Here is a 57,671-nt window from a genome sequence, read left to right as displayed (position 1 = left end):
TCAACGGTAAGCTGAGCAACCTGTATCAAGGTCAGTTCCACCAACAGACGTTTATTTTTGCTGGCGCGATAGTTCATATCACAATCGTTGCAAAGTTTCATGGCCCGGTACAGGAACGGCAATGTGCACTTCTGTGCCTGCTCCTGATAACGTTGGCGGATACTGGCACCTACCTCAAGCAACTGGAGTGTAGCAGCATCTTTGCTCACCAACAAATCACGGAAGTGTGATGAAAGTCCGGTGATGAAATGGCTACCGTCGAATCCTTTGTTCAGTACATCGTTGAACAATAGTAAAGCATCACTTACCTTATTTTCAAGGAAGCAGTCTGTCAGGCGGAAATAGTATTCATAATCCAGCACATTAAGATTCTCAATCACACTCTTGTAGGTGATATTACCTCCGGTGAAACTTACTACCTGGTCGAAAATGGAAAGTGCATCACGCATACCTCCATCCGCTTTGAGCGCAATCACGTTCAAGGCTTCAGGTTCGGCTGTGATTCCTTCTTTCGATGCCACATAAGACAGATGATTCACGGTATCATCCACACTGATACGGTTAAAATCGTAAATCTGACAACGCGACAAAATGGTGGGAAGGATTTTATGCTTCTCCGTTGTAGCCAAAATGAAAATGGCATGGCGGGGAGGTTCTTCCAATGTCTTCAGAAAGGCGTTGAAAGCCGAGGCCGACAGCATGTGTACCTCGTCAATGATATACACTTTATACTTACCTATCTGTGGCGGAATACGCACCTGTTCCACCAGTTGGCGGATATCGTCTACCGAGTTGTTGGACGCCGCATCCAGTTCATGAATGTTGTACGAGCGTTGCTCGTTGAAAGCGACACACGACTCACATTCGTTGCAGGCTTCGCCATCTGCCGTAAGATTCATACAGTTGATGGTCTTGGCAAAAATACGTGCACAAGTAGTTTTACCCACTCCGCGCGGTCCGCAGAACAGATAAGCATGCGCCAGTTTCTGGGTGGCGATAGCATTTTTCAGTGTAGTGGTCAGTGCCCGTTGCCCCACGACCGACTCAAAGGTGGAAGGACGATACTTACGGGCGGATACGATATAGTTTTCCATATTCCGGATGATCTCTGTTTTTTGAGTTTGTGCAAATGTACGCAAAAAAGTGCAAGGAGAAAAAAGGAAGCGGAATAAGTTTTAGAGCGGAAATGCTACGTTTTAAGTTATTAGTTTTATCTTTGCATCTGGAATTAATGAGAAAATCATGGGCAAATTAATCACAATCTGGGAGTTTATAGGCAGACATAAATACTGGATCACCGTCTTGGCATTCGGAGTCATCATCGGCTTTCTGGACGAAAACAGTATGATCCGCCGCATCGGCTATGCACGCGAAATCAGCCGCTTGCAGGGAGAGATTGATAAATACCGCGCAGAGTATGAAGAAAACACGGAGCGCCTCAACGAGTTGAGCACCAATCCTGAAGCCATCGAACAGATAGCGCGCGAAAAATATCTGATGAAAAAGCCCAACGAAGACATTTACGTATTTGACGAGAACGAATGAAACAACTGATACCCGCACTTTTCGCCGTAGGCGCCGTGATGGCTCTCGTAGGAGCTGCCGTCTTTATCACCGGATGGGTGTATGCACCTTATATATATACCATCGGGGCAGGCTTTGTGGCATTGGCCCAGGTCAACACTCCGCTCCGGGCAAAAAGCAAAACGCTCCGCCGACTGCGCATTCAACAGATATTCGGTGCACTGGCATTGATACTGACAGGTGCATTCATGTTCACCACACGCGGCAACGAATGGATTGCCTGCCTCACCATAGCAGCTATATTGGAACTTTATACAGCTTTTCGCATTCCGCAGGAAGAGGAGAAAGAGCTCTCTAAATAAAAAAGAGCTCCCCTTTTTCAAAGTTTCCTCTCTACCTTCCACTTGCATCAGCAATTGAAACCGAATGATACACTACTTTAAATGAATAACCATCGTAGTGTCCCGTTCGAGTTCAAAACAGCATTTTTCAAACGAAGGAGCTCCCAAGACTCCTTCGGCATCATTGCTGAACCCGAACTTTTCCAAAGGACGCCCGAATGCACCGGTATCCAACTTCCCGTTTTCATTTTCATCCTGAAAGAGGGAAATGGCATAAGTACCGGCAGGAATTCCCTTACAGGGTATCTCTATCGTCCGGTCCTTCACTCCTACCCGAAAACCGAAAACAGGCTTCTTCATAAAGGTCTGTTTGGAAAAATAGATAGCCACGTAAACAGATCCGTCCACATGCTCCACGTCTTTGACAATCAATGTCAGATTCTGACCCGCTACGGACACACTCGTTAGTACTGCAAACAGCAAAATAATCATTGTCTTCATAATGGTAAATATTTAAAAATTAGAAACATCATAAGCTACTTTCTTACCTAAAGTGATATAAACTCCCAGATAGAAGAAACGGTCACTGGAAGCACGGACGGCCTGTCCGTTAATCCGTCCATATTCGTTCTTACGCCCCGTCAGATTAGTGGCAGAGGCATGTACGATAACCTTCTTACTCGCCAGCACAGTGATACCCAAATCGAGAGAATGGCAGGGTTTTACTTCATCATTCATCAACCCCGGCAGTTCCGGATTATGATAAGGACGCCCACTTGCCAACCGGTCGGTCACGCTGAAGATGGTTCGCAGACGGGGAACACTGTATTTCAGTACCAATGACACATTATGACGGGTAGCGTATTGCGGAACGGTCAGTTCAGTATATTCCCGGTATTTCCGTTTTGAAAGATTATAAGAATAGGACAAACGGTATTCAAAATTCTTCCATAGGGCATTGTCACAAAAATATAGGTCAACGCCTTTACTATGTCCGTATCCATCGGGAACCATACCTTGGGGAACAGACAATTCCAGCCTTTTATAATTTTTGTAATAAAACTCCGCTTTGTAAAATCGCCCGCTCTGTTCGTATTGGAGACTGAAGAGAGTCTGCCTACAGATATTAGAGGGCAAAGCAGTGTTTTTTATCAGGTATTTATTTCCCGGTAATTGAGTGTATTGTCCTGCCACAACCGAGATTGACAAACGATTCCACGCATAACTGACAGCAGCTCTGGGAGACCAGTTCATCCGCCGGTTCAATGAAACATACTCCGGACGGAAAGACAGTTCTGTTTTGAAGTGTTCCGACAGATAAAAAATGGACGAAAGAAATCCTGCACAGATCGTGGGGTACATACGGTTTTCATCATAGAGCAACTCAAACCGATAATAATCCCGATATGACCGGATAAAAGTTTCAACTCCCGCATCCAGACGTAGCCAAGGAGTAAATTGCCGGAAGGACCTGACTTTCAAATGAAGTTCCTGCTGCCGCTCACTCCATGCATCCCCGCCTGTCACTGCACCTCCCACTCGCCGGTCATAAAAAGAATACGCAGCCCCGAAAAACCAATTCCAACCGGAAGCGGCACGTTTGCGGAAGGTAGTGTTCAGATAAACATTATTTTCACTCAAAGCGAAAAGATGACGGTCTGCATCTGCATAATTCGAAAAGGAAGTACGGTCATACCCTGCATATAATTTGAATACAGTCCTTTCATCCGGCGTGTACCGATATTGGGCAGCACCGGAAAACATACCGTATGGCTGCTTGAAATCAGTCCGGGAAGGATAAACCCGATAATAAGGTGACAGATTCTGATAATCGAGATTCAGCGAAAGTGAAGAGTGCCCGAAAGCCCGCGTACCACCTCCTCCCAATCCGACGGTAGAAACATTCATTCCCAGTTTATTGACCGTACTATGGTCCTTGGTTTCCAGAGGAAGTACAGCAGACAAGGCCTCTCCATACTCCTGTGACTGTCCGCCGGAAGCCAGATTGACACCACTGAACATAAAAGTGGAATAGCGTCCTCGTGCAGGAGTATCCGCTCCGGTTGTAGTATAAGGATTCAACACATGCATGCCGTCTATATAGGTTTGTGTTTCGTTACTGCTCCCGCCACGCACCAACAGACGACCGCTTTCACCCTGAATTTGAGCCCCCGGAAGGGTTTGCAAAGCCCGATATAAATCTCCGTTAGCTCCTCCTACCGTTACCAGATCGACCGGTCGCAAATCGCTCCAGCGGCTGTTAGCCCTGGGAGTTTTATGTGCTTTGACGACTACCTCGTCCAACAATATACTATCACCTAAAGTCGTGAAAAAAATGGTATCCGTAGTTACGTTTTGGGCTACGAGTGAAACCGGGAGAAGCATCAAGCTTCCAATCACTGTTACATAGAATCTCTTCATTGTGGTCTGTTTGCTAACATTTTCACCGGCAAACATAAAGGATCGGTTCCAAGCAAAAAAATATCCGGGACAGACAGCCCGGATATGTGACAAGCAGCTCGTCCTATGTGACGAACTGCATCTTTTTGTGACCAACGGTTATTTGCCGACTATAGTTTCCATCAACTCTTTAACCTGTTTGGAATAGGCCCGTGATACAGGTATCTCTTCCGGATAACCTTCCAAAAGCAAACGGTAGCCCTGTGAGTTTCCACTAACCTTTACCACCTTACGGAGATTGACCAGAAAAGCACGGTGGCACTTCACCACCAACGGAGACCCACCGGTTACTTCCTCCGCCTGCTTCATGGTCGTCCGCAACAGACACTGCATATTTCTGCCTCCTTTCTGATAGTTCACCCGGATATAGTTTCCATCGGACTCTATATACAACAAGTCCTTAGAGTCCAATTCCATAGATTCCCTGGTACCGCCCTGGAACGAAAGCAAAGAAACTATTTCAGTTGTTTCTACAGATTCCATCGCAGATACCGACCGCTGTAAATGGAGGTTCATCTCCGTCGCTTCCTCTAAATGGATAGCCAACAACCTGTTTTGATTCAATAAAATGAAAAGTACTGTAGGGAAAAGTCCGATAACCAAAGTGAACAATGCAAAAACACAAAAGACATCCCAACGCAGCCCCCAGCCAAAAACAAATGTTGAATAAAGCCAGTTACCGACAGCAATAAATAAGATTACCATCAACAGATTGACTATCTGTTTCCATACAGTCCACCCCTCTTCTTTGTAAAACTCCGGAAACAGACAGGCAAAAAGATACACGGGGATGCTCAGAAATACTGCTGTCACACCCATAAAGCCCAAAAGTATCCAAAACTTATGCCCCTCAATGCCCGATATTCCGAAAGGCTGTAAAACCAGTAATATAAGGAATACGACCAACGAAGAAATCAATACCACCTTCCATCTTTGATACACAACCGGATAAGGACTTTGCAGGTGTCTTCGTATTTTTTCACTCCAATGATTTCTCATTTGTATTCTGTTTTTCACTCTTGTTGCAAAATAATATAAAATATCGAACGGACAGCTATAAATCGAGAGATAATCTTAAAGACAAAAAGAGGCAATCCTCTTCAGAATTGCCTCTCCTATTTCATAATATGATAAACCGGATTTTACTTCTTACCCACAGGAGCATATCTTGCGTTAAGTCCGTCTACAATTTCTTTTGTGATGTTCAGTGTGCTGTCGGCATACAACAGATTATCAAAACTGGTATTGCTGATAATCAGGTTATAACCTTTAGTCTTATTGTATTCTTTCAGGAAAGCATTGATAGAGTCACGCAGAATCTGGCTGTTTTTAGCATTTTCAGATGCCATTTCGGTAGCCAGTTTGTTTTGCAATGCCTGCAAATCCTGCTCCAATTTACCTAAGCGTGCATATTCCTGTTGTGCTCTTTCCGGAGAAATAAAAGCATTGCTTTCATATTTCTTCTGGAATTCCTGCTGTGATTTACGCAGTTCGTTAGCTTTTTGATTTAATACCATACGGCTGTTCTCTTCCTTACTGATCATATCAGCATTCAGATCTTTGCAGAAATTATATTGAGACAACAATGTATCTACTTCTACATAAGCGATTTTCAGACCAGAAGTGGCATTTGCATTTCCGGAAGCAGCAGGAGCAGCAGCATTGTCGGCTTTACCAGCGCATTGTGAAAAAAGAAAGAGGAATGCAAGAGCAGCAAATCCGTTAATGAGGTAATTCATTCTCTTCATACTTGTAAAATATAGTTTTTTAATTAATTAGTTCATACTATCGTTTAAGGTTTTCTCAATTTCATCAATAGAAAAGCGCCGTTTCTTTTGTGCTTCCCGATCTTGAGACTGTGCACAACTTATGCCTCTCTCCCTTAACGCTTTATTGCCGCTGACGTGCCCGTTGGGAAATTTTCCGCCTTTTGTAAAGAAGACTTTTATGCCTAATAAACCAAGGCAAATAGCAACTATTAACAGAGTTATCAGTATTGTATAGAGCATTTCTATTAATTTTGTGGGTGCAAATATAGACTTTTGTACTGACTAAGCCTCCTTTTTTACCATAAAAAAAGAGAAACGGGTTCAAAATTCGCAAGCAAATTAACCATATTTAGCAATAAGGGGTTAAAATTGAATTTTTAATTCCATAAAAAGAAAAGAGAATGGAAAAATCAGAACTGAAACCGGCCGGCGTATTTCACTTCTTCAACGAAATCTGCCAGGTGCCCCGTCCTTCAAAGAAGGAAGAAAAGATAATCGCTTATTTAAAAGCGTTCGGAGAAAAATATAATTTAGAGACAAAAGTGGACGAAGCCGGTAATGTACTTATCAAGAAGCCGGCTACTCCGGGTAAAGAAAACCTGAAGACAGTGATCTTGCAATCACACGTAGACATGGTGTGCGAAAAGAATAACGATACGGAGCATGACTTCCTGACCGACCCTATCGAAACGGAGATTGACGGGGAATGGATGAAGGCAAAAGGAACAACTCTGGGGGCTGACAACGGTATCGGTGTAGCTACTGAGTTGGCCATTCTGGCCGACGACAGCATTGAGCACGGTCCTCTCGAATGTCTGTTCACTGTAGATGAAGAGACAGGTCTGACCGGTGCTTTTGCCCTGAAAGAGGGGTTCATGAACGGGGAAATCCTATTAAACCTCGACTCGGAAGATGAAGGTGAACTTTTCATCGGTTGTGCAGGTGGTATCGACTCGGTTGCCCAATTCAAATACGAAACGGTGATGACACCCATCAGCCACCTTTGCTTCCATATCACCGTGAAAGGTCTGAAAGGCGGGCATTCCGGTGGAGATATCCATCTGGGACGCGGCAATGCCAACAAGATTCTGAATCGCTTCCTGTACCTGATGCAGAATACTTATCAGGAAGACTTCTTCCTCTTCGAATTCAATGGAGGTAACCTGCGAAATGCCATTCCGCGTGAAGCTTCAGCTGTATTCTCCGTACCGGAACATTATAAGCACGATGTGCGCACAGCCTTGAATGTCTTTATTGCAGAAATAGAAGACGAACTTCATAAGCTAGAACCGGATCTGAGTATTCTTCTTGAAACGGAACCTCGTCGTGACTGGGCTATCGACCCAAGTACAGCCTATCGCCTGATCACTTCGTTGTATGCCTGCCCACACGGAGTTTATGCCATGAGCCATGACATCCCGGGTCTGGTGGAAACATCGACCAATCTGGCATCTGTCAAGATGAAACCGGAAAATACTATCCGTATCGAAACCAGCCAGCGCAGTTCCATTCTTTCTTCACGCGACGATGTAGCCAACACTGTACGTGCAGTATTTACTTTGGCAGGCGCGCAAGTGACTTGGGGTGACGGATATCCCGGATGGAAACCCAACCCGAACTCGGAAATCCTGAAAGTAGCTGAAGAGTCATATAAACGTCTGTTCGGTGTAGATGCCAAAGTAAAAGCAATTCACGCCGGACTGGAATGTGGTTTATTCCTTGATAAATATCCTGCATTGGACATGATTTCCTTCGGTCCTACATTGACAGGAGTCCACTCTCCGGACGAACGGATGCATATTCCTTCAGTAGATAAATTCTGGAAGCATCTGTTGGATGTATTGGCACATATTCCGGCAAAGAACTAAATCAATTTCACCACAGAGGACACAAAGAAGAATTCACTTGATAATTCTAAAATTAAAAATCTGTGTGCTCTGTGGTGAATCAAAACGAGAACTAAAATCTATGCTCCGTCTTTTCTTTTTATTGCTGATTTCCTCCACTTCACTTTTTCTTTCTGCACAAAATCAGCCTCCTTTTCGTGTCGTCTTTTGGAATACCGAAAACTTCTTCGATACCCGGCACGATTCACTCAAAAATGACAGGGAGTTTCTGCCCCATTCACTCCGGCATTGGGGCTATAGCCGATATAAAAAGAAGATAGATAATGTGGCCCGCACTCTTGCAGCAGTCGGAGAATGGAACTTTCCGGTATTGATAGGATTGTGTGAAGTGGAAAATGATACGGTTATGCGCGATCTCACGCTTTATTCTCCGCTTAAGGAGGCAGATTATCGTTATGTGATGACACACTCTCCTGACCAGCGCGGTATCGACGTAGCACTGCTTTACCAACGCGACCGGTTCAAACTCCTTACCTGTTCTTCCATCCCTGTCGGCAATTTTGAGAATCATCGTCCGACAAGGGATATCCTGCACGTCAGCGGATTATTGCTGACAGGTGATACACTGGATGTATTAGTGGCACATCTACCCTCCCGCTCGGGCGGAGCACGTCAATCAGAACCTTATCGCCTTTTTGCGGCACAAAAACTGAAAAATGCGGCAGACAGCCTAATGTGTGTCCGCCGTTCTGCCAAATTGATTATTATGGGAGATTTTAATGATTATCCCACTGACAAATCTGTAAAACAAGTCCTGAAAGCCCTTTCTCCCGAAGAGAATCCTGACCATAAACAACTGTACCACTTACTGGCGCGAAAAGCCAAGAACCGTAACTTCGGTTCCTATAAATATCAGGGTGAATGGGGATTGCTGGATCACCTGATTGTATCCGGTACACTGCTTGATACTTCCGGTACGCTTTTTACCGAGGAAAAAAAGGCAAGCGTACTGCGCTTGCCTTTCCTTCTGATAAAAGATGAAAAATACGGAGGCATGCAGCCTTTCCGCACCTACATCGGAATGAAATACCAGGGAGGATACAGTGATCACTTACCTGTATATACCGATTTCGAAACCAATCAATCCGAATATTGATATACCTTCAGTTCAAACTTGGGTACCATAGCAAAAAAATGATCGAAAATATCGGATTGGATACGTTCATATTCTTTCCAAACCTTGTTACGGGAAAAGAAATAAATCTGAATAGGTACCCCGTATTCAGTAGCTTCCTTCTGGCTGATAATCAGGTCGAGATCCTGATTTACCACAGGCAAACTGCAAAGATAACGTTCTACGTATACCCTGAATACTTGCGAATTTGTAGGCACCACTCCTTCCTCCGGCTGATAATCTGCCAACAGAGGTATCTCTTTGCGAAAGGTATCAAGCATTTCGGGGGTGCAGAACTTCAAAGTTGTCAGATCAAGAAAAATGCTCTTCATCACCCGCCGTCCTCCGGATTCCGTCATTCCCCGCCAGTTCTGGAACGAGCCGTTCACCAAAGAATAGGGAGGAACGGTAGAAATAGTATTATCGAAATTCTGAATCTTAACGGTATTCAATGTAATCTCTTCCACAATGCCGTTTGCATTGGTTGAAGGGATGGTCACCCAGTCACCGGGACGTATCATATCGTTGGCAGACAACTGAATGCCTGCCACAAACCCCAGAATGCTATCTTTAAAGACCAACATCAGAATAGCGGCAGAAGCCCCCAACCCGGCGAACAGCGTAGCAGGAGATTTATCGACAATTATGGAGACAATCACAATGCCGCCAATAAAGAAGACAAGAACCTGTAATACCTGAATAAAGCCTTTCATCGGACGATTCTTCAACTTTTCTTTTCCATTGAGTATATCCAGCAACATCAGCAGACTGCTGTTGAGAGCCAGTAACAAGGCAAAGATCATATAGATAACACAAATTTTCTGCGAAACCAGCAACAAAGTCTTTCCGTGTACAAATGCCATAGGCAAAAGCATATACATCAGAATACCCGGCAGAATATGGATCAGGTGGTGAATCACTTTATGTTTGACCATCAATGTATCCCATTTATAAGGAGTCCGCCGTGCCAGACGCTTTATTCCACCCACAAAAATGGCCTGGCAAAGATAATCCAGTCCGACCGCAATAAAAATCATCAGGATGGCAATAATCGTTTCATCAAAGGTATTCGCTATTTTCGGGTCCACTCCCCAACCTATAAGGATTTTATTCATCCAACTTCCTAAATCTATCATAACTATCGTCTTTATTTTAACATGTTCACTTTATCAAAATAACATCTGAATGGGCTTTAGGTTTAGCCCAAATAAAAAAGGCTGTATTGAAAAACGGTATTTTCAATACAGCCAGCTTCATCTGTTACCAGAAATCCTTATCCATTTACCTTTTTATAATCTTCCAGAAATTTCTTCAGCCCGGCATCTGTCAACGGATGATTCAGCAGCCCCTTAATGGCACTCAACGGGCAAGTCGCCACATCGGCACCGGCTTCCACACATTCCATAATATGCTTGGTGCTACGGATGGAGGCCGCCAACACCTGAGTAGGATAATTGTAGAAACGGTACATCCGCACAATATCGGCAACCAGTCCGACACCATCTTCACAAATGTCATCCAGGCGTCCTACGAAAGGAGAAACATACGTAGCTCCCGCTTTGGCAGCCAGCAAAGCCTGACCGGCAGAAAAGACCAGCGTACAGTTGGTGCGAATGCCCTGTTCGGAAAAGTGCTTGATGGCTTTGATGCCGTCGGCAATGCAGGGCACCTTCACCACAATGTGGGGATTGAGGGCTGCCAGCTCTTTTCCTTCCCGAATCATTCCTTCGTAATCAGTAGCGATCACTTCGGCACTGACATCGCCTTGCACGATGTTACATATCTCCACGTAATGCTTCCGCTGGTTCCCGACTCCTTTTATCCCCTCTTTAGCCATCAGAGAAGGATTAGTCGTTACTCCGTCCAAGACTCCCAAATCGTGTGCTTCCCGGATTTGCTCCAAGTTAGCCGTATCAATAAAGAATTTCATACCTAATAGTGTTTAATATCTTATATTCAAACAGATAACCTGGAGCAGTTGTTCAATGGAACGACTTACTTCTGCAAACGGATACCGATTTCGTTCAAAGCGACCTTTGCCGGAGTAGCGTCCGGTGTAGTGGCATCGAGTTTGATGTAGCGGGCACTGACCTTGTTGCCGAACGAAACGGTCTGCGGAACAGGGTTGTGCATAATGTTGCTGAACTCCCCGGTAGTCGGCACTTCTTTCCAGTCTTCACCATTGATACTTACATAGAATTTATAACGGAAAGCCATTGTCGGCTTCGCTTCCGCATTGGCAGGAGCATATACGAAACCTGCCATCTCTACGGCTTTTCCAAGATCAATCACCAACGGAGAGGCAGTCACTTGTTTCCATGTAGCACGAGGCAGATCGTTCCAATTTTCTTTCGCAGACGCCTCTTCCAACGGACGGGCATAGTAGGCAGCCACTTCGCTGATATTAGCCGTCAGACGGCAAGCATCAATCTTCACTCTCAGTTGAGTGGCCTCGATAGCCGGAATACGTATCAGACGTTTATAACCCACGGTAGTACCTTTGGCTATCTCCTTCCATCCTCCGGCAGTCAGTGCCTCGACAGTAAAAGCTTCTGTACGCTGTCCTTTCGAGATATCCTCACGCAGCATCACCACGTTGATTTCCGATTTCGGTTTCAGCTGATAGGTATGGGTATCACCCGGTTTGGCAGCCCATGGTTTCAATCCGCCTTTCACACGGTTATCGGCAAAAATTTCTTTGCGATAGTCGGCAAACTCTTTCAGACGGTTAACGTCGGCATCGCTGATGCGTCCGCGCCGATCGGGAGGGATATTGAGCAGCAACACCGAGTTGTAACCCACAGATTTGAAATAAATATCGGTCAGATGCTTGAGGCTCTTCACCTTACCGTCCTCCTGCTGATGATAAAACCATCCCGGACGGATCGATACATCCACCTCGGAAGGATACCAGAAGAGTTCTCTGGCATTAACCAACATGTCGCGTCCGCCCAAATCTTTGGAAGTCGCTTTTACACCTAACGCTTTGTTCTGCTCTTCACAACGGGCATAAGTGCCCGGAGTCAATACGGTGGCACTCCACTCCGTTTCACGTCCCAGTCCGCGTTCGTTGCCTACCCATCGTACATCGTCACCCATAATGGCAGTCACTGCATGGGGTTGAAGACGACGGATGGTAGAGAGGATGGCGGTCCAATCATATTCCTGTTTCTTTCCGTTGGGACCTTCACCATTGGCTCCGTCGAACCAGACTTCGTGTACTTCACCATAATTGGTAAGCAGTTCAGTCAGCTGTTCGATAAAGAATTCGTTGTATTTCGGAGAATCCCCATAACAAGATGCATTCCGATCCCAGGGAGAGAGGTAAACACCGAACTTGATACCGTATTTATCACAGGCATCACGGAGTTCACGCACCACATCACCCTTTCCGCCTTTCCAAGGAGAAGAGGCCACGGAGTGGTTAGTAGTCCTGGTAGGCCACAGGCAAAATCCATCATGATGCTTGGCGGTCAGGATAGCCATCTTGAAACCCGCCTCTTTGAGTGAACGCACCCATTGTTCCGCATCAAGTTCGGAGGGATTGAAGAGTGCGGGATCCTCTTTTCCGTCTCCCCACTCACGCCCGGTAAAAGTATTGATACCAAAATGAAGGAAAGCAGTCAGTTCCATCTGTTGCCACGCCAGCTGTTGCGGAGTAGGTACAAGACGCGCTGCCATATCGACTTTCTGCTCAAGGGTAGCACCTTGCGGAAATTCCACGTGCTTCACATAGTAGTCGTCTTTTTTTTGGGCCTGTCCGGCTGTACAGATAGCTGCAAGCAGAACCGTCGATAAAATAAGTTTCTTCATAAATCTATTGTTTTAAGTTTGATTCACCACAGAGTAACACAGAGTCTCTCACAAAGGATTTTCCTCTCTTCAATATCCTATTAACAAGAACTTAAAAACTCTCTGAAACTCTGTGGTAAACCGTATCCTTTTCTATTCCACGTTAAATATTCTGTCTATTTCACTCCTCTCAGCGTGAACTCAAAACTCTGCTCCGTCAGCGGCACACGGTATTGCGGTTGTACACCGGGACCACAGGTTGCTGTCCCTACACCTGCCTGTTCGGTATCCAGATGAACAGTGATACGGCCGTTACGTTCCAGATCGTTAATGTGGCGGGCTTTCTCCAGCACATCGTCAGTAAACGGAACGACACTGAACTGGAACGGACGGTTCGAATCGACAAAGATTCCTTGTCCGGCTTCATCCTCCAATTTCATCCAGCGGACATCCGTACGATTTCCGGTAGACTGCGGAGTCACGTAATAGTGGAACATCCTTTCGGCAGTAGTCCGATACAGCCCTATCTTGCCCGACTGCATACGGTCAGCGTAAGTCTCGTTATCACCGCGTCCCAGATAAGCCACATTGCCAAACGTATCGTTCATCTCGAAGGCCAGCCCCAGGCGTGCCATTGATTTCACCACAGCCGTATCGGGACGGAAAGTCACTTTCACCTTCAAAGCCCCGGCAGCATTCAGTGAGTAAATGAAATCGGCATCCCCCACTTTAGTTCCCTTCGCATTCAGGACTTCTACTCGTGCAGTAGCGGTACTCTTGCTCTCCTTCAGTGACACCACTTTCTGGCTCAGCTGATCGAGTCCGGATTTACGCCAAAGATAAGCACCGTTGCGATCGCGGTTATCATTGTCCGTAGCGGGACGGAAAAGACTCAGTGTAACAGGAGTTGCCAGCAATTCCTGCCCGTCCAGTGTAAAAGAGTTCAAAGCACCAGTCGCCTTATCCAGCGTAAAAGCAGTCTGTCCGGCCTTGGCAGGCAGATAAGCTGTACTGTTCTTTGTTCCGGGCAATACAAACTGGTCGTAAGCCACCTCCCAATCAGTACCCACCATCGGTGAAACTTCTTTACGAGTCCAGCTCAGGTTGAGATATCCTTCACGCACATTGGCAGGCAAGACAACTTTTCCTAATGTCATATCAACCGTAGCATGTGGCGCACAATTCACTTCTTTTGTTCCTTCTGTGACCGTTTGTCCGTTATCGCCCACCACCTGCCAATGCAGGATATATTCGTTCAGATTGGAGAAGTCGAACCAGTTTTTCACTCTTATGGTCAGATTACTCTTATTGAGCAAGGTACACTTGATGTTCTGATAAATCTTTTTCACTTCAAGCAAGTGCGGATGCGGGACACGGTCAGCGCTTACCAACCCGTTGCAGCAGAAATTACCGAAACTCGGAACTCCTTTGGGACCGTAGTCCCCACCATACGACCAATACCAACGCCCATTCGCGTCTATCTCACGGAACGACTGGTCTACCCAGTCCCACACGCAACCGCCTTGTGCCATCGGATTATTTTCGAACACATCCCAATACTCCTTCAGGCCACCTACGCTGTTGCCCATGGCGTGCACGTATTCGCAAAGAATGAACGGACGGTAAATATCTTTCTGTGCCAGATAGGTTTTGATTTCATCGACACTGCGGTACATCCGGCAATAAATATCGGTGTTATAATTCTGCTCGGCACGTTCGTATTGAACGGGACGATTCTTTTCTACCGATTTCAACCAGTCATAGGTACGTTCGAAGTTAATTCCGTTTCCGGCTTCGTTACCCAACGACCAAATGACGATGGCAGGATGGTTCTTCGAACGCTCGTACATACGGTGTGTACGATCCATGTGTGCTGTCAGCCAAGTGCTGTCCTTGGCAAGCGAAGCAGGACCGTAGCCCATACCGTGCGACTCGATGTTGGCCTCGTCGATCATATAAAGTCCGTAGCGATCGCAAAGCTGATACCAGTACGGATGAGTGGGATAATGTGAATTACGCACGGTATTGATATTGTGCAGCTTCATCAATCGGATATCCTGCTCCATCAGCTCTTTGCTGACAGTACGTCCCAATTGCGAATGTTCATGCCGGTTGGTTCCCTTCACCAGCACAGGTACACCATTGATGCAGAAACGTCCGTCCTTGATCTCCGAAGTACGGAAACCCACTTCGCAACCGGTAACTTCCGTCACCCGTCCTCCCGCATTTTTCAGTTCCAACACGAGCGTATAGAGATTGGGGTGCTCGGCACTCCAAGGCTTCACGTCTTTCAGGCGCTGTTCACCGAAAGTGATGAAGTTACTCAACCCACGTGATTTGACAGGCATTTCGCCCGAAAGTACGGGACGTCCGGCTGCATCATTCAGGCTATAAGTTATAGATACCGCTCCATTGGCAGGTCCCTCAACGGTAACATCGAGTCCGAAGATACCATCTTTGTAACGCTCCTTCTCGAGGGTGGCATTTACTTTATAGTCGGCAATGTACTGCTTCGGAGTACTATATAAATATACATCACGTTCAATGCCGCTCAAACGCCACATATCCTGACATTCCAGGTAAGAGCCCGAACTCCAGCGGTAGACTTCAAGTGCGACGGTATTCTCGCCTTCTTCCAGCTTGTCAGTAATGTCCCACTCGGCTGCCGTCTTTGAGCCTTGGTTGTAACCGAGGAAATGGCCGTTCACCCATACATAATAGAAAGAGGTGACACCTTCACAACAGAGAACCACCCGGCGGTCTTTCCATCCGGCAGGCACAGTGAAAGTTCGGCGGTAAGAGCCAACTTCGTTTTCTTCAGACGGTACGAGAGGAGGATTTTTCTTGAAGTTGAACATCTTATCATCGAATTCATAAGTCTCGTTCACATAAATAGCAGTTCCATATCCCTGACGCTCCCAGTTTCCGGGTACATTAATGTCTGCCCACCCTCCGGTATAGAACGAAGGTTTATAAAAGTCTTTCGGACGGAGGTCGGGATTCTTCACCCAATGGAATTTCCATTTGCCGTTCAGGCTCAAATAATAGGGAGACTGTTCATAGTCCCCTTTTTTCACATCGGCAGCATCTGCGTAAGGCCACACATAGGTGTGAGGGGCCAACTTGTTCAGGCCTACCGCATATTGGCTCTGCCATTCGGGAGTCTTCTGCGCCTTTGCGGGCACCATAACCAGACAGGCCAGTAGCAGTAGAAAGGTTAGTTTGATAGGTTTGTTCATTGTTTATCAGGTATTTAATATTCAATTATCTTTCTCGGGGGATGTGTCAAAACTCGCGACAGAAGACTTTTGACACATCTCCCTTTGATTTTTAAAGGTAAATACGGATCCTATTCGATCATAACTTCGTCAAAAAAGACGCGCGCTTCCTGTCCGGGACGCACATGATCAGGAGGACATTTTCCGGCTCCACGAACTGTAACGCGCACATATCTGGCCTTTGCCGCTCCCAGATCGAATTTCAAATCATCCACATAAGTTCCTTCACGGAAAATATCTTCGGGAGTAAATCGCTTCTCTCCCACTTCCGTAAAATTAATGTTATCCGAAGACAACGCAACACTGACGGACTCCGGTTTGTGCACAGCCATTCCGTACACTGTAATAGAACCCAGCGTAAAAGTATGGATATTTTCTTCTTTTTGCAAATCTATCGTAAAAGAAATACTATCATTGTCTGTCCACGAGCACCATTCGGAATCGGTTTGTTTCAAGCTGCCACGCACTCCGTTGGTTAAAACCGGAACACCGGAAGCCCCCCGGGTGAATACCGGTTTCGCAGTAGCCTTATTGTATGACAAAGGTAACACGAGGGTCTTTCCCATCTGCCGCCCATCGGCAAAAGTGGCACACTTCAAGGTCTGTGCGGTACGGAACATGAGTGACTGAGTATAGAGAGCAGAAGCTGCTCCCGGCTCGGCGCCATCGGTTGTATAACGGATTTCCACATCGGGACGCATGCACTCCAGTTTCACTTGCAATGTACCATCAACCGGAGTAGACGTATGTTGTATGTTGTACATAGAACGGGCGTATCCCACCCCTTTGACGGCAAGGTGTTCGTTATAACGATCCAGCGCTTTCAGAAACGAAGCCCAGTTTTTCTGCTCCGGGCGACTCCATCCCACTTCGGCAAGTGCTGCCAGACGGGGGAAGACGAGATAGTCCACATCCTCGGGACGGTTACAGAACTCCGTCCATAACGATGCCTGTACGCCCATCAGTAACGAAGCATATTCGGGCTTCCAATTCTTCTGCACAGGTTCGTATTGATAAACGTCTTTCAGCGTATTGTTACCAAAATAAGTGAGTGGTTCAAACCATTGCGGTCCTTGATAACGGATCAGGTACATCACACGGGCCGGAGTCATCACAAAGCGATGTCCCTGCGCAGCAGCTTTCAGGGCAGCGTTGCCCATCCCTTGCCAACCGAAGACAACGGCTCCCTCGGGGATGAAGCTGTTTGTCAACTCGTCCCATCCCATCACCTCTTTACCTTTACTGCGCACATAGTCGCCTATCCGCTTCATGAAATAGCCTTGAAGGTCCTCTTCATGGGCAATGTGTTCTTTCTTCATACGATCCTGGCAAAGAGGACACTTTTTCCAATAAGTTTTCTGCGCTTCGTCGCCACCCAGATGGATGTAATGTGAAGGAAAAAGCGCAGCCACTTCATCAATGACATCTTGCAGAAAAGTGAATACACTATCGTTTCCGGCACAGTAGATGATTCCTGCATGGTCTCCACCCAGACCGGGCAATACACCGATAAACCGGTCTACCACGGGACAAGCCAGATGCGGATAAGCAGCCAGTGACGAATTGGTATGTGCCGGCATCTCTATCTCGGGAATGATCTCTACCTGACGGTCGGCAGCATAAGCTATCATCTCCCTCATATCCTCCTGGGTATAAAAGCCACCGATGGGAGTCGGTTCTCCGGGCAACGGATTCCGGCGCGAATGGAATGGCACATCGGTATGATCCACCCGCCAGGCACCGACCTCGGTCAGCCGGGGATATTTCTTAATTTCAAGCCGCCAGCCATTATCGTCCACCAGATGGAAATGGAGTTTATTCACCTTCAGCATAGCCATGCAATCGATGATTCTCAACACATATTCTTTGGGAAGAAAAAAGCGGGAAACATCAAGCATTAGCCCCCGGTAACCGAAACGGGGCTCGTCCTGAATGCTCAAACAAGGAACCGTCCACAGTGCATTGACTGTATGATGATTTTCAATATCGGGAGGAAGCAACTGGCGGATGGTCTGCAAGGCATAGAAAAACCCTTTCACATCCGATGCTCTGACCGTAATCTGTTCTGGAATGATATCCAACCGATAGGCTTCGCTTTTCAATGACTTGTCGGTGACGAAACGTACATCGCCTTTCATCTTTCCCGTTTTCAGTACGGGAGTAAACCCGGCAGCTTTGGTGAAGAGGTTTATAAAATTCTGTACCACTTTCGCCTGCTCGGCATTTTCCACAACCAGCGTAGTACCTCCCGAAAAACGGAAATGCCCGGTGCCCGATACCATTTGTACCGGGCAGGGGACTATAGAAACTGTTTGTGTTAAGTCATCGGCCTGCAACGCCGCAAGGGGGCAGAGCGTCAGCAGGAGTATGCATATTATAATGTGTTTCATATATCCGGGATTTCCACTTATTCTTTATCTCTCTCCGGCGAGAAACGTACCGGATCATTATACTGTTCCTGAAGTTGCAGCATCTGCTCTTTGAGTTCTTTCACTACAGGTTCGTATTCTTTCTGCCCGTACAGATTATGCATCTCCGTCGGATCAGCCTGCATATCATAAAGTTCCCACCAGTTGATGTCATTGTAGAAATGAATCAGTTTATAGCGTTCGGTACGTACCCCGTAATGGCGTTTCACCATATGTTCGGCGGGATACTCATAGAAATGATAGTACAGTGCCTTCCGCCAGTCTTTGGGTTGTTCACCCTTCAGCAACGGTAACAGAGATACACCCTGAATATCGGCAGGAACGGGAGCACCGGCCAATTCAAGGAACGTAGGTGCATAGTCGATGTTCTGAACCATTTCGGTAATGTCGCCACGACGGTCAAAGCCCTTCGGCATACGCATGATCAGCGGTGTGCGCATCGATTCTTCGTACATGAAGCGTTTGTCGAACCAGCCGTGTTCGCCCATATAGAAGCCCTGGTCAGAAGTGTAGACTACCAGGGTGTTATCCAGTAATCCTTTCTTTTCAAGATAGTCAAGCACACGTCCCACATTGTCGTCCAGCGACTTCACTGTCTTCATATAGTCACGCATGTAACGCTGGAACTTCCAGTTGGCAAGTTCCTTCCCACTTAGATTCTGCTTGTAGAAGTCATCGATCAACGGACCGTAGAATTTATCCCATGCCGCACGTTGTCCTTCGTCCATACGTCCCAGAAATCTCTGGTAGAGCGATTTTAAACGTGAATCTTTATCGGGGCGAAGCATCTTCAGGTCATAAATCATATCCATATCCTTCACAATACTCATCTCTTGCGCTGCGGCAGCCGGACGGCCTTCGTAATCGTCAAAGAAATTGTCGGGCAGCGGGAAGGTTTTGTCTTCGTACAAAGCCAGGTTACAGGTATCCGCCATCCAGTTGCGGTGGATAGCTTTATGGTGAATCAGCAGGCAGAACGGTTTGCTCTCGTCACGTTTGTTCTCCATCCAATCGATAGCGTCATCGGTAATCAGGTTGGTAATGTACCCATGTCTGTGAACGGTGTCGTTGTCCTGAGTGATAAAGTCGGGGTTATAATAGTCACCTTGTCCGGGCACGATCTCCCAATAATTGAATCCTGAGGGCAGACTCTCAAGGTGCCACTTGCCTACGAGTGCAGTTTGATAGCCGGCCTTCTGAAGCAGTTTCGGGAAAGTTTGCTGGGCACTGTCGAACACGCAGGTAGTATTGTCATAAAACTTGTTGGCACAACTATGCTTGCCTGTGATCATACAAGCACGGCTGGGACCGCTCAGAGAGTTTGCAACGAAGGAATTTGTAAAACGTACGCCGTCACGGGCAATACGGTCGAGGTTCGGAGTTTCCATATAACGGGTATCGTAGCAGCTCATCATTTGTGCCGTATGGTCGTCCGTCATAATATAAACAATGTTCAGGGGTTTTTGCTCTTCTTTCTGTTTGCCTGTGGCACATGAAGCCAAAGAAGCTACTGCCGCCGCACCTGTCAGCGAGCAGAGAATTCCGGAAGATAGGTTGTTCATCATAAAGTAGTTTTTCTATTAGGGATTAATTAGTGGTACAAATATAAAGAGTTTTAACACCCCATAGAGTTCAAAAACAACTATGATTCTTCTGAAAACGTCTAATAATGGAATAAAAAGGGCATTTATAGACGTTTTTGAACATCGGATAGACAAAATCGGAAGCCTGTTGTGAACGAGTCTTAACTGAAATTTGTATATTTGCAGACATAGAAGCCTGACAAAACTGTTTAGAAATGAATACGATTCACCACAGAGTACACGGAGGACACAGAGTTTTGATCTCTTGTTGATTAAGATGTTTGAGAGAAAGATATTCTCTGTGTTCTCTGTGGCCTCCGTGGTGAATTAAACTCAAAAACAAATACTGAATGAACTAAATACAAACCTAATCAACAAACTCTTTTTATGAATCAAAAATTATTGCTCAGCAGTGCGCTGCTTGTCGGCATGGCCGGAACACAACAAGCGTTTGCACAAAAGAAAAAAGTTCAGGACCCCAAAAAGCCGAACGTAGTTTTCATTTTGGCCGACGACCTCGGATTCGGTGACCTGAGTTGCTACGGACAAGAGAAGTTCGAAACTCCCAACATCGACAAACTGGCCCAGGAAGGAATGCGCTTCACCCAATGTTATTCGGGAACAACGGTAAGTGCCCCCTCACGCTCTTGCCTGCTGACAGGCACTCATAGCGGACATACGGCTATCCGTGGTAACGTCGAACTCGATCCGGAAGGACAATTCCCTCTGCCGGCAGATGCACAGACCATCTTCCACGATTTTCAGAACGCAGGATACAAAACCGGCGCTTTCGGTAAATGGGGACTGGGATTCATCGGCTCTACAGGCGATCCGAAAAAACAGGGAATTGACGAATTCTACGGTTACAACTGCCAATTGCTGGCACACAGCTACTATCCCGATCACTTGTGGGACAATGACAAACGAGTAGAGTTGAAAGACAACACACTGGATGTGCAGTATGGCAAAGGTACTTACTCACAAGACCTGATCCACTCAAAGGCACTCGACTTCCTTGACCGGATGGGAAAAAGCGGAGAATCGTTCTGCATGTGGTATCCTACCATCATCCCTCATGCCGAACTGATTGTGCCCGAAGACAGCATTATCAAAAAGTTCCGCGGCAAGTATCCCGAGAAGCCTTTCCATGGCACCGAACCGGGTAGCCCGGCATTCCGTAAAGGCGGATACTGCTCTCAGTTCTACCCTCACGCAACCTTTGCAGCCATGGTTTACCGCCTCGACGTATATGTAGGCCAGATTGTACAGAAGCTGAAAGATATGGGTATCTATGACAACACCATCATCATCTTTGCCAGCGATAACGGACCGCACATGGAAGGCGGAGCCGATCCGGACTTCTTCAATAGCAACGGCATCTGGCGCGGATATAAACGCGACCTCTACGAAGGAGGAATCCGTGTACCGATGATCATCTCTTGGCCGGAACGTGTACAACCCAGTACCCAAACCGACTTCATGTGTTCGTTCTGGGATGTAATGCCCACTTTCCGTGAAATATTGAACCCGAAAGCCAAGAACCAACAGATGGACGGTGTGAGCCTGTTACCACTACTTGAAAACCGCAAAGGACAGAAAGAACACGAATATCTGTATTTTGAGTTCCAGGAGATGAACGGACGCCAGGCCGTACGTAAAGGCCCGTGGAAGTTAGTTCACATGAACGTTCGCGGCAAAAACCCGTATTTCGAACTCTACAACCTGAATTCCGATCCGTCGGAACGCCACAATGTACTGAACCAGTTCCCGGAAAAAGTGGCCGAACTGAAAGGCATCATGCAGGCTGCACATGTGCCAAATCCTAATTTCCCACTGTTACCGGGAGAAAAATAAGAAGAAACATTTTACTTCATTACAGAATACACAGAGGGCACAGAGATAATTTCTTTCAATGGAAAATCTCTGTGCCCTCTATAATTATTAATAACTTGCAGTTATTGCTTCACTGCCACCGTATCTGCCGCAAAGACATCTTTCCGGTAGCTATACCCCAGGTCGGAATAAATCTTCAACATCTCAGGCAGACGTTCCATGAAACGGTCAAAATTTTTATGTTCCGGCAATGTCCATTGTATTTCGGACAAAGCAGCCATTCGAGGTAAAATCTGCCACTCCATCTTGGTTGAATCGGCAGTCCACTCCGTCCAGATACAACCTTGAGTACCGATTACAAACTTCTTTTCGGCATCGGTCAGTTCGGCAGGAACAGGTTCGAAGTTATATACACGATTCATCCATTCGAATCCGGTCATCTTATTAATGCGCGGATTGCTGAAATAGAGCCGTTGGATAGGAGTCATGATGACATCGTGATGCTGGCGCGCAGCTTCGATGCCTCCTTGAATACCCCTCCATGACATGATGGTAGAATTCGGGGTCAGACCGCCTTCCAATACTTCGTCCCATCCCAACATACGGCGTCCGTGGGCGTTGATCTCTTTCTCCAACTCAGACATGAAATAGGTCTGCAACTGATTCTCTTTCGAATGTTTAGGCAGCGCTTTGATACCCAGTTCCTTAATTTTAGCCTGACATTTAGGGCATTTCTCCCAACGGCTCTTCGGACACTCGTCTCCACCGATATGAATGTATTCGGAAGGGAAAATATCCATAATCTCGTCCAACACGTCTTTAGTAAACTGAAGTGTCTGTTCGTTACCGGCACAAAGCACATCGGGAAATACACCAAATGAACAAAGCACCTTATAGGGACCACCCGTGCAACCCAGTTCCGGATAAGAAGCCAGGGCGGCTGTAGTATGTCCCGGAAGGTCTATTTCGGGAACTACCGTAATGAAGCGATCGGCCGCATAACGGACAATCTCACGGGCTTCATCCTGTGTATAGAAACCACTGTGAGGCTTTCCATCGAACTTCTTGGTTTCCCAGTCAATAATGGTAGAATCTCGTCTGGAACCTATTTCCGTTAGTTTGGGATACTTTTTGATTTCAATTCGCCACCCCTGGTCTTCGGTCAGGTGCCAATGGAAATAGTTGATGTTATGCAATGCCATCAGGTCAATCATCTGTTTGAGGTAGCTGACGGGGAAGAAATGGCGACCTACGTCGATCATGAATCCACGATAACGGAAACGGGGAAAGTCGGTAACCGTCCCGGCAGGAAGAGCTGCCGCCACTTTTCCGTCCTTCAGAATCGGAAGGGCTTTGTGGATGGTTTGGGTACCGTAGAATACTCCGGCCTCACTGCCTCCGGTGAGAAGAACCTTCTCAGGGGTGATCTCAAGTTTATAACCTTCCGGGTGAGTCATTGTCGTATCTACAGCAAGGATAATGGCGTTACTGCCCTTCTCTTTATCGGACACACGGACTTCGGTTCCGGTCATCTCTTTTATAAAGGTAGCCAGAAAATCGGCAGTACGATGCATTTTTTCATTAGCTGCCGGATAGATGATCGTAGTACTGTGGTTGATAACAAAAGGTGTAGTGTCTTGGGCAAGGACAATCTCTTGCGGCTGAGGAATTACGTCCAGATTCCCCTTTTCGATAACTGCGGGGCGACAGGCACAGAATAGCACAACGGCCAACAAACCGGGAGCTAAACGGAATAATAATCTCTTGTTCATAGTGTTTTGATTTGCTCACCACAGAGTCACACCGAGTTCCATAGAGGAAGGAAGCATAGAAGATACGCTCTATGGGACTCTGTGTACTCTGTGGTTAATGTTATTCATTTCGGCAAAGATAAGATTTTATTTCCATTTTTTTGGTCACGTCTATGCAAACTGTTACTTTTGCCGTTAACGTGATAGATATGCATCCATGAAAAACAACCCATATACCGGCCTTCTCTGTTGGTTGACCATACTTCTGGCAGTCTGCTGCCTCCCGCTGAAAGCCGGCCATTACTACTATAAACAGATTTCCCTGAAGGAGGGACTCCCTTCTACCGTGCGATGTGTCTATACCGAACCCAAAGGTTTCGTATGGATAGGCACCAATGCGGGATTGGGAAGGTTCGACGGAGAAAAGCTGAAGAAATATATCCACCGGAAAGAAGATGCGCACTCGTTGCCACACAATTACATCCATCAGATCATTGAAGACAATCAACACAACATCTGGGTACTGACCGATGACGGAATAGCGCAGTATCGCAGGCAAAGCGACGATTTTACAACTCCACAAGACGAACAGGGACATTCCATCCTCGCCTATTCCGCTTGCCTGACGGAACAGGGGGTGATCTTCGGCGGCCGCAACCGCATCTATCGTTACGATTATGAAAACCGTTCCGTAAAACTTCTGCTGGACTTCAGTTCCGACCCTTACTTCGCCATCTCCGCCATCAGCCGATGGGACGAAGAGACGCTGCTATGTTGCAGCCGGTGGCAAGGTCTCAGGTTGATCAATCTCCGTTCGGGAGAACGCCGTCTCCCTCCATTCGACTGTGGGAAAGAGATCATGGCACTCCTGATCGACTCGCACAACCGCATCTGGGTGGCCCCCTACAATGAAGGCTTGCGCTGCTTCAGTCCCGAAGGCAGATTGTTAGCCTCGTACACTACCGCAAACTCCCGCCTCAGCAACAACGTGGTGCTTAGCATAGCCGAACGGGACTCGCACATCTGGGTAGGAACAGACGGAGGAGGCATCAATATCATACGTCCGGACAACCATCAGATCAGCGTTCTTGAACATATCCCCGGAGATAACTATTCACTTCCCGTCAACTCTATCCTATCGCTCTACAACGATACCTATAACAACATGTGGGCCGGAAGCATTCGCAAGGGTTTGATCAATATCCGTGAAGTATCCATGAAGACCTATACCGATGTCTTTCCCGGAAGTAGCAAAGGGCTGAGTGATCCCGCCGTACTGAGTCTTTATCAGGACGAATCGGACGGACGGATCTGGATCGGTACAGACGGCGGAGGTATCAACAGTCTTGACCCCGACACGGAAGAGTTCCGTCACGACCGGTCTACCTGGGGAGACAAAGTAGTCTCTATCGCCGGTTTCACCCGGGAAACACTCTTACTCTCTGTCTTTTCAAAAGGATTGTTTGTTTACAACAAAGCGAATGGAGAACAACAGTTACTGACCATCGACCATCCCCGCCTCAAACAATATCTCTACTACAGCGGAATGGCGGTAAATGTCTATCAGGACGAACCGGGCAGCGTCCTCTTGCTGGCAGGACATATTTACCGATACGACACCGGCTCGCAGAAAATACGCGTAGTGAATGAAGAAGAAGGTATGGAGATTGCCGGCAGCATGAATGCCATTGCCCACAACGAGCGTTTCACCTACCTCAACGACAGCCGTACCCTCTACGAACTGGACCGGACAAACAACTGTCTGAAAAGACTTTTCAGCTGTACGGGCGATACATTATTATATTCTGTTTCGATGGACGAGAAAGGTGATTTCTGGATTGGCAGCAACACCGGACTGGGACAGTATACGCCGTCGACCAACCGGTATCATCCGTTGCCAACTTCCCTGTTCGGTGAAGTGAGTTCGGTCATTTGCGATCATCGGGGAAAAGTATGGATCGGGGCAGACCACATGTTGTTTGCCTGGATGCTGCAATCCCGGAAGTTCATCCTTTTCGGCGAATCGGACGGAGTTATTCCGAATGAATATCTGGCAAAACCCCGGCTTGTCTCCGGCAAGGGAGAAGTTTATATGGGAGGCGCAAACGGACTGCTCTGCATCGATAACCGTTTTTCGACAGCTCCATCCGACTTTCCGGAAGTGGAACTGACCGACGTATACATAAACGGTGAGCCGGCCATTAACCAGATAACAGGACAGCCGGAGAAACTGACCCTCCCGCAGGACAGCCGGACCATAACCTTACGCATAATGTCCCACGAACAAGATATTTTCCGTAAAAAAAGATACCGTTATCAGATAGAAGGATTGAACGACGAACCGATTGAATCGTACGATCCGGAACTGATTATCCGTTCACTTCCGGCAGGCAAATATCGGATATTGGCCGCATGCAGTACCAAGAATGGCGACTGGACTCCCTTCCGTCCTATCCTGTCACTCACCATACTACCTCCCTGGTACCGGAGCGGATGGTTCATCATCTGTGTATTGCTTATTGCATCGGGTGTCATTGCTGCCGTCATTCTCACCATTCTGCGCCGCAGGCAAAACCGGTTGAAATGGGAACTAAAAGAGCGGGAGTTACAGGAATATGAAGAAAAAATCCGATTCCTGGTCAATGTCAGCAACGAACTCCTCCCCTCGTTCACCGAGACGGGTGAAAGAGAACTGCAAATCGTAGAGCTGATACGAAACCGGCTCCGTAACGGAGAGAAAAGTAAAACGGACACCGACATTAAAAATATCCCCAAAGAGGAAAAGAGCGAACTCAGCCAACCAGACGAGACTTTCCTACGAAAACTGAACCGGCTAATCACCGACCACTTGGACAGTCCCGAACTGGACGTCACCTTCCTCTGTACGGAAATGGGATTGAGCCGTGCTTCACTCTACAACAAGTTAAAGGCCATGACCAACATGGGCGCCAACGATTACATCAATAAATTCCGCATGGAAAAGGCCATCCAACTGATCTCAACCACCGATCTCACCTTTACAGAGATAGCGGAAAAAATAGGATTTACAACATCCCGTTATTTCAGTACTTCATTCAAGCAATATACAGGAGAGACACCGACTCAGTATAAAGAGAAAATAAGGAAAAAGCAATAGGGTGTAGCCATCCGATGCATAGGGTATAACCATCCGGAGTACATGGCTACACCCTATGCCTCGGATAGCTACACCCTTTCGGACCCAGCATATTTCTTATCCGAATATAACTTCACTGAATAAAAAATGGAGTACGACACAGCCATACCCCATTCTCCATTCTAACAATCAAACTCAATCAAGCAATGGTGACAGATGCATCCAGATATACATCCTGGATGGCATTGAGCAATTCCACTCCCTCTTTCATCGGTTTTTGGAAAGCTTTACGTCCGCTAATCAACCCCATACCACCGGCACGTTTATTCACTACCGCTGTAACAACAGCGTCTTTCAGGTCGGAAGCTCCATGTGATTCGCCACCGGAATTAATCAAACCGACACGTCCCATATATCCGTTGGCTACCTGATAACGGCAAAGATCAATCGGGTGATCGGTAGTCAGTTCGGTATACATTCTTTCGTCTGTCTTTCCAAAATGAATTGCTTTGAAACCACCGTTATTAGTAGGCAACTTCTGCTTCACAATATCCGCTTTAATGGTAACTCCAAGACGGTCTGCCTGCCCGGTTAGGTCGGCGGCAGCATGATAGTCTACCCCGTCTTTCTTAAAATCGTTGTTGCGCAGATAACACCACAAGATAGTGGCCATGCCCAATTCATGCGCATAGTCAAAAGCCTCGGCAATCTCTACCAACTGACGACGGCTTTGCTCGGAACCGAAATAGATAGTAGCTCCCACAGCCACCGCTCCCATCTCCCATGCCTCCTTGACGGTGCCAAACAACACCTGATCATACGAATTGGGATAAGACAGCAGTTCATTATGGTTCAGTTTCACTACAAAAGGAATTTTGTGAGCGTACTTACGGGCAACAGCCCCCAGAATACCGAAAGTAGAAGCAACGGCATTACATCCGCCTTCAATGGCCAGTTTTACAATATTTTCCGGGTCGAAATAGATGGGATTCGGAGCGAACGAAGCTCCGGCTGTATGCTCAATATCCTGGTCGACAGGAAGAATGGACACATATCCCGTATTTGCCAGACGACCATGTCCCAGCAAAGTCTGCAAACTACGTAAGGTCTGTATGTTACGGTCCGAGTCAATCCATATCTTATCGATCGTATCCGGTGACGGCACGTGAATCAGTGATTTATCAATGGTTTTACAAGTGTGGTTCAGGTAGTATTCAGCCTGATTACCCAATAGTTCTATAATTTTATTCATAATTGTAATGGTTTTGAGTTTTATTCACCACGGAGTACACAGAGAACACAGAGAATATCTTTCTCTTAAACATCTTAATAAACAAGAGATTAAAACTCTGTGTCCTCCGTGTACTCTGTGGTGAATAATATTCATTTTTATTCCGTAATGAGGGGTTTCCTCTTATCTTATTTTTTCTTTCCCTGATTGGCAACCGCTTCCATCAGTTTCCGGATTTCTTCGGGGTCACCCAGGAAATAGTCTTTTTCCAGATTCAGTTCGTCACTGAATTCAAATACGTAAGGAACAGCAGTCGGCAGATTCAGTTTCACGATCTCTTCATCGGAGATGTGCTTCAAGTGCTTGATAATGCCCCGCAAACTGTTGCCGTGGGCAACCACCAGAATTTCATCAGCGGTTTTCAGATTCGGGAAAATGATACATTTCCAATAAGGCATGATGCGGTCGATGGTATCTTTCAAAGATTCCGTCCGGGGAAGTTCTGCATCGGGCACTTCCCGATAGCGGTTCTCAAAACGTGGATTTCTCGGATCGTCTTCCGACAGGGCATTGGGAGCTATATCATAACTCCTACGCCAGATAAGCACCTGTTCGTCACCGTATTTGGCAGCCGTCTCGCTTTTATTCAATCCTTGCAGATCGCCATAATGCTTCTCATTCAGACGCCAACTCTTCTCCACCGGAATCCAGTCCTGATCCATCCGGTCGAGCACACAATTCAGCGTTTTCACCGCTCGTTTAAGGTACGAAGTATAAGCTTTATCGAAATTAAATCCATTTTCTTTCAGTAGTTCACCCGCTTTGCAGGCTTCGGCAATTCCCTTTTCTGTCAGATCGACATCTGTCCAACCGGTAAAACGGTTCTCTTTGTTCCATGCACTTTCTCCATGACGGAGCAATACAATCTTTTTCATTCAACTCTCCTTTCTTTAGGTGTTTACTATAGAACATTTGTACTGAGTACAAAGTTCACGAAACTTTTTCTAAATATCTATGCTGAAGTATGCTGAGAAAAGTTACCTTTGTGCACTGTAAGTAACCTTTTTATTTAATTTCTAAATGAACAACACATGAGAAAACTCTTTTTTCCATTACTACTATTCGTATCCGGTCTGCTATCCGCCCAAACAGAGATAACACTCTATGTATCACCTTCGGGCAGCGACCATCATCCCGGAACAGCGGAAAAGCCGATGGCTACTTTAGAATATGCCTGGAAAAAGGCCTCACGGCAGGCCGGCCGGCGTTCCATCACCATCTACTGCGAAGGCACCAACTACCTGTCCACTCCGATTCTTATCACAAACGAGACTTCGGGCACACCCGAACATCCGGTCCGTTTTTCTTCGTATCCCGGACAAAAGGCGGTCATCAGTGGTTCGCGTATACTCCGGAACCTGTGTTGGAAAGAGTATAAAAACGGTATCATGCAGACCCAAGTGGAAGAAGAACTGATCCCCGACCAGCTCTTTGTGAACGGAAAAAAACAGATATCGGCACGGTATCCGAATTTTGATCCGAATATACGCATCTTCAACGGATATGCAGCTGACGCCTGCTCGCCCGAACGTGTGAAAAACTGGAGCAACCCCGCGGGAGGTTATCTGCACGCCATGCACAGCAGAGAATGGGGAGGCTACCAATACAGCATCGAAGGCAAAGACGCCAAAGGCGAACTGATACTGAAAGGCGGATTTCAGAACAACCGCCAGATGGGTATGCACGACACTTACCGCATGGTAGAAAACATCTTTGAAGAGTTGGATGCCGAAGGGGAATGGTATTTTGATAAAGAAACCCATACACTCTATTTCTATCCGCCACGAGAACTCAATCTGCAAACCGCCTTGTTCGAAGTGCCGCAGACAGAAACCCTCTTTATCCTGAAAGGAAAACCCGGAAATCCGGTCCGTCACGTATCCGTAGACCATTTGGAACTGACACAAACCCTGCGCACCTTTATGAAAACCAATGAACCCCTATTGCGCAGTGACTGGAAAATCTATCGGGGAGGAGCCCTGATAATTGAAAATGCCGAAAAATGCTCTGTAAACGGCTGCTACCTGCACGATATAGGAGGCAATGCTATCTTCTTCTCCAATTATAACCGCAACCACCGTGTCAGCCAAAATCATATCACCCGTATAGGAGCCAGTGCCGTTTGCTTTGTAGGCTCTCCGGATGCCGTCCGTTCCCCTCTGTTCGAGTACGGAAAGTCGCAAACCTGGGAGCAGATGGATAAAGGGACAGGCCCTCTCACCCCCGACTATCCCTCAGACTGCCTGGTGGACGACAATCTGATTCACTCGATCGGAGAGATAGAAAAGCAGGGAGCCGGTATCCAGCTATCTATGTCCGCACGAATCACCATCCGTAACAACAGTATTTACGACCTGCCCCGTGCCGGCATCAACGTCAGTGAAGGTACCTGGGGAGGACATATGATAGAAGGAAACGATGTGTTCGACACCGTACTCGAGACAGGCGACCACGGGTCCTTCAACTCCTGGGGACGCGACCGCTATTGGCATCCCGACCGGAATGTGATGGATGAGTTCGCGAAAGAACATCCTCAAATGGTATTCCGGGACGCTACCGAAACGACTGTCATCCGCAACAACCGCTGGAGGTGCGACCATGGATGGGACATCGATCTGGACGACGGTTCTTCCAACTATCACATCTACAACAACCTCTGCCTACACGGAGGATTGAAATTGCGCGAAGGCTTCGCGCGAACGGTGGAAAACAACATTATGGTCAACAACACATTCCATCCGCACGTTTGGTTTGCAAACTCTCAAGACATTTTCCGTCACAACATCGTCACGACTCCCTATCGCCCCATTCAGGTAAAAGAATGGGGAAAGGAAACAGACACTAACTTTTTTGTCACCGAGCAAGGACTGGAGCAGGCGCAAAACAGAGGAACGGACCTCCATTCACTTTACGGTGATCCGCTCTTCATTGCTCCTGAAAAAGGAGACTACCGGGTAAAAGAAAATTCGCCTGCCTTGAAGACGGGTTTCCGGAATTTCGATATGGAGCACTTCGGCGTACAATGCCCACACCTGAAAGCTTTGGCGGCTACTCCGGAATTGCCGGTTTTCAAAATTCCGGAAGAAAAACCAGAGACAGTACAGACGTATTCGTGGAAGGGGTTAACCTTGAAAGAGGTGTCGACCGAAGGAGAACGTTCGGCCACGGGACTCGACAAAATACGAGGTATACTGGTAGTGAAGATCGAAAAGGGAATAACCGCCCTGCAAGCCAATGACGTGATTCTGAGCATTAACGGCAAACCAATGAATAACCGGACGGATATAGAAACCGAGACCCGGAAGTCACCCGAAGGCAGCAAGTTCCGGATCATCTTCTTCCGAAATCAGAAAGAAAATGAGGTAACGATGTAAAGCAAGATACGGCTAAGGGCATCAGTGGAGCCCGTTTCGGCGAAGGACACCCATCACGCATACGGGCATGCCTGCCTTTTAAACCAAAGGACCATAGGTTTGAAAGGCAGGAGGCGTTGGTTTAAAATATAACAGAGTGTATATCACCATGCGCCACAGGGAAAGATTAATCCACTGATAAACAACATAACCCAAAACAGGCGTTGCCGCCCGTCACGCTCAACGATTTCTCTTTAGAAAAAGGCGATCGGTAATGACAGAGGGCAGTTCCGACTCATAATGGGTTACCATAATCATCGTTTTATCTTCACGGCAGCAGAAGGCCTCGATGATCTTTTTCACCCGCCGGCGATTGTACGTATCGAGTCCGTGCAGCGGTTCGTCCAGAATAAGTAATTCCGGATCTTTCACGAAAGCACGGGCCAGCAATGCCAAGCGCTGTTCACCACTCGAGAGTTGAAGAAAAGGTCTGTCTTTCAGAGCGGCAATGCCAAACACATCCATCCACCACTCGCAGGTGGCCATCTGGCTTTCCTGTGGACGCTTATACAAGCCGATGCTGTCATGCAACCCGGAAGCTACAATCTCAATGGCCGGTAGATTCTTTAGATAAGCACGGTGCATTTCGGGACTGACGTAACCGATATGCTTTTTTATCTCCCAAATGCTTTCACCTGTACCCCGCTTGCGTCCGAAAAGGCTGATGTCACAGGCATACGACTGAGGATTATCCGCACAAACCAAACTAAGCAACGTAGATTTACCGGCACCGTTTTCTCCGCTCAATGCCCACTTCTCGCCCCGACGGACAGTCCAGTCGAGTTCTTTCAGGATGGTACGGTCATCATAACGGATGCTGACCTTATTTAATTTTACCACCTCTTCGGAGTCATAGTTTGCTCCGTCATAAGGTAATCCGGCTATACGCTGTTGCAGTGCGTCCAGGACTTCGGCCTCATTGGTCACACAAAATGAAGCCAGATAAGCCTCCCTTTCCATTTTCGGAAGCACGTGCAGGTCTTCTACCGGAATCACATGGGTAATGAACGAAGGGATATCATCGAGCATCGAAAGCACAAGAATGATTTGCACGGATGACAAGCGGGTGAGACGTTCGAGCAGCGAGAAAAGCAATTCACGGGTAGGCGCATCCAAACCGATAAAAGGATTGTCCATAATCAATACCCGAGGAGCTGTCAGGAGGGTTTTAGTCAGTTGAAATTTACGTAATTCGCCACTGGAAAGAAGGATGATCTTCTTGTCCAACAATGGCTCGATGTGGAAGAGTTCGAACAATTCCTCTTTCAGTCTTTCATCCTTGATCTCTCCCAACATCTCCCGCACAGAGGGGGCATCTTCCTGATCGTGGGCATTCCAGCGTTGCTGATAGTAATAGTTGGCATCCGCCGCCCCGTAGGTGTCACGGAAAGCAATATATTTCACGTTATCATATACCGTCCGGGTAGAAGAAGGAGAAAAATCGTAGTCCAATGTACCCTCACGCAAAGGATATTTACCCAAAAGCGTGTCTACAAACAAGCTTTTCCCTCCCCCATTGGGTCCTACGATAGCGATATGTTCGCCGGTAGCGATTTGCGCCGTGACTGGTTGTGCCAAACGCACAAGCGGGTTGCGTGCCACGCCACCCGCTATACTGAATGTGTATTGTTCCATGATCCTATTTCATTATTGGGCGGGGCAAAATTATACCAAAATCCGCACAAAGAGACAGAATAAGGGTAAAAAATCAATCGGAGGGGCATATTTATACGCTTTTATCCGTCTTCGGCGGCCTCTGCTGATCTTTCCGGAAGGGGATGCGTCGAAACTTTTCTTACCACAGAGTAGCACAGAGCCTTTTCACCAATAATCAATAACTTAAATCGCCTCTGTGTTACTCTTCGCCCTCTGTGGTGAGTTTTGACAACCTCCACGAACTCACCCTCCCGTAAGGCTTCGGACGATCGCGGCCGATCAGAACTTGAATTTGGGGTTCTCCGGTTCGGTGTGCGACTCTTCCATCAGCTTCGTCAGCTTGCGGACGATATCGGGATGTTCGGCAGCTACATCATGTTCTTCCCTGAGATCACTCTCCAAGTCATAAAGTTCCATTGTAGAGTTGCCCTTACGGATGTTGTTGACAATTCCTTTCCACTTACCCATGCGAATGGCTTTGAGACCGATCACCGGATCGGGATATTCCCAATACAGGTATGCATGTTCTTTCTGTTCTCCGGTCTTGCCGAGCAGAGTGGGCAGGAAACTGATTCCGTCAGTCGGCGGACAATCAACCTTCGCAATATCCGCCAAGGTAGGCATCATATCCTGAAATCCGCAGATATGGTCGGTCTGAGTGGAAGGTTTGATCTTTCCGGGCCAAGTAACGATGGCGGGTATCCGTATTCCGCCTTCATGTACAAAACATTTTCCCCAGCCATACTCCGACTTGAAAAGGCCTCCACTATTGAACCATGGCGAATCGCTTCCACCGTTAAAGGTCGGACCGTTATCGGAAGTGAACATGATGATAGTATGGTCATACAAATGATCTGCCTTGAGTTTCTCTATCAATCTGCCTATCTGTTCGTCGAAGTAACTGATCATGGCAGCATAAGTAGCATGCGGATACCGACAAGGCATATATCCGGCTTTCCCGGTGTAAGGCGCCTCGTCTCCAAACTTTTCGACATAGTGTTTCACCCATTTCTCCGGTGCCTGTAATGACACATGCGGAAGCGGAGTAGTCCACATCAAAAAGAAAGGCTTCTTCTTGTTCTGTCCGACAAACGAAATCAGCTCATCAAAAATAAGGTCATTGGCATACTCCTTCTGTGAAAATTTGGCATAACTGGCTTCATCGCGGGGATCTGTTCCGGGATCCAGCCGGGCAGTGTGAGGGTCAAGAACTTTATTGTTCAGATATACACGGTCTTCATCCTTATACAGAAAGGCCGGATAGTAACTGTGCGCTTGCCGCTGACAGTTATATCCGTAAAAACTGTCGAATCCCTGTTTATTGGGAGTACCCTCCGATCCCGGAGCACCCAATCCCCATTTCCCGTAACATCCGGTGACATACCCCGCCTGCTGCATCATCCTTCCGATAGTCATCGTATTGGCCTTCAGAGGATACTGTCCCTCCAGACTCGGATGCACATACATGGAGTCATAGTTCATGATAGCTCCCCGGTATGCCATTTCATCATTGGCCCGTATCTGTGCATGTCCCGAATGCATACCTGTCATCAGCACACAGCGTGCCGGTGCCGAAACAGGCGATCCGGTATAGTGCTGGGTGAAACTGATGCCGTCTTTACACAAACGGTCGATGTTCGGCGTTTCTATTTTCTCCGAACCATAACAACCGATATCCCCGTAACCCAAATCATCCATAATGATATATATGACATTGGGGCGAGATTCTTTCACCTGGCTTTTGGCCGATAAAGCAAATATAGATAGTCCGATATAGATTTCTATTCTTTTCATGATTGGTTTCTTTTTTTAGTCCCATTTATAGTTTACATCTACCTCTTTTTTCAAGGCAGGACCGAATGCATATCCCTGCCGTTCGAACCATGGCTGTTTCAGAAGAACTTTACCGTAAAACTCATCGAAACTTAACGGTTTGCCGGAATACCACATTTGTTCGGCAAGTGCGAGAATACGCGGAAAGACACGACGGTCAATCCTATCTTCCGTCACTCCATCGTCTGTCCACAATGCAGAACTCATTCCGAGGATCAGTGGATTTTCTTCCTGCCGCCTATAGGACGGATTATGCAGATATACGTCCTCCAGATCGAAAGTGCGGTCCTTGTCGTATCCCCTCCAAGGAGTTAGGGGAAAGTTGAGATAGGTGTAATAGTTCGTACCGCAAATCACCGGGTAATTATGCCTGACAGCGTTCTTCAAAGCCAGATCCTTATGTCCTCTCCAGTTCCACCACTGTATAACCACATTATCCGGCAACGGATAACCGTCTTTATAAATCACATCTCCCCAAAAGATTGCCTTTCGCCCTTTCCGCTTCAGGTAATCTGCCATTTGGGCCGAGAACCATAATTGCAGGTCATGGCTGCCTTTTAATTTTTCTTTCGCAATCCGTGCCTGGCAATCCATACATTTATCCCAGTTTCCTTTAGGTGCTTCATCGCCTCCGAGATGAATATAGACGGACGGAAACATCCGGCACACTTCGTCCAGTACATTCTGCAGGAAAGTGAGTGTATTATCTTTGCCCGCGCAAAAAATATTCTGTGTAAAACCGCTTTGGGGTACTTTCACCGGAATGTTGAAACATCCCAACCCAGGATACGCATTGAGCGCCGCCTCGGCATGTCCGGGCATGTCGATCTCGGGAACAACCGTAATGCCTCGATCCGCCGCATAGCCGACAATCTCTTTCACCTCTTCCTGAGAGTAGAAGCCCTGTTGCTCCGGTCCCTGTCCTACGAAAGCTCCGATCCGAGTCAGGAGCGGATAGCGTTTTATCTCGATACGCCAGCCGAGGCCCTCGGTCAGATGCCAATGAAAGTAATTCATTTTCAGCATCGAAGCCATATCGATATACTTCTTGATGGTAGAGACCTTCTGGTACTGACGTCCCGAATCCAGCATAAAGCTACGCCATTTCACCCGCGGAAAGTCAGTAATTTCTACACAAGGGAATATCAACTTGTTTCCTACCCGTATGCTCCATTGTCTCAGGCTCTGAATGGCATAAATAAAACCGGCGTTATCTGCCGCACAAACAGTTATTTTCGCAGGAGTAACAAGAATGCGATATCCCTCTGCCGGAAGTGTAGTATCTTTCTCCCAGCAGATTTGGCTATGCTCCTTCTCTCCACACCATTCCATATCACTTTCCGGTATCAGTTTTTCATAAAACAAACGTAGGAAAGAAGCGGAAGTATCTTGAGCATGCATCCGTATGGCACCTTGGAACTGCAACTGTCCATTGGCTTTTTCAAGGTAGTCAGGTGTAGGCAAGATGATTTGTCCGCATAGGCGGATGGCGTGCGAACCGAGGAAAAACAGTATTAAAATCAGGTATTTCATTTAAACATAGTATTTATAGTGTGACAAGAAACAGCCCAAAGATAAGAATTTCTACGGACAGTCTCTTATCACACGGTTAAAACCATTTGTCAATCAGGAAAAGTTCCTACTTTACTCCGTCATCCCAACCCGGATTTTGGGTTAACTGAGGATTCAGCACCCTTTCATTACGTGGAATAGGATTCAGATAATAATATTCGGGCCAAGTATGGGTTTGTACAGGATGGAATTCAAGATATCCCTCTACACCTCCTCCGTCAATCGTCACCTTCGTTCCGGCCGGAAAATCCGATGCTTTGACGTACATACCCAGCTTCTTCTTTAATGCGTAATGGCACTTTTTCCACCTCCGCAGATCATCAAACCTGAACCCTTCGGAGAATAACTCGATACGCCGTTCGCGACGGACCTCCCACAATAAAGGATCGACAGCATAATCACCCGGATAAGAAGGGTCTCCCAAATCACGTTTAGGATCGAAACCGGCATTGATTTCCGCCACCTTCATAGACGCTACGTTGGCACGGCTACGCAGTTTATTGATCGTCTGATCGGCTACCGACTGATCGAATTCACCCAACTCACACATTGCCTCGGCATAATTCAGCATCACCTCTTCCACCCTGAACAGTGGCATATCGGTCTCTTCATTTCGCTGCGATCCCATCGACAGGTAAGTGCAATAATACTTCCAGTTATTATACCCAAATGCAGACTTGTACCAAGGCTGATTCTCCAAATAGAAATCGAAATGTGGAACTGCTCCCAGAATACCTCCGTCATACCCTTGGCGGAAAGGCAGTGTCTTCTGTCTCTCTTTGCCACTTCCATACCCTATTCCTAACCGGATATTCAAGCTATCGATGAAACTCCTGTCCTTAGCGACATCGGTGAACTTCCACTTGTTACCCCACGCATCGGTAGAAGCCGAACGATCTACTCTGAAAGGAGGGGTCACTTGCAGCCAAAGTCGATGATCCCGGCAACTGAACTCACTGTACATGTCTTTGTCTCCTTGGAAAAGCGGACTGTTCCAACGGGTTTTACCATCCGAACAAAGATAACTGTCCACCAAATCACGGGTCGGATTATAGTAAGACGCCCCGGTTGTTCCTCCAATGCTGACAGCATGCACAACATTTTCCGCATTTGAGAACTCACGATAGAGTATAACTCCCGGTACGTCTTTCAAATCAAGCGAACAAAACAGATCGTCGTAGTTGTTGCAAATTTCCGGATAAGACTTCATGACCTCGGCAGACACCCGTTTACATTCTTTCAGATAAATATCGGCATCATTCAATCCGTGATACCGCCTCCATGTGCCTTCAAAAATACAAAAACGGGACATAAAAGCCTGTACGACAGCTCTATTAATCGTATTTTCGCCATCACCATTGACGTTGATATGTTGTTCGGCATATTGCAGATCCTCAAGGATATGCTTCGCTATTTCGTCTCTGGAAGCACGGGGACCGTTGATCAACTCCGTATCATTATCACTCAGCACCCGGTCAATCCAAGGTACCCCGCCGTAAGCGGACAACAGTGAGAAGTAGCGGTATGAACGAAAGAAGTATCCGACACTTTTCCAATGCGCTTTCTCTACTTCAGTCATTTGAGAAGCGTCTATACGCCCCAGCATCAGATTGACACGGCGGATAAAGCCATAATAGTTCCAAGCTGTGCCGTCACGCTTATCGGGCACAGTAACCAGCCCCCTGATCCAGTTGCTTTCGCTGCTTCCCCGCGTTTGATTGTATGAAATGTCATCCGTCGAAGTATCACCATATCCTAATGTAGGAAGTGTTTCATACAGTCCCCAAGCATACGCCTTGAAGTTATCATACGTCACAAAGGCCGTCTCTTCCGTCGGATTGCCCAACGGATACCTTTCCATAAAATCATTGTTCAAGCAACCGGTCAAAGCGATCGCACAGAATATAAACAGGGCAAATGTATATTTCTTCATACTATTTCGGTTATTTAGAATGTGACATTAAATCCAAGTGAAAATTTCTTCATAAACGGGTATTCCCATGCTCCCTTTGAAAGCATATCCGACTCTAAGCCCTCCGGCAAATGATCCCATGTATGAAGGTTCTCCCCACTAAAAAAGACCTTGACTTCGTCAAAGTAAATCTGCTTAGTCCATACCTTAGGCAATGTATAGGATAAAGTGATGTTTTGCAGTTTCACATAAGCCGCATTGGCCAGATATTTGGTTTGCTTCCAGCGGTTCGTAGCGGTATTCACACCATTGTTTGCATATACTCTCGGAAAATAAGCATCCGTATGCTCTGGTGTCCAGAAATTAAGAGTTTCTTTAAACAAACTTCCCCATGTAGCGGTAGGCCATGCAATCTGATCGGTACGCCAAAAGTCGCGTTTGCCCACACCACGAAGGAAAATGGAAAGATCAAATCCCTTCCAACTCAAGCCTGCGTTGATGCCATAATGGAAACGCGGCGTAGAGTTACCGATAATACGTTGGTCGCCCGGATCGTCCGCTGTCCCTTTTCCACTCCAGATGGTAGTGGCATCATCATCAAAATTCTTATAAAGCACATCTCCCGGATACACTTTCCCAGCTCCTTTAGGGATAGGAATGCCTTCTTTAAGAGTTCCATCGGCATTGAAATCGTCTTCTCTATAAAAACGATCGGTCACATATCCCCAGATTTCACCAATCTTCTGCCCTTTCCGATAAGTACCCAACAAATTGGTTTCATTGTTGAACTTGGTAATCTCGCTCTGCGAATCGTAAAGGTTGAATCCGATACGGTAACTGAAATCTTTAATGCGGTCTCTCCAGTTGAGTTCCAGTTCCCAACCATAGGTTTTCAGATCTGCGGCATTTTGCTTGGCAGCAGCTACTCCCACCACCCAAGGCAAATCCATACCCGGCGCCAACATTCCTTTCGTATCACGCCGATACCAGTCGAAAGTCCCGTTCAACCTGTTATCAAAAAATCCGAAGTCGACACCGAAGTCAAGCGTATATACTTTCTCCCAGGTAAACGCACTGCTGACCATCGGCGGCGTAGAGAGAGTCGTAGGTTTTTTACCGCCTACCAACCAATTAGTTAATCCCGGAGCCATTTCCGGTATATACGGATAATTGTCCGGCGAGCCATCAGACAGCAAGATAATCTGATTTCCTATCGATCCCCAAGATGCACGGAACTTTAAATTAGACAGAACACTCCGGGTTCCTGCCATAAAAGACTCTTCCGATATGCGCCATCCTCCCGAGAAAGAAGGGAAAAAACCAAACCGATTGTTTTTAGGGAAACGTGAAGTTCCGTCATAACGTCCGTTGGCTTCAACCATGTAACGGTCTTTGTACGAATAGTTAACACGGTAAAAGAGTCCCCTAAGGGCATATTCATTGAATGTGTCTGTAGCCGTTGTAGTTCCGGTAGCTCCCGATATGGACGGCAGGTTGCTCAATAATACATCTTTTCTTTCCGTCCACTGTGATTCGGCGTGATTCTCTTCCTGATTGAATCCCCCCATCACCCCTATATTATGATTACCTATTGAAAAATCGTAATTTGCAAAAATGTTGATCGCATTGTAGTTGTTAAATCCCTGAGTCAGAGCATACCGGGTATTTTCCGTATTATTCAGGATACCAGTAAAATTCATTCCTATGTATTTATACTGCTTCACATACATACGGTTGTAATTTGTCACCCTATTGTATGTATATTCACCTGTTATCTTCAAGTTCTTCAGAGGTGAAATAATAATGCGTCCCAAGGCTCTAAAGTCAGTTTTTTTAACGATACGCGGTTCCCCATAGCGAATATAAGTAGCGGAAGTTTCAGCGGGATAAGTAATCCCGTCCACTTCATAAGGCGAGATATTCTGATAAGAAGGAAGCTGCATGGCACTTCCCCAGACTCCATTCCTTCCGCCTTGTTCCACTTTGTTCTGGGTAGAATTAGCATACCGTATATCCAACTGAGTTGTCAGCCATTTGTTGACCTCCACACTAAGAAAACTCGACAGATTGGCACGTTCATACCGGTCCTTATCCGTAATCAGGATTCCGTCTTCATTGGTATATCCCAAACCGATGCGGTAATTCGTTCTGGAACCTCCGCCCGAAACCGAGAAGCTATGGTTTTTCATAAAACCATAATTTTCCATCATATCCGCAAACATGTCGTTTTCTCTCATCAGGAACAGATTTCCTTTTTCATCGAAAATGTAGCCTTGAGGATATTTAGAAGGATTATCCATATAATCACGTACATACGTTTCCCACTGAGGTATATTCTTGCCATCCACATATGTATCATTGGGCCATCCCATTTCTTTATATGCCAATACGGACTCCAACGGGTTTGCTTTTTGAGGTAATTCCAATGCTTTGGAGAACGAGAAATTATTATTATAATTGAATTTAGGCGCCATATCCTTTTTGCCTTGTTTAGTAGTAATAAGGATCACTCCAAATGCCGCACGTGCCCCGTAAATGGCTGCAGAAGCAGCATCCTTCAAAACAGAAACCGATTCTATATCCTGCGGATCAATCATATTTATATCCATCGGTACATTATTGACCAACACCAACGGACCACCACCGTTGATAGAAGTGGTTCCACGAATATTATACGATAGATTGTCACCGGGCGTACCGGTTGCACCTTCAATTTTTAACCCGGGAACAACTCCCTGCAGGGCCGCCGTAATATTCGCTATCGGACGATCTCCTAATGTTTCCTGCACATTAACAGCTGTAACCGCTCCCGTCAGATTGACCTTCTTTTGTGTTCCGAAGCCGACAACCACTACTTCATCCATCAATTGTGAATCTTCTTTCAACTGAATGACGATTTGAGTTTTTCCATTGGTACTGACCTCTTGCGGCAAATAACCGATATACGTAACCTGCAGCTTGCCGTCCGCAGGAACTTCTAACGTGAACTCTCCGTTGAGATTCGTGATCGTAGCCTGCTTACTGCCTATGGCAAGTACATTGGCCCCTATGAGAGGCTCACCGGTAATGCCGGTTACCTTACCCATTATTTTTTTCATCTGGACAGTTTGTTTGGCAGCAGCTTTCTCTTTTGGCTGCACAGAAGGAGTAATAACTATATGTTCAGGTTCATAGTTACAAGTAAACCCGGTATTCTTCAAAAGAGCATCCATCACAAAAGAAAGCTTTTTGTCTATAAAGTTTTCCTTAATTTTCTTGTTTACATCCAGCTTGGTCTGATTGTATGTCACACTTAACTTGGTTTGCTGCTCTATCTGTTCGAATACTTTTTGCAAAGATTGATTGTTACCATATACACTTATTCGCTGATTCTGCCCGTAAGCAGTGTTATAAATGCATAAAGCGAGAAGTAAAAGGACTATTTTATGAATTTTTACGGATAAAATATTCCTTAAATTGATTTTTAATTTCATAATTTTGTGAGTTAATCAATTAATACTGTTTAAAGTCTCTAAAGGTTAAAAAGTTTTTGATTGATTTCGGGGATCGGAAATGGGTGTGGTAATTTGTTTCCGGTTCCCTTTTTTTCATATGGCAGCTCTCCTTTCTTTTATTTTAGCGGACAAATAGATATGGTTTCGTCCTTCCCCACTTTATAGGTGATACCTCCTACAGTTTTTGTCACAATGTCCAAAACATGAAAGATACTATCACGGTACTTAAACTTTATTGTATAAAGATCCGAGTTGATACGGTCCGATTCTGTCAGATCGGATGATAACCGGATGGATACGGCATATCTTCTTTCCAGCGTTTTCAGGATTTCCCTAAATGATTGAGAGACAAAATTCATTTCACCCTTAGTCCAGCCCGAATAGACGGAGGCGTCTATATTCCTTTTATAAAACTTTCCATCCCGGTTTTCATACTCCAGTTGCTGGTTGGGTTCTAAAGTAACAAAACAATCCGTCTGATTCTTCTTCCTAACGGCAACAGAACCGGTCTCCAATGTGGTAATCGTTCTCTTATCCAAAGGATACGCCTGCACATTAAACTGAGTACCCAGCACACAGACATCCAGGTGATTAGTTTCTACCACAAAAGGAAGTTTCTTGTCTGGTGCAACCTTAAAATGCCCCTCGCCCGAAAGATATACGGAACGAGTGTCGCCTGTAAAATGTGTGGGATATAAAAATACAGACCCGGAATTCAGGGTGATGACCGAACCATCGGGAAGTGTGACTTCTTTTTGTTCACCCTTGGGGACAATACATTCGACAAAACGGACATCGTGCGTATGCAGCCTGACATATACATAGGCAGTAGCAATGGACACCAACGGAATAAGTAGAAAAGCTGCTATACGTGCCCACCGATAAAGGTTTGACGGCTTACATAAAGGAAAGCCTGCTTTTTTTTGAAACTTCCGTAAAGAATGTCGGGTACAGGCATCTGCCGCAGGATGATAATCATCCCATATCTGATGGAGTGCTTTTTCTTTCCGTTCCTTGCCGGACGAATCAAGGAGCCATGTCCAGACTTTGCTTTTAAGATCCGGACTGGCTGTAAAAGCCATAAAGTTGCGTATAATTTTGTATGCGTCAGACATAGTATATTTTATGGGTTATGTATATAAGATACGTAACCCGCCAAACACACACAGTCCGAAAGAGATTTTTTTGGAATAAACTACTAAGTTTATACGATAGTAGCCATAATAACCAAGAGCAATATTTTGCGTATATCGGCCAGAGCCTGGGTCAGATGATTTTCAACCGTACGCTTACTAATGTTTAATTCACGGGCTATTTTCTCATTACTCAGTCCCTGTTCGCGGCTCATCCGGTAGATCTTTTTCCTTTGGGCAGGCATTCTCTCCACAGCGATGGCTATGATCAGTTCCAATTCTTTTGCATCAAGTTCCGCCTCTGTTTCACAATGTTCCGGATGATCATCCGATGTTTGCCAGGATTGATAATTCTGAAATAGCAGGGAACGTTCGATATGCCGGAAAACCGCATTCCGGGCAATACGGAACAGGTATGCATCCAGATTGTCTATCAATTTCAAGTTTCCCCGATTCTGCCACAATAATGCAAAAATATCCTGAGAGATATCTTCCGCCTCTTCAGCATTCTGCAACAAGCCATTAATGAACCCTTTTATTCGAGGGTAATAATCCAGAAAAAAAGCCTCAAACTTTTGAGGACTTTCCAGATTATCCATATCGGCCGGAGACTTCCTTATAAATTTCATCATACAGATATTTTAAGATTGCTCTATGCACACATATCCCACAAATCAGGACAGTTTTTTTAGAGATAATCCACTTAGGTTAACTTTATATTTGTTTTTTATGCCCTTACAATTTTTTATTATCAGCATTTACAAAGTTAAGCCCGGATTATCTCCGGGCTTTCTCCATATCACTGATACTACTGGTGAATGATCAGTGCCGACTGTGCCGGAACCGTTATCTCCGGACCGTACAACAGCCCCAAACCTCGCTCATCAATTACCCCATCTTTGCAGACAACGGTGTATTTGCCTTCAGGTATTGTCAGTTTGGCAGGAACGGAACGAGCATTGAGCACTACGATTATATTGTCCCAAGAGTCTCCGTTCGCACGGTCTTTCAAACGAAAAGCTATCAGGTTAGTGCCCTCCACCGGAAGAAATTCCAGATATTTACGCACCATCTCCGCATCGCCCATACGGAAAGCGGGATGTGCCTTACGAAGACTGATCAGACGTTTATAGTAAGTGAACACATCTTCATGGAGGGTTTTGCGGTTCCAATCGATGGCATTAATGGAATCGGGGCTTTCAAAACTATTATGCACCCCTTTCTTATCGCGCATCACCTCTTCACCAGCATAAATGAACGGAATACCTTGCGAGGTAAACACCGCCGTTTGTGCCAGTTTATCGAGCCGTGCAAGCTGTTCGGGAGTAATATCGGGAATACTTGACTTCAGACGGTCCACCAGGCACATATCATCATGGCAGGACACGTAACTGATCATTTGAGTCGGCTGGGCAGCCCAAGGAGCTTTGCTGTAATTCACAGAGTCATTGTTGACTTGAGGATGCTGGATAGCTCCGACAATTCCGAATTTAATGCTTTCTTCTCCACCGGGAATTCCGGCGAGGAAAGCCCCTTTATGGTTATCATTGAAAGGACCACGCAACGCATCACGCAGTTCGTCGGAGAAAGCGGCAATACCGGGCATCTCGAAAGTATTGGCCTTCATAGCCAGCGAATCCCCCGGATACTGTGGTGCCTCCGCAGCCCAACCTTCACCATAAATAATGATAGAAGGATCAATGGCATTGACTGCCTTGCGGATTTCATTCATTGTCTCGATGTCGTGAATGCCCATCAGGTCGAAGCGGAAACCGTCTATATGATATTCTTTAATCCAGTGGAGCACGGATTCGATCATATACTTACGCATCATGGGACGGTTGCTTGCCGTTTCGTTGCCGCAAGCCGAACCATTTGCCAGCGAACCATCGGGTTTCTGACGATAGAAATATCCCGGAACCGTACGCTCAAAGTTGCTTCCGTCAGTATTGTACGTGTGATTGTACACCACGTCGAGTACTACCCGAATACCGGCTTTGTGGAGCGCCTGCACCATCTGTTTGAATTCACGGATGCGAACAGCCGGATCATAAGGATCAGTAGAATACGAACCATCGGGCACATTGTAATTTTGCGGATCATATCCCCAATTGTATTTATTTTCATTCAGTTTGGTTTCATCCACTGAGGCATAGTCATAAGATGGCAGGAGATGTACATGGGTGACTCCCAGTTCCACCAGATGGTCAATACCGGTAAGCAACTTGGCAGGATTCAGTGTCCCATGTTCGGTCAGAGCCAGAAACTTCCCTTTGTTCCGAATGCCCGACGTGGAGTCAACAGAAAAATCACGATGATGCATCTCGTAGATGACTGCATCCGCAGGTGATTTCAACGGCGGACGCTGATCGTTTTCCCACCCCTGCGGATCGGTGGATTTCAGGTCGATAATGGCGGCACGCTTTCCGTTTACCCCCACCGCTTTGGCATTGATACCCGGCGTATCTCCCATCCATTTATCGTTTACCTTGACATTGAATGTATAGAATTTCCCCATCAGATCTTTACTGACCGTTGCTGTCCAAGTGCCTTCTTCCCCCGGCTCCATAGGAATTGTTTCGTAAGCATGCCCTCCTTCACCCGAATCAAACAACATCAGACGAACTTCATCGGCGGTAGGTGCCCAAAGGATAAACTTAGTAGCCTCCGGTGAATACTCCATCTCCGTGAGACTGCCCGAACGCACCGGATACAGCTCATAAGACGCATATTCTTTCTTGGCAGGAGTACAACTGACTACAGCCGTGGCCGCAGTCACTCCGATAAAGGCAAGATAGTTCATTTTCATGGTTTTTCTCTCTATTAAATTATTATCTGATTAATTAAGTAGCCCGCGGCTACTTCACCCTTTCCGGGTTCTTGGCTATAAAATCTTTCCAACCGCTATACCCTTTCTCCATCACAGGACGCCCCATCTGCAGGAAATGACAATAGGCAGCTGCCAGTCCGTCGGTAGCATCCATAAAGACAGGCATGTCTTCTTTGGCAAAATGCAGCATGCGTTGCAGCATGTCGGCCACTTGCTCTTTTGAAGCCTGCCCGTTACCGGTAATAGCCATTTTTATTTTAAGCGGAGCATATTCGGTAATAGGAATATCTCGACTCAGCGCGGCAGCCATTGCCACTCCTTGTGCACGTCCGAGTTTCAGCATAGACTGCACGTTTTTCCCGAAGAAAGGGGCTTCAATCGCCAGTTCATCCGGCAAGTAGCTTTCAATGATGCTCAGTACCCGTTCATGTATATGGCGCAGTTTAAGGTAATGATCGCCGAATTTACGCAGGTCGATAATCCCCATAGCAATCATCTCCGGCTTAGTCCCCCGGACACGCAGCACTCCGTATCCCATGATCGTTGTACCGGGATCGATGCCCAGAATAATCTTCTCTTTAACCGGCTGAATCACTCCAGTACCTCCATCAATGTCGGAAATCCGACTACTTTATCCTTGAATATCTTTACCAACTCTTGGTTAAGCCGTGCACCTTGTTCCTGATGCCAGCGATGCAAAAGGCTGGAATTATCCACCTCCCATTGGAGTGAATAAGAAGTGCCCTCGTCACGATGGCTCAACACACGGCAGATACGTGGTGCACGGAGTACTCCGTGTTTCTCTACTTCAGGGATATAACTTTCTTTGATCCAGATCAGGAAATTGTCATGAACCTCGTCATCCACCTGAAAAGTGGTATTGTATATCAGCATATTTTTTATCTTTTGATGATTATTTCCGCAAACATAGCAATTATTTCAGAATAATGCATTATATTTGCCGCATCAAAACAGATAAACGTTCGCAAACGTTATCATGAAAACAACGGGGGGTTAGCTCATCTGGCTAGAGCGTAACACTGGCAGTGTTAAGGTGATCGGTTCGAGTCCGATACTCTCCACACCCAATTAATAAAAATAGTAAATATTTCATCATTAAAATGGGGAAATCCGTGAGGACTTCCCCATTTTGTTTTTTATCCGGTTCTACATCAGTTTGCCACAGATCATGGACCAATGTTCCTCCCACACTCGATAGCCTCTCCCCTATCTCTACAACACGAAAAGTTTTCGTTTTATTCGGAACTGAGGATCAAGGGAAAAAAGAGCAACTACACAATTAATGACCAAACCGGAAACGAAGTTTATGCCAAAAGCCATCTTCTTTCTTTTTTCCTTCCACCGATGCAACCTCTGAGTCTGTATGTGTCGTGGTCTCTGCTTCCACTCCTGTTACCACTTCTTGTATAGAGACCTTCACCTTTTTCTCAAAATTCCTTTTAATCCAAACTTCAAGGACTATTCCGGCATAATCGCAACTGCGTATAATTTTCAAATGATTTTCCAATAGCTGTATCTCCCACTCGATTTTTCTGACCTCTTCACGCAAACTAATGATCCGGTCATACAGCTTTGATTTGCAGCATTGCAATTTCCCCACTTCAGAACGTTGGCCGTGTAGGTCTGTCGGCACCTCCGGTGTCTCTACAAGCGCTTCTCCGGAGCTTGCGGCATCTTCGTCCTTTTCCGGCCCGGCTATTTTTATACGCTCCCGTCCGCCAAGTACCTCTTCCAGTGTTTTTAGACGATTCGACAATTCATCTTTCTCTTTTTCCAAGCATCTATTCTGCTTGGACAGACTCTCATTTCTGTTCCACAAATCAGTATTACGTCTGCGCGCAGCTTCTATCATTTGCCACTCTTCCATCTGTTGCTTCTTGAACCACTCAACGCTCTTCCGACTTCTGGAAAGTTCTGATTGAAGCCCATTGATGATTTCGTTTGTACTTGCGGGCAGATCACTCAACACCTTCCTGAATTCCTTGATGTATTCGCATACAGAATCGAATCTCATTCTGGCGGCTACCTTTGAAAGAGGAGAGGCGGCAAAGGCACTATTAAACAGTTTTTGCTCTTCGGTACTCAAGCCACCCACCACCATAGACAATATCCGGCGCACGATGGGCGCAAAGTCATCAAAGAGGCGCATCTTAAGCGCGGCATCTTCGTCCTTCTCAAGTTCCGCCTCGATGCGCCGTTCAAACTTCCCACAAAGTTGTTCGTAATTAGTGGTCAGGCGCGCCAACCGCTTCTCGTTTCCGATCAATCTCTGTACACTCTCGTCGTCAATCAACACCACGCTACCCACAGTCGAAGAGGTTATCTCACACTCCCGTATCCATCCGAGCACCCGCGATTCGCTGATCCCATACTTATCAGATATACTTTTTACTGACATCCAATCGGCCATATCCATACAATTTAAGGTCTGCAAGATTGTACATAAGATCCAAAGCATCCGTAATTCACCTTATGACGAAAAGAATAGCTATCGTGCCCAATCACTCCCCCGCATCGGCTAAAATAATCATTTTTCACAGAACAACCTATTATTTGTAAAAAAAGAAAGTTATTTTTATTTTATCTCTTATATATGTCAATATGGTAGCGGTTGGAAAACCATTGAAAGGCATGCACGTTACCGACTCACTGCCCGAACTTATCTTGAAGTATCAACAAACCAAAAAAAGAAAGAAAAATATCTCTACCCTTCTGATTATTATACACCAATGAAAAACTGAAAAGCCACAGAAGTCATAAAGTAATTACCAAAGAAACATCTTTTTCCTTTATCATAGAGTTTCACTTCTTTGTTTCTCCTTTGTGTACCCCAAGTACTCTGTGATGAATTCAGCCGACTGACACATTTTATTTCTTTCTATCTCCTTTGATTGCAATATTATTGTTACTTTTGCAGCAATTTAAAGAAAAACCGAATAACAATAAATCGCAAGATATGATAGCTAAGATTAATCAACTTCTTGAAGAGGTAGCAGCCTTGAAGGCTGCCAATGCCGAAGAACTCGAAGCTCTCCGCATCAAATACCTTAGCAAGAAAGGAGCCATCAACGACTTGATGGCAGATTTCCGTAACGTGGCTGCCGAACAGAAAAAAGAAGTCGGCATGAGGCTCAACGAGCTGAAAACTAAAGCACAAGAGAAAATCAACGCACTGAAAGAACAGTTCGACAACCAAGACAACGGACAGGACGATCTGGACCTGACCCGTTCGGCTTACCCTGTGGAACTGGGCACACGTCACCCGCTCTCCATTGTACGCAATGAAATCATCGATATCTTTGCCCGTCTGGGATTCAACATCGCCGAGGGTCCGGAAATCGAAGATGACTGGCACGTGTTCTCGGCACTTAACTTTGCCGAAGATCATCCGGCACGCGACATGCAGGATACATTCTTCATCGAATCACACCCCGACGTGCTACTACGCACACACACTTCGTCGGTGCAGAGTCGTGTAATGGAAGTTTCACAACCACCTATCCGCATCATCTGCCCGGGACGCGTTTACCGTAACGAAGCCATCAGCTATCGTGCACACTGCTTCTTCCACCAGGTGGAGGCGCTGTATGTGGACAAAGACGTTTCTTTCACCGACCTGAAACAGGTGTTGCTTCTCTTCGCCCAGGAGATGTTCGGTGCCGATACGAAAATCCGCCTGCGTCCATCCTACTTCCCGTTCACAGAACCCAGTGCTGAAATGGACATCAGCTGTAACATCTGCGGCGGAAAAGGTTGCCCTTTCTGCAAACATACCGGATGGGTGGAAATCCTGGGATGCGGCATGGTAGACCCCAATGTGCTTGATGCCAACGGAATTGACAGCAAAGTCTACAGTGGCTATGCCTTAGGTATGGGTATCGAACGTATCACAAACTTGAAATATCAGGTGAAGGACCTCCGGATGTTCTCCGAAAACGATACCCGTTTCCTAAAGGAATTCGAAGCGGCATATTGATTTACGATCAGGCGATTTACAATTTACAATTGAAATTACCTCCCGACATGAAGGAGGTAAGAAAGATGTGTAGAGAGTAAATCGTCTAATTCGCTTCAAACTTCGTGTTCTTCACAGGATGAAGTGGCTTCAATCGCAAATCGTCCAACTGTTAATTATGAAACCATAATGAAAGATAGGCTTGTCACTCCCGGTTATGTCTTGATACTGGCAGCAAACTTCCTTTTATACTTTGCCTTCTACTTGATTCTGCCTGTACTGCCTTTCTATCTGACTGAAGTTTTCCAAACCGGAAATGCGGCAGTAGGCGTTATTTTATCATGCTACACTGTGGCCTCGCTCTGTATTCGCCCCTTTTCAGGCTATCTACTGGACACACTGGCACGCAAACCGCTCTATCTGATCGCTTATTTCGTGTTCATAACCGTCTTCGCGGGATATATCCTGGCGGGAGTACTGTCATTATTCATTATGCTCCGTGTAGTGCACGGACTGGCCTTCGGTATGGTGACCGTAGCAGGAAACACCATTGTAATCGACATCACTCCTTCTTCACGACGAGGAGAAGCAGTAGGCTACTACGGACTGATGAACAACACCGCCATGAGTTTCGGACCGATGATCGGGCTTTTCATGCACGACACTTGTTCATTCGAAACCATCTTCCTCTGCTCACTCCTCTCCGGCACAGCCGGTTTTGTAGCTGCATGTCTGGTGAAGACTCCTGTCAAGCAACCGGTCAAGCGGGAGCCAATCTCACTTGACCGCTTCGTATTAATAAAAGGTATACCGGCCGGCGTTGCCCTGCTCTTGCTATCTATCCCCTATGGCATGACAAGCACTTACATAGCCATGTATGCCAAAGAAATAGGAATCACACTCAGCTCCGGTCTGTTCTTTACGTTCATGGCAATAGGCATGGCCGTCTCACGTATGTTCTCCGGACGGCAGGTGGACAAGGGACACATCACGCAGGTTATCACTCTGGGACTTTATCTGGTGTGCATTTGTTTCTTCACTCTTTCTGCCTGTGACAAACTGATGCAGATAAATCCCGAACTAACCGATGTGCTTTTCTTCATGGTAGCACTGCTGCTGGGAGTCGGGTTTGGCACCATGTTTCCAGCCTTCAACACGCTGTTTGTCAACTTGGCTCCGAACAGCCAACGCGGCACAGCCACTTCCACCTATCTCACCTCGTGGGATGTAGGCATCGGAATCGGTCTGGTTCTGGGCGGCTATATCGCCCAATTTACCTCGTTTGACATGGCCTATCTCTTCGGAGCCTGCCTGACAGTGATCTCCACCTTCTATTTTAACTTGAAAGTCGCACCTCATTATCATAAGAACAAATTAAGATGACAAAGAAAGAACGTTATGAAAAAGTAATCGCCTGGTTTCAGGAGAATGTACCCGTAGCCGAAACGGAACTGCATTACAACAACCCGTACGAACTGCTGATTGCCGTTATCCTCTCCGCACAATGTACTGACAAGCGGGTGAACATGATCACCCCGAAAATCTATCAAGACTTCCCCACCCCGGAAGCACTGGCCGCTACTACTCCGGAAGTGATATTCGAGTACATCCGCAGTGTCTCTTACCCTAACAATAAGTCAAAACACTTGGTAGGCATGGCACGAATGCTGGTGAGTGACTTTAACAGCAAAGTGCCCGGTACCCTTGAAGAACTGATCAAACTGCCCGGAGTGGGACGCAAAACAGCCAACGTCATCCAGTCTGTCGTATTCAACAAGGCGGCCATGGCTGTAGACACACATGTATTCCGAGTGAGCCACCGCATCGGACTCGTGGGTGATGCCTGCACGACTCCTTTCAGTGTAGAAAAAGAACTGACGAAAAACATCCCCAACGAATTGATTCCCATTGCTCACCACTGGCTTATTCTACACGGACGTTATGTCTGCCAGGCACGTACACCCAAATGTGAAACCTGTGGTTTGCAATTAATGTGTAAATATTACTGTGAGAAGTATAAAGTTAGCAAAGACACACCGAAGAGGAAGAATAAATAACGATTTCATAGCAAAAAAGAGAAATTAATACTAACTTTGCGGTCATCATAAAAGAAACTAACACTTTTAAAGTAAATAAATAAAGTATTATGCAGACAATTGACAATTTCAATTTTGCCGGTAAAAAGGCATTCGTTCGCGTGGACTTCAATGTACCCTTGGACGAAAACTTCAACATTACAGACGACACTCGTATCCGTGCTGCACTTCCTACGCTAAAGAAGATTCTGGCAGACGGTGGCAGCATCATCATCGGTTCTCACCTGGGCCGTCCGAAAGGCGTTGCCGACAAATTCTCTCTGAAACATATCGTTAAGCACGTGTCAGAACTGCTGGGCGTTGAAGTTCAGTTTGCTAACGACTGCATGGGCGAAGAAGCTGCCGTGAAAGCTGCCGCTTTACAACCGGGCGAAGTGCTGTTGCTCGAAAATCTCCGTTTCTACGCTGAGGAAGAAGGCAAACCGAGAGGACTGGCTGAAGACGCAACCGACGAAGAAAAAGCCGCTGCCAAGAAAGCCGTGAAAGAAAGCCAGAAAGAATTTACAAAGAAACTGGCTTCATACGCTGACTGCTACGTAAACGACGCATTCGGTACGGCTCACCGTGCACACGCTTCTACGGCATTGATCGCCAAATACTTCGATGTGAACAATAAGATGTTCGGTTACTTGATGGAGAAAGAAGTGAAGGCCGTTGACAAGATATTGAACGATATCAAACGTCCGTTTACAGCCATCATGGGTGGTTCTAAAGTGTCTTCTAAGATCGAAATCATCGAAAACCTGCTGAACAAGGTAGACAACCTGATCATCACAGGCGGTATGACATATACTTTCACCAAAGCTATGGGTGGACAGATCGGTCTGTCTATCTGCGAAGATGACAAACTGGATCTCGCCCGCGAACTGATGCAAAAGGCTAAAGACAAAGGTGTAAATCTGGTATTGGCTGTTGACGCTAAGATCGCCGACTCTTTCTCTAACGATGCCAACACTAAATTCTGTCCTGTGAATGAAATTCCTGACGGATGGGAAGGTCTTGACATCGGTCCTAAATCAGAAGAAATCTTTGCCGAAGTGATCAAGAATTCCAAGACTATCCTTTGGAACGGCCCGACAGGCGTATTCGAATTCGAAAACTTCACTCACGGTTCACGCTCGGTAGGCGAAGCTATCGTAGAAGCTACTAAGAACGGAGCTTTCTCACTCGTTGGCGGTGGCGACTCTGTAGCTTGTGTCAACAAGTTCGGCCTGGCAAACGGTGTATCTTATGTTTCTACCGGCGGTGGAGCATTGCTTGAAGCAATCGAAGGAAAAGTTCTTCCGGGTATTGCCGCTATTCAGGAATAAGACTAAAGTGAATCACTATAAAACAGAAAAGGCAGCCCCTCACGGAGTTGCCTTTTTTAAAAGGAAAAAGTCAAGAGTGAAACCCTTTTTCAGCATCATATTACTGCTTTTTTTATCAGCCTGTGCAGACAAAAAAGAGGGACATACGCTGTCATCCGAACTTCAGCCTCTGACTTTCGGACTAATGCCTTCTTTCGACGGACTGCCTCATCTGATTGCCGCCCGCTACGGTGTTTATGATTCGCTGGATATAAAAGTCAACTTCATCACTTATGCCTCGGCAACCGATCGTGACGCTGCTTTCTTATCGGGCAAACTGGATGGTATGCTCACCGACTATCCGTGTGCCGCCCTTTTACAGACCAAAGGAGTCCGTTTGCGTCTGGTTATGGAAAATGATGGCTGCCTTAGCCTGATAACAAGCAAAAAATATGATGTCAGGAATCCGGAAGACCTAAAAGGGAAAAACATTGCCATCTCTTGCAATACCCTGATAGAGTATGCCACCGACGAAGTAATGAAACAGGCCCGTCTTACTCCCGGTGAAGCGAACAAACCCGAAATCAACAACATTTTTTTGAGGCTGATGATGTTGGAAAACGGACAGATTACAGCATCTTTCTTGCCCGGTCCGGCAACGGCAATCGCGGTAAACGACGGACACACAGTATTGCTGAATACAATCCAAATGGGGATACATTCCGCCGGAACGGCTTTCACAGAAGAGGCCATCAAAGAAAAAAACGAAGAAATAAGGAGGTTTATCACCGGATACAATCTCGGCGTGAAATACCTGCAAACTTATCCCCGGGATAAATGGGGGGAGATATTAACACAAGAATTCGGACTGCCGGAAACAGTGGCTGCCCAGGTGGACTTGCCCGATTATCGACCTGCCATGTGTCCGTCTTCTCACGACATAAAAAAAGCTATTGCCTGGCTGAAGAACAAAGGAGCAATCCCCGGTAACTATCAGGGTGAAAACTTAGTAGATACGACCTTCATTCCCGGCCAATTCAAACCATAATAAATACAACAAAGTAAAGATGAAAAACACATTCCTATTAACACTTGTGCTGCTACTGGCAAGCGGCAACCTGAATGCACAGGAAAAAAAAGAGGGTATGACGGTAAACAAAGTCGTCAATACGCTAAAAGAACGGATCACCCTTGCCGGATATGCGCAGCTGGGATATACTTATGACGATGCAGCGAAGAAAACCAATACATTCGACATCAAACGAATCATTTTCATGGCTCACGGACGAATCACCGACCGTTGGACCTGCGATTTCATGTACGACTTTTACAATGGAGGTATGCTGCTCGAGGTTTATACCGATTATCAGATTCTACCCGGACTGAAAGCCCGCATCGGAGAATTTAAAGTCCCTTATACGATCGAGAACGAATTATCACCCACGACAGTGGAACTGATTAACTGCTACTCACAGTCTGTGTGTTATCTGGCAGGGGTAAGCGGCAGTGACGTAGCTTGTGGCATGACATCGGGACGCGACATCGGTGCGATGATCCACGGAGGACTACTGAACGACCTGCTATACTACAAACTGGCGGTGATGAACGGACAAGGACTCAATATCAAAGATAAAAACAATCAAAAAGATATCATCGGCAATCTGATGGTAAATCCACTGAAATGGCTGTCGGTAGGCGGTTCGTTTATAAAAGGAACAGGACATGCCGTCGCCGATTCGGAAATAACCGGTATCCCGGCAGGGGAAAACTACACCAAAAATCGCTGGAGTATAGGAGGTATCATCACGACAAGCCCGTTCAGCCTCCGTTCCGAATATCTGGCGGGAAAGGACGGAACTGTGAAAAGTGACGGTTTTTATGCCACCGGAAGTTGCCGGCTCCTACGCAACTTCGACCTCGTAGTTTCATATGACTATTTCAACGCAGATAAAGCCATCGGCCGAAAACAGACGAATTACATAGCCGGACTGCAATATTGGTTCTATCCCAAATGCAGACTGCAAGCACAATATACTTTTTGCGACCGGAATAAGGGAAAAGACAGTAACCTGTTTCAGGCGCAGGTACAGGTAAGATTCTAAAACGATAATCAATGGAACATAAAATCAGCGAACCCAATGCCCGTGTAGACGTGGCCGATGTACTGAGAGGACTGGCTGTGATGGGGATCATCATCCTGCATAGTATCGAACATTTTAATTTCTACTCCTTTCCGGATGCCATCCCCGGCGAATGGATGAAGTTTACCGACAGAGCTATCTGGAACGGGCTCTTTTTTGTCTTCAGCAACAAAGCTTATGCCGTATTTGCCCTGCTGTTCGGCTTCAGTTTCTATATTCAGGATAACAACCAACAACGCCGTGGTAAAGATTTTCGCCTCCGGTTCATCTGGCGGATGGTGCTACTGTTCATCATCGGACAGTTCAACGCTGCTTTTTTTACAGGTGAAATACTGACGATGTATGCCATGCTCGGTCTGATACTCCCTCTGTTCTGTCGCCTCGGTAGCCGCAGTGTAACCATCTTCGCTACCCTGCTTATCCTGCAACCGATAGATTGGTTCAAAGTGATCTATGCTCTCTGCAACCCGGATTATGTACCCGGTCCCAGCCTGGCTTCCCACTACTTCGGGATTGCTTTCGACGTGCAGAAAAACGGTACCTTCCTTGAAACGATCCGCATGAACCTCTGGGAAGGGCAACTTGCCAACCTGACTTGGGCATTGGAGCACGGACGCATTCTGCAAACGCCTGCCCTCTTCCTCTTCGGTATGCTGGTGGGACGTAAGGGACTATTCCTTTATAGCGAACAGAACGAACAACGCTGGCTCAAAGCATTAGGTATGTCACTCTTATGTTTCTTTCCATTATATGGTCTGAATAACATGCTGCCGGGATTCATCACGCGCGATGCCCTCCTGATTCCCTTGCAACTGATCATAAGCTCTTTGAGCAACCTCAGCTTCATGGTATTGCTGGTCAGCGGACTGCTTATCACTTTCTACCGTGTCAAAGACCGCAGATTCCTGATGCGTTTCACCTCGTATGGCAAGATGAGTCTGACAAACTACATCGGACAATCCGTCATTGGCTCACTTCTTTTCTACCACTGGGGGTTTGAATTGGGACGTTTCTTAGGAATTACTTACAGTTTCTTTTTTGGCATTCTTTTTGTACTTCTTCAAATGGCCTTCTGTTCCTGGTGGCTCGGTCACTTTAAACATGGTCCCTTCGAAGGCCTATGGAAACGCCTCACTTGGATTGGAAACAATAAACGAAAGTAAATTATGAACGAACAACTTATCAACGAACAATATCAATACATCCTCCGCCTGATCGGACAAAAACGACTGAAGGAGGCGCTGACTCAACTGGAATCATTCCTCTGGAAGTGTCCGGAATGGTCGCTCCGTACCCGCCTGGAGCAGATACAGACTTCGTACAACTATATGCTGCAATACATGCGCCAGGGGGTAGAAGACCCGGAGCGTAAGAAATTATATCAAAGATTGCTGGCCGATACTCTTGAAATCACCGATCAGGCACGTATTACACTACTCGACAGCGTATCAAGCCATTATTATCATCAATATCGTACGCGACGTACTGAGGAACTTTCTCCCCTTACCCTGGAGATGCTGATACACACGCTTGAATCGTTCAATGATGACCTGGCCGTAAGCGGATTCATTTCGGATCAAAACATGGATGAAGTTTTGAAACGTCACGAAGATAATCTGCGGATTCTGTTCCTGCAAACTTGGACCAATAGCAACTGGAGTACGGAAGAAAGTACAACTGCACAATCCATGCTTCAGTCCGAGTTACTTCCGGTGAACGATCTTTGCCTTTTTACAAGTGCCGTTACCCTTAGTCTGATGGAATGTTTCGATCTCCGAAAACTTCTGTGGCTGATAGATGCTTACCGTCACCCCAATGTACAGATCAGCCAGCGGGCTCTGGTAGGAATCGCTTTTATTCTCCATGCCTATTCACCACGTATCGATTTCTATCCGGAAATCAATTTACGTATCACGGCACTGATGGAAGAAACCGCATTCGAAAAAGAACTGCTACGCGTACATATCCAAATACTTCTCAGTCAGGAAACGGAGAAAATCGACAAAAAAATGCGTGAGGAAATCATTCCCGAAATGCTGAAAAGCATGTCTCCCATGCGCAACATGAAGTTTGGTTTCGAAGAGTCCGATGAAGAGAAAGATGACACCAATCCCGACTGGGCCGATGCTATAGAGAAAT

General features: G+C 46.4%; 41 protein-coding genes and 1 tRNA gene (2 of these 42 running past the window's edge). 16 read left to right on the top strand and 26 right to left on the bottom strand.

All coding sequences use genetic code 11. The features are described 5' to 3' along the window. Nucleotides 1–1,094: the 5' portion of a DNA polymerase III subunit gamma/tau gene (locus tag KO473_RS10780; protein ID WP_005821122.1), read on the bottom strand. It extends 751 nt beyond the left edge of the window; the window shows 1,094 of its 1,845 coding nt (coding positions 1–1,094); it begins with the start codon at nt 1,092–1,094; the stop codon falls past the left edge of the window. Nucleotides 1,095–1,242: 148 nt separating this feature from the next. On the opposite strand from KO473_RS10780, the gene KO473_RS10775 reads away from it, so the two are divergent. Both KO473_RS10775 and KO473_RS10770 read left to right on the top strand, forming a co-directional pair. Next, a complete protein-coding gene (locus KO473_RS10775) occupies nt 1,243–1,545 on the top strand; it encodes a septum formation initiator family protein (protein WP_005807565.1) in 303 nt (100 codons plus the stop codon). Beyond that, entirely contained in the window at nt 1,542–1,886 is a 345-nt protein-coding gene (locus KO473_RS10770; RefSeq protein WP_005807567.1) for a hypothetical protein, read from the top strand. The genes KO473_RS10775 and KO473_RS10770 overlap by 4 nt, the downstream gene beginning before the upstream one ends. A 72-nt stretch (nt 1,887–1,958) precedes the next feature. Here KO473_RS10770 and KO473_RS10765 read toward each other — a convergent pair whose 3' ends face one another. The 5 genes from KO473_RS10765 to KO473_RS10745 form a co-directional block, all read right to left on the bottom strand. Then, nucleotides 1,959–2,366 carry a DUF2141 domain-containing protein gene (locus KO473_RS10765; protein ID WP_005780516.1) on the bottom strand — a complete coding sequence of 136 codons (408 nt, stop codon included), beginning with the start codon at nt 2,364–2,366 and terminating at the stop codon, nt 1,959–1,961. A gap of 12 nt (nt 2,367–2,378) precedes the next feature. Then, nucleotides 2,379–4,322, bottom strand: coding sequence for a TonB-dependent siderophore receptor (locus KO473_RS10760; RefSeq protein ID WP_005821123.1), 1,944 nt, complete (start codon nt 4,320–4,322; stop codon nt 2,379–2,381). Between the two features lie 102 nt (nt 4,323–4,424). Then, a complete protein-coding gene (locus KO473_RS10755; protein WP_122130169.1) occupies nt 4,425–5,324 on the bottom strand; it encodes a LytTR family DNA-binding domain-containing protein in 900 nt (299 codons plus the stop codon). 143 nt (nt 5,325–5,467) lie between these two features. Then, nucleotides 5,468–6,073 carry an OmpH family outer membrane protein gene (locus tag KO473_RS10750; RefSeq protein ID WP_005780522.1) on the bottom strand — a complete coding sequence of 202 codons (606 nt, stop codon included), beginning with the start codon at nt 6,071–6,073 and terminating at the stop codon, nt 5,468–5,470. A gap of 27 nt (nt 6,074–6,100) precedes the next feature. Beyond that, complete coding sequence (locus KO473_RS10745; RefSeq protein WP_005807575.1) at nt 6,101–6,334, bottom strand: hypothetical protein; 234 nt, start codon at nt 6,332–6,334, stop codon at nt 6,101–6,103. A 161-nt stretch (nt 6,335–6,495) separates the two neighbouring features. Here KO473_RS10745 and KO473_RS10740 point away from each other — a divergent pair, with 161 nt between their 5' ends. Together KO473_RS10740 and KO473_RS10735 are read left to right on the top strand one after the other, a co-directional pair. Further along, on the top strand, nt 6,496–7,962 hold the full coding sequence (locus KO473_RS10740; protein WP_005821127.1) for an aminoacyl-histidine dipeptidase: 1,467 nt from the start codon (nt 6,496–6,498) through the stop codon (nt 7,960–7,962). 100 nt (nt 7,963–8,062) lie between these two features. After that, the gene (locus KO473_RS10735) at nt 8,063–9,097 is read left to right on the top strand and encodes an endonuclease/exonuclease/phosphatase family protein (RefSeq protein ID WP_032531690.1); all 1,035 of its coding nucleotides are present in this window, start codon (nt 8,063–8,065) and stop codon (nt 9,095–9,097) included. Here the strand turns inward: KO473_RS10735 and KO473_RS10730 are convergent. The 6 genes from KO473_RS10730 to KO473_RS10705 all read right to left on the bottom strand — a co-directional run bounded on the left by KO473_RS10730 (nt 9,082) and on the right by KO473_RS10705 (nt 20,179). Continuing rightward, nucleotides 9,082–10,251: a mechanosensitive ion channel family protein gene (locus KO473_RS10730; RefSeq protein WP_005780530.1), complete on the bottom strand. Its 1,170-nt coding sequence runs from the start codon at nt 10,249–10,251 to the stop codon at nt 9,082–9,084. The two genes, KO473_RS10735 and KO473_RS10730, sit on opposite strands and share 16 nt — an antisense overlap. Nucleotides 10,252–10,388: 137 nt before the next feature. Further along, nucleotides 10,389–11,045, bottom strand: coding sequence for a fructose-6-phosphate aldolase (gene fsa / locus KO473_RS10725; RefSeq protein WP_005780531.1), 657 nt, complete (start codon nt 11,043–11,045; stop codon nt 10,389–10,391). A 65-nt stretch (nt 11,046–11,110) separates the two neighbouring features. Continuing rightward, nucleotides 11,111–12,928: an alpha-L-fucosidase gene (locus KO473_RS10720; protein WP_005821134.1), complete on the bottom strand. Its 1,818-nt coding sequence runs from the start codon at nt 12,926–12,928 to the stop codon at nt 11,111–11,113. Between the two features lie 155 nt (nt 12,929–13,083). Beyond that, nucleotides 13,084–16,146 (bottom strand): glycoside hydrolase family 2 TIM barrel-domain containing protein, encoded by a 3,063-nt coding sequence (locus KO473_RS10715; RefSeq protein ID WP_005821136.1) that lies wholly within the window; start codon nt 16,144–16,146, stop codon nt 13,084–13,086. A gap of 110 nt (nt 16,147–16,256) precedes the next feature. Continuing rightward, nucleotides 16,257–18,575: a glycoside hydrolase family 20 protein gene (locus tag KO473_RS10710; protein ID WP_122130171.1), complete on the bottom strand. Its 2,319-nt coding sequence runs from the start codon at nt 18,573–18,575 to the stop codon at nt 16,257–16,259. Between the two features lie 17 nt (nt 18,576–18,592). Then, nucleotides 18,593–20,179 (bottom strand): sulfatase, encoded by a 1,587-nt coding sequence (locus KO473_RS10705; RefSeq protein ID WP_005780539.1) that lies wholly within the window; start codon nt 20,177–20,179, stop codon nt 18,593–18,595. Between the two features lie 405 nt (nt 20,180–20,584). Between KO473_RS10705 and KO473_RS10700 the strand changes: the two genes are divergently transcribed. Continuing rightward, nucleotides 20,585–22,051 (top strand): arylsulfatase, encoded by a 1,467-nt coding sequence (locus KO473_RS10700; protein WP_005780543.1) that lies wholly within the window; start codon nt 20,585–20,587, stop codon nt 22,049–22,051. A 101-nt stretch (nt 22,052–22,152) separates the two neighbouring features. Here KO473_RS10700 and KO473_RS10695 read toward each other — a convergent pair whose 3' ends face one another. Next, a complete protein-coding gene (locus tag KO473_RS10695; RefSeq protein WP_122130172.1) occupies nt 22,153–23,802 on the bottom strand; it encodes a beta-N-acetylhexosaminidase in 1,650 nt (549 codons plus the stop codon). 196 nt (nt 23,803–23,998) lie between these two features. Here KO473_RS10695 and KO473_RS10690 point away from each other — a divergent pair, with 196 nt between their 5' ends. Further along, the gene (locus tag KO473_RS10690; protein ID WP_005821139.1) at nt 23,999–26,917 is read left to right on the top strand and encodes a two-component regulator propeller domain-containing protein; all 2,919 of its coding nucleotides are present in this window, start codon (nt 23,999–24,001) and stop codon (nt 26,915–26,917) included. A 178-nt stretch (nt 26,918–27,095) separates the two neighbouring features. Here the strand turns inward: KO473_RS10690 and KO473_RS10685 are convergent, their stop codons facing one another. Then, nucleotides 27,096–28,148 (bottom strand): class I fructose-bisphosphate aldolase, encoded by a 1,053-nt coding sequence (locus tag KO473_RS10685; RefSeq protein WP_005780549.1) that lies wholly within the window; start codon nt 28,146–28,148, stop codon nt 27,096–27,098. Between the two features lie 167 nt (nt 28,149–28,315). Continuing rightward, on the bottom strand, nt 28,316–29,062 hold the full coding sequence (gene gpmA / locus KO473_RS10680; RefSeq protein WP_005807593.1) for a 2,3-diphosphoglycerate-dependent phosphoglycerate mutase: 747 nt from the start codon (nt 29,060–29,062) through the stop codon (nt 28,316–28,318). 156 nt (nt 29,063–29,218) lie between these two features. Here gpmA and KO473_RS10675 point away from each other — a divergent pair, with 156 nt between their 5' ends. Beyond that, complete coding sequence (locus KO473_RS10675) at nt 29,219–31,561, top strand: PDZ domain-containing protein (RefSeq protein ID WP_005821141.1); 2,343 nt, start codon at nt 29,219–29,221, stop codon at nt 31,559–31,561. A 219-nt stretch (nt 31,562–31,780) separates the two neighbouring features. Here KO473_RS10675 and KO473_RS10670 read toward each other — a convergent pair whose 3' ends face one another. The 10 genes from KO473_RS10670 to KO473_RS10625 form a co-directional block, all read right to left on the bottom strand. After that, complete coding sequence (locus KO473_RS10670; RefSeq protein WP_005821143.1) at nt 31,781–33,235, bottom strand: ATP-binding cassette domain-containing protein; 1,455 nt, start codon at nt 33,233–33,235, stop codon at nt 31,781–31,783. Between the two features lie 300 nt (nt 33,236–33,535). Beyond that, entirely contained in the window at nt 33,536–35,050 is a 1,515-nt protein-coding gene (locus KO473_RS10665; protein ID WP_005821144.1) for an arylsulfatase, read from the bottom strand. A gap of 15 nt (nt 35,051–35,065) precedes the next feature. Next, nucleotides 35,066–36,622 (bottom strand): beta-N-acetylhexosaminidase, encoded by a 1,557-nt coding sequence (locus tag KO473_RS10660; RefSeq protein WP_005821145.1) that lies wholly within the window; start codon nt 36,620–36,622, stop codon nt 35,066–35,068. 106 nt (nt 36,623–36,728) lie between these two features. After that, nucleotides 36,729–38,594, bottom strand: a complete 1,866-nt coding sequence (locus KO473_RS10655; protein WP_005821147.1) for a RagB/SusD family nutrient uptake outer membrane protein — start codon at nt 38,592–38,594, stop codon at nt 36,729–36,731. Nucleotides 38,595–38,608: 14 nt separating this feature from the next. Next, nucleotides 38,609–42,046 carry a TonB-dependent receptor gene (locus tag KO473_RS10650; RefSeq protein ID WP_216035110.1) on the bottom strand — a complete coding sequence of 1,146 codons (3,438 nt, stop codon included), beginning with the start codon at nt 42,044–42,046 and terminating at the stop codon, nt 38,609–38,611. A gap of 137 nt (nt 42,047–42,183) precedes the next feature. Then, nucleotides 42,184–43,182 carry a FecR family protein gene (locus tag KO473_RS10645; protein ID WP_005821151.1) on the bottom strand — a complete coding sequence of 333 codons (999 nt, stop codon included), beginning with the start codon at nt 43,180–43,182 and terminating at the stop codon, nt 42,184–42,186. A gap of 89 nt (nt 43,183–43,271) precedes the next feature. Then, the gene (locus KO473_RS10640) at nt 43,272–43,829 is read right to left on the bottom strand and encodes an RNA polymerase sigma-70 factor (protein WP_005807607.1); all 558 of its coding nucleotides are present in this window, start codon (nt 43,827–43,829) and stop codon (nt 43,272–43,274) included. A 179-nt stretch (nt 43,830–44,008) separates the two neighbouring features. Beyond that, the gene (gene pulA, locus KO473_RS10635) at nt 44,009–46,009 is read right to left on the bottom strand and encodes a type I pullulanase (protein WP_005780569.1); all 2,001 of its coding nucleotides are present in this window, start codon (nt 46,007–46,009) and stop codon (nt 44,009–44,011) included. Nucleotides 46,010–46,058: 49 nt separating this feature from the next. Continuing rightward, entirely contained in the window at nt 46,059–46,625 is a 567-nt protein-coding gene (ruvC, locus tag KO473_RS10630) for a crossover junction endodeoxyribonuclease RuvC (protein ID WP_005780571.1), read from the bottom strand. Further along, complete coding sequence (locus tag KO473_RS10625; protein WP_005821157.1) at nt 46,622–46,924, bottom strand: DUF4286 family protein; 303 nt, start codon at nt 46,922–46,924, stop codon at nt 46,622–46,624. The genes ruvC and KO473_RS10625 overlap by 4 nt, the downstream gene beginning before the upstream one ends. 114 nt (nt 46,925–47,038) lie before the next feature. Between KO473_RS10625 and KO473_RS10620 the strand changes: the two genes are divergently transcribed. Beyond that, a tRNA-Ala gene (locus KO473_RS10620) sits at nt 47,039–47,112 on the top strand. Nucleotides 47,113–47,330: 218 nt separating this feature from the next. Here the strand turns inward: KO473_RS10620 and KO473_RS10615 are convergent. Further along, nucleotides 47,331–48,467, bottom strand: coding sequence for a hypothetical protein (locus KO473_RS10615; RefSeq protein ID WP_232303456.1), 1,137 nt, complete (start codon nt 48,465–48,467; stop codon nt 47,331–47,333). Nucleotides 48,468–49,007: 540 nt separating this feature from the next. Here KO473_RS10615 and pheS point away from each other — a divergent pair. The 8 genes from pheS to KO473_RS10575 all read left to right on the top strand — a co-directional run. Further along, nucleotides 49,008–50,027 (top strand): phenylalanine--tRNA ligase subunit alpha, encoded by a 1,020-nt coding sequence (gene pheS, locus KO473_RS10610; RefSeq protein WP_005780578.1) that lies wholly within the window; start codon nt 49,008–49,010, stop codon nt 50,025–50,027. Between the two features lie 168 nt (nt 50,028–50,195). After that, the gene (locus KO473_RS10605; protein ID WP_005780580.1) at nt 50,196–51,389 is read left to right on the top strand and encodes an MFS transporter; all 1,194 of its coding nucleotides are present in this window, start codon (nt 50,196–50,198) and stop codon (nt 51,387–51,389) included. Further along, a complete protein-coding gene (gene nth, locus KO473_RS10600; protein WP_005821162.1) occupies nt 51,386–52,063 on the top strand; it encodes an endonuclease III in 678 nt (225 codons plus the stop codon). Before KO473_RS10605 ends, nth begins: the two co-directional genes overlap by 4 nt. Before the next feature lie 89 nt (nt 52,064–52,152). After that, complete coding sequence (gene pgk / locus KO473_RS10595; protein ID WP_005807633.1) at nt 52,153–53,412, top strand: phosphoglycerate kinase; 1,260 nt, start codon at nt 52,153–52,155, stop codon at nt 53,410–53,412. A 7-nt stretch (nt 53,413–53,419) separates the two neighbouring features. After that, nucleotides 53,420–54,439: an ABC transporter substrate-binding protein gene (locus KO473_RS10590; RefSeq protein WP_005821165.1), complete on the top strand. Its 1,020-nt coding sequence runs from the start codon at nt 53,420–53,422 to the stop codon at nt 54,437–54,439. Between the two features lie 19 nt (nt 54,440–54,458). Beyond that, the gene (locus KO473_RS10585) at nt 54,459–55,493 is read left to right on the top strand and encodes a porin (protein WP_005807639.1); all 1,035 of its coding nucleotides are present in this window, start codon (nt 54,459–54,461) and stop codon (nt 55,491–55,493) included. A gap of 11 nt (nt 55,494–55,504) precedes the next feature. After that, on the top strand, nt 55,505–56,695 hold the full coding sequence (locus KO473_RS10580) for a DUF418 domain-containing protein (protein ID WP_005821167.1): 1,191 nt from the start codon (nt 55,505–55,507) through the stop codon (nt 56,693–56,695). Between the two features lie 3 nt (nt 56,696–56,698). Further along, nucleotides 56,699–57,671: the 5' portion of a tetratricopeptide repeat protein gene (locus KO473_RS10575; protein ID WP_005821169.1), read on the top strand. It continues 1,226 nt past the right edge of the window; only the first 973 of its 2,199 coding nucleotides appear in the window; it begins with the start codon at nt 56,699–56,701; its stop codon lies off the right edge, out of view.

The sequence above is a fragment of the Bacteroides sp. HF-4919 genome (genome assembly GCF_018860125.1).
The sequence above is the reverse complement of the archived record's forward strand: the minus strand, read 5'-3'. Positions and strand labels throughout refer to the sequence as shown.

Coding starts and splice junctions, on each gene's coding strand:
- KO473_RS10775 (WP_005807565.1), top strand. CDS start 1,243: ATGGGCAAATTAATCACAATCTGGGAGTTTATAGGCAGACATAAATAC.
- KO473_RS10770 (WP_005807567.1), top strand. CDS start 1,542: ATGAAACAACTGATACCCGCACTTTTCGCCGTAGGCGCCGTGATGGCT.
- KO473_RS10765 (WP_005780516.1), bottom strand. CDS start 2,366: ATGAAGACAATGATTATTTTGCTGTTTGCAGTACTAACGAGTGTGTCC.
- KO473_RS10760 (WP_005821123.1), bottom strand. CDS start 4,322: ATGTTTGCCGGTGAAAATGTTAGCAAACAGACCACAATGAAGAGATTC.
- KO473_RS10755 (WP_122130169.1), bottom strand. CDS start 5,324: ATGAGAAATCATTGGAGTGAAAAAATACGAAGACACCTGCAAAGTCCT.
- KO473_RS10750 (WP_005780522.1), bottom strand. CDS start 6,073: ATGAAGAGAATGAATTACCTCATTAACGGATTTGCTGCTCTTGCATTC.
- KO473_RS10745 (WP_005807575.1), bottom strand. CDS start 6,334: ATGCTCTATACAATACTGATAACTCTGTTAATAGTTGCTATTTGCCTT.
- KO473_RS10740 (WP_005821127.1), top strand. CDS start 6,496: ATGGAAAAATCAGAACTGAAACCGGCCGGCGTATTTCACTTCTTCAAC.
- KO473_RS10735 (WP_032531690.1), top strand. CDS start 8,063: ATGCTCCGTCTTTTCTTTTTATTGCTGATTTCCTCCACTTCACTTTTT.
- KO473_RS10730 (WP_005780530.1), bottom strand. CDS start 10,251: ATGATAGATTTAGGAAGTTGGATGAATAAAATCCTTATAGGTTGGGGA.
- fsa (WP_005780531.1), bottom strand. CDS start 11,045: ATGAAATTCTTTATTGATACGGCTAACTTGGAGCAAATCCGGGAAGCA.
- KO473_RS10720 (WP_005821134.1), bottom strand. CDS start 12,928: ATGAAGAAACTTATTTTATCGACGGTTCTGCTTGCAGCTATCTGTACA.
- KO473_RS10715 (WP_005821136.1), bottom strand. CDS start 16,146: ATGAACAAACCTATCAAACTAACCTTTCTACTGCTACTGGCCTGTCTG.
- KO473_RS10710 (WP_122130171.1), bottom strand. CDS start 18,575: ATGAAACACATTATAATATGCATACTCCTGCTGACGCTCTGCCCCCTT.
- KO473_RS10705 (WP_005780539.1), bottom strand. CDS start 20,179: ATGATGAACAACCTATCTTCCGGAATTCTCTGCTCGCTGACAGGTGCG.
- KO473_RS10700 (WP_005780543.1), top strand. CDS start 20,585: ATGAATCAAAAATTATTGCTCAGCAGTGCGCTGCTTGTCGGCATGGCC.
- KO473_RS10695 (WP_122130172.1), bottom strand. CDS start 23,802: ATGAACAAGAGATTATTATTCCGTTTAGCTCCCGGTTTGTTGGCCGTT.
- KO473_RS10690 (WP_005821139.1), top strand. CDS start 23,999: ATGAAAAACAACCCATATACCGGCCTTCTCTGTTGGTTGACCATACTT.
- KO473_RS10685 (WP_005780549.1), bottom strand. CDS start 28,148: ATGAATAAAATTATAGAACTATTGGGTAATCAGGCTGAATACTACCTG.
- gpmA (WP_005807593.1), bottom strand. CDS start 29,062: ATGAAAAAGATTGTATTGCTCCGTCATGGAGAAAGTGCATGGAACAAA.
- KO473_RS10675 (WP_005821141.1), top strand. CDS start 29,219: ATGAGAAAACTCTTTTTTCCATTACTACTATTCGTATCCGGTCTGCTA.
- KO473_RS10670 (WP_005821143.1), bottom strand. CDS start 33,235: ATGGAACAATACACATTCAGTATAGCGGGTGGCGTGGCACGCAACCCG.
- KO473_RS10665 (WP_005821144.1), bottom strand. CDS start 35,050: ATGAAAAGAATAGAAATCTATATCGGACTATCTATATTTGCTTTATCG.
- KO473_RS10660 (WP_005821145.1), bottom strand. CDS start 36,622: ATGAAATACCTGATTTTAATACTGTTTTTCCTCGGTTCGCACGCCATC.
- KO473_RS10655 (WP_005821147.1), bottom strand. CDS start 38,594: ATGAAGAAATATACATTTGCCCTGTTTATATTCTGTGCGATCGCTTTG.
- KO473_RS10650 (WP_216035110.1), bottom strand. CDS start 42,046: ATGAAATTAAAAATCAATTTAAGGAATATTTTATCCGTAAAAATTCAT.
- KO473_RS10645 (WP_005821151.1), bottom strand. CDS start 43,182: ATGTCTGACGCATACAAAATTATACGCAACTTTATGGCTTTTACAGCC.
- KO473_RS10640 (WP_005807607.1), bottom strand. CDS start 43,829: ATGAAATTTATAAGGAAGTCTCCGGCCGATATGGATAATCTGGAAAGT.
- pulA (WP_005780569.1), bottom strand. CDS start 46,009: ATGAAAATGAACTATCTTGCCTTTATCGGAGTGACTGCGGCCACGGCT.
- KO473_RS10625 (WP_005821157.1), bottom strand. CDS start 46,924: ATGCTGATATACAATACCACTTTTCAGGTGGATGACGAGGTTCATGAC.
- KO473_RS10615 (WP_232303456.1), bottom strand. CDS start 48,467: ATGGATATGGCCGATTGGATGTCAGTAAAAAGTATATCTGATAAGTAT.
- pheS (WP_005780578.1), top strand. CDS start 49,008: ATGATAGCTAAGATTAATCAACTTCTTGAAGAGGTAGCAGCCTTGAAG.
- KO473_RS10605 (WP_005780580.1), top strand. CDS start 50,196: ATGAAAGATAGGCTTGTCACTCCCGGTTATGTCTTGATACTGGCAGCA.
- nth (WP_005821162.1), top strand. CDS start 51,386: ATGACAAAGAAAGAACGTTATGAAAAAGTAATCGCCTGGTTTCAGGAG.
- pgk (WP_005807633.1), top strand. CDS start 52,153: ATGCAGACAATTGACAATTTCAATTTTGCCGGTAAAAAGGCATTCGTT.
- KO473_RS10585 (WP_005807639.1), top strand. CDS start 54,459: ATGAAAAACACATTCCTATTAACACTTGTGCTGCTACTGGCAAGCGGC.
- KO473_RS10580 (WP_005821167.1), top strand. CDS start 55,505: ATGGAACATAAAATCAGCGAACCCAATGCCCGTGTAGACGTGGCCGAT.